The sequence below is a fragment of the Cupriavidus sp. 05N39 genome (assembly GCF_056397325.1).
Genome location: NZ_JBFTNE010000013.1, coordinates 56,109 through 113,433 on the forward strand (window position 1 = coordinate 56,109; position 57,325 = coordinate 113,433).

At 66.6% G+C, this 57,325-nt stretch carries 51 protein-coding genes (1 of these 51 running past the window's edge); 28 read left to right on the top strand and 23 right to left on the bottom strand.

The window, feature by feature from the left end; genetic code table 11:
* Positions 1-557: the 5' end (the start) of a GGDEF domain-containing protein gene (locus AC1DN0_RS08565; protein WP_441636696.1), read on the bottom strand. Its footprint begins 664 nt before the window's first position; only the first 557 of its 1,221 coding nucleotides appear in the window; it begins with the start codon at positions 555-557; the stop codon falls past the left edge of the window.
* 969 nt (positions 558-1,526) lie between these two features.
* On the opposite strand from AC1DN0_RS08565, the gene AC1DN0_RS08570 reads away from it, so the two are divergent.
* The 10 genes from AC1DN0_RS08570 (at position 1,527) to AC1DN0_RS08615 (ending at position 19,798) form a co-directional block, all read left to right on the top strand.
* Positions 1,527-4,391, top strand: coding sequence for a bifunctional glycoside hydrolase/polysaccharide deacetylase family protein (locus AC1DN0_RS08570; protein WP_477145652.1), 2,865 nt, complete (start codon positions 1,527-1,529; stop codon positions 4,389-4,391).
* A complete protein-coding gene (locus tag AC1DN0_RS08575) occupies positions 4,354-8,517 on the top strand; it encodes a tetratricopeptide repeat protein (protein WP_477103461.1) in 4,164 nt (1,387 codons plus the stop codon). Before AC1DN0_RS08570 ends, AC1DN0_RS08575 begins: the two co-directional genes overlap by 38 nt.
* Positions 8,518-8,574: 57 nt before the next feature.
* Positions 8,575-9,132 (top strand): penicillin-binding protein activator LpoB, encoded by a 558-nt coding sequence (locus tag AC1DN0_RS08580; protein ID WP_441635484.1) that lies wholly within the window; start codon positions 8,575-8,577, stop codon positions 9,130-9,132.
* 13 nt (positions 9,133-9,145) lie between these two features.
* Positions 9,146-10,591: a PelD GGDEF domain-containing protein gene (locus AC1DN0_RS08585; protein WP_441635486.1), complete on the top strand. Its 1,446-nt coding sequence runs from the start codon at positions 9,146-9,148 to the stop codon at positions 10,589-10,591.
* Complete coding sequence (locus tag AC1DN0_RS08590; RefSeq protein ID WP_441635488.1) at positions 10,584-11,570, top strand: tetratricopeptide repeat protein; 987 nt, start codon at positions 10,584-10,586, stop codon at positions 11,568-11,570. Before AC1DN0_RS08585 ends, AC1DN0_RS08590 begins: the two co-directional genes overlap by 8 nt.
* Entirely contained in the window at positions 11,567-13,168 is a 1,602-nt protein-coding gene (pelF, locus tag AC1DN0_RS08595) for a GT4 family glycosyltransferase PelF (protein WP_441635489.1), read from the top strand. The genes AC1DN0_RS08590 and pelF overlap by 4 nt, the downstream gene beginning before the upstream one ends.
* 1 nt (position 13,169) lies before the next feature.
* The gene (pelG, locus tag AC1DN0_RS08600; RefSeq protein ID WP_035870095.1) at positions 13,170-14,540 is read left to right on the top strand and encodes an exopolysaccharide Pel transporter PelG; all 1,371 of its coding nucleotides are present in this window, start codon (positions 13,170-13,172) and stop codon (positions 14,538-14,540) included.
* Positions 14,541-14,789: 249 nt separating this feature from the next.
* Positions 14,790-15,536: a response regulator transcription factor gene (locus tag AC1DN0_RS08605; protein ID WP_441635493.1), complete on the top strand. Its 747-nt coding sequence runs from the start codon at positions 14,790-14,792 to the stop codon at positions 15,534-15,536.
* An 85-nt stretch (positions 15,537-15,621) separates the two neighbouring features.
* Entirely contained in the window at positions 15,622-17,394 is a 1,773-nt protein-coding gene (locus AC1DN0_RS08610) for a FecR family protein (protein WP_441635495.1), read from the top strand.
* Positions 17,384-19,798, top strand: a complete 2,415-nt coding sequence (locus AC1DN0_RS08615) for a CHASE2 domain-containing protein (protein WP_477145653.1) — start codon at positions 17,384-17,386, stop codon at positions 19,796-19,798. Before AC1DN0_RS08610 ends, AC1DN0_RS08615 begins: the two co-directional genes overlap by 11 nt.
* 17 nt (positions 19,799-19,815) lie before the next feature.
* Here the strand turns inward: AC1DN0_RS08615 and AC1DN0_RS08620 are convergent, their stop codons facing one another.
* Positions 19,816-20,028, bottom strand: coding sequence for a hypothetical protein (locus AC1DN0_RS08620; RefSeq protein WP_441635499.1), 213 nt, complete (start codon positions 20,026-20,028; stop codon positions 19,816-19,818).
* 241 nt (positions 20,029-20,269) lie between these two features.
* On the opposite strand from AC1DN0_RS08620, the gene AC1DN0_RS08625 reads away from it, so the two are divergent.
* Positions 20,270-21,262, top strand: coding sequence for a helix-turn-helix domain-containing protein (locus AC1DN0_RS08625; protein WP_441635501.1), 993 nt, complete (start codon positions 20,270-20,272; stop codon positions 21,260-21,262).
* A gap of 267 nt (positions 21,263-21,529) precedes the next feature.
* On the opposite strand, the gene AC1DN0_RS08630 is transcribed toward AC1DN0_RS08625, so the two are convergent.
* The 7 genes from AC1DN0_RS08630 to AC1DN0_RS08660 all read right to left on the bottom strand — a co-directional run bounded on the left by AC1DN0_RS08630 (position 21,530) and on the right by AC1DN0_RS08660 (position 27,279).
* Complete coding sequence (locus AC1DN0_RS08630; protein ID WP_441635513.1) at positions 21,530-23,098, bottom strand: amidase; 1,569 nt, start codon at positions 23,096-23,098, stop codon at positions 21,530-21,532.
* A 213-nt stretch (positions 23,099-23,311) separates the two neighbouring features.
* Entirely contained in the window at positions 23,312-23,830 is a 519-nt protein-coding gene (locus tag AC1DN0_RS08635; protein WP_441635503.1) for a cytochrome C, read from the bottom strand.
* Position 23,831: 1 nt separating this feature from the next.
* Complete coding sequence (locus AC1DN0_RS08640) at positions 23,832-24,317, bottom strand: c-type cytochrome (RefSeq protein ID WP_477142955.1); 486 nt, start codon at positions 24,315-24,317, stop codon at positions 23,832-23,834.
* Entirely contained in the window at positions 24,314-24,835 is a 522-nt protein-coding gene (locus AC1DN0_RS08645; protein WP_441635507.1) for a methylamine dehydrogenase light chain, read from the bottom strand. The genes AC1DN0_RS08640 and AC1DN0_RS08645 overlap by 4 nt, the downstream gene beginning before the upstream one ends.
* A gap of 59 nt (positions 24,836-24,894) precedes the next feature.
* Positions 24,895-25,482: a methylamine dehydrogenase accessory protein MauD gene (mauD, locus tag AC1DN0_RS08650; RefSeq protein WP_035875734.1), complete on the bottom strand. Its 588-nt coding sequence runs from the start codon at positions 25,480-25,482 to the stop codon at positions 24,895-24,897.
* A gap of 7 nt (positions 25,483-25,489) precedes the next feature.
* Positions 25,490-26,092 (bottom strand): MauE/DoxX family redox-associated membrane protein, encoded by a 603-nt coding sequence (locus AC1DN0_RS08655; RefSeq protein WP_441635509.1) that lies wholly within the window; start codon positions 26,090-26,092, stop codon positions 25,490-25,492.
* Complete coding sequence (locus AC1DN0_RS08660; protein WP_441635511.1) at positions 26,089-27,279, bottom strand: amine dehydrogenase large subunit; 1,191 nt, start codon at positions 27,277-27,279, stop codon at positions 26,089-26,091. The genes AC1DN0_RS08655 and AC1DN0_RS08660 overlap by 4 nt, the downstream gene beginning before the upstream one ends.
* Before the next feature lie 420 nt (positions 27,280-27,699).
* On the opposite strand from AC1DN0_RS08660, the gene AC1DN0_RS08665 reads away from it, so the two are divergent.
* Positions 27,700-27,876 (top strand): hypothetical protein, encoded by a 177-nt coding sequence (locus AC1DN0_RS08665; protein ID WP_200876849.1) that lies wholly within the window; start codon positions 27,700-27,702, stop codon positions 27,874-27,876.
* A gap of 21 nt (positions 27,877-27,897) precedes the next feature.
* Here the strand turns inward: AC1DN0_RS08665 and AC1DN0_RS08670 are convergent, their stop codons facing one another.
* A complete protein-coding gene (locus AC1DN0_RS08670) occupies positions 27,898-28,260 on the bottom strand; it encodes a translation initiation factor Sui1 (protein WP_441625877.1) in 363 nt (120 codons plus the stop codon).
* Between the two features lie 77 nt (positions 28,261-28,337).
* Positions 28,338-29,342, bottom strand: coding sequence for a LysR family transcriptional regulator (locus AC1DN0_RS08675; RefSeq protein WP_441625879.1), 1,005 nt, complete (start codon positions 29,340-29,342; stop codon positions 28,338-28,340).
* Positions 29,343-29,590: 248 nt separating this feature from the next.
* On the opposite strand from AC1DN0_RS08675, the gene AC1DN0_RS08680 reads away from it, so the two are divergent.
* From AC1DN0_RS08680 to AC1DN0_RS08690, 3 genes are read left to right on the top strand one after another with little or no spacing between them, the layout of a single operon-like run.
* Entirely contained in the window at positions 29,591-30,565 is a 975-nt protein-coding gene (locus AC1DN0_RS08680) for a Bug family tripartite tricarboxylate transporter substrate binding protein (protein ID WP_441626072.1), read from the top strand.
* Positions 30,566-30,590: 25 nt separating this feature from the next.
* Positions 30,591-32,099, top strand: coding sequence for a M81 family metallopeptidase (locus tag AC1DN0_RS08685; protein ID WP_441626074.1), 1,509 nt, complete (start codon positions 30,591-30,593; stop codon positions 32,097-32,099).
* Positions 32,100-32,137: 38 nt separating this feature from the next.
* Positions 32,138-33,136: a tripartite tricarboxylate transporter substrate-binding protein gene (locus tag AC1DN0_RS08690; protein WP_441625881.1), complete on the top strand. Its 999-nt coding sequence runs from the start codon at positions 32,138-32,140 to the stop codon at positions 33,134-33,136.
* A gap of 43 nt (positions 33,137-33,179) precedes the next feature.
* Here AC1DN0_RS08690 and AC1DN0_RS08695 read toward each other — a convergent pair whose 3' ends face one another.
* The 3 genes from AC1DN0_RS08695 to AC1DN0_RS08705 all read right to left on the bottom strand — a co-directional run bounded on the left by AC1DN0_RS08695 (position 33,180) and on the right by AC1DN0_RS08705 (position 36,293).
* Positions 33,180-34,046 carry an isocitrate lyase/PEP mutase family protein gene (locus AC1DN0_RS08695; RefSeq protein ID WP_441625883.1) on the bottom strand — a complete coding sequence of 289 codons (867 nt, stop codon included), beginning with the start codon at positions 34,044-34,046 and terminating at the stop codon, positions 33,180-33,182.
* 78 nt (positions 34,047-34,124) lie between these two features.
* A complete protein-coding gene (locus tag AC1DN0_RS08700; RefSeq protein WP_441625885.1) occupies positions 34,125-35,078 on the bottom strand; it encodes a tripartite tricarboxylate transporter substrate binding protein in 954 nt (317 codons plus the stop codon).
* A 93-nt stretch (positions 35,079-35,171) separates the two neighbouring features.
* The gene (locus tag AC1DN0_RS08705; protein ID WP_477145654.1) at positions 35,172-36,293 is read right to left on the bottom strand and encodes a TauD/TfdA family dioxygenase; all 1,122 of its coding nucleotides are present in this window, start codon (positions 36,291-36,293) and stop codon (positions 35,172-35,174) included.
* Positions 36,294-36,437: 144 nt separating this feature from the next.
* On the opposite strand from AC1DN0_RS08705, the gene AC1DN0_RS08710 reads away from it, so the two are divergent.
* Entirely contained in the window at positions 36,438-37,328 is an 891-nt protein-coding gene (locus AC1DN0_RS08710; RefSeq protein WP_441625889.1) for a LysR family transcriptional regulator, read from the top strand.
* Positions 37,329-37,391: 63 nt separating this feature from the next.
* Here the strand turns inward: AC1DN0_RS08710 and AC1DN0_RS08715 are convergent, their stop codons facing one another.
* Positions 37,392-37,520 carry a hypothetical protein gene (locus AC1DN0_RS08715; RefSeq protein ID WP_255350714.1) on the bottom strand — a complete coding sequence of 43 codons (129 nt, stop codon included), beginning with the start codon at positions 37,518-37,520 and terminating at the stop codon, positions 37,392-37,394.
* A gap of 545 nt (positions 37,521-38,065) precedes the next feature.
* Between AC1DN0_RS08715 and AC1DN0_RS08720 the strand changes: the two genes are divergently transcribed.
* Positions 38,066-38,536: a hypothetical protein gene (locus AC1DN0_RS08720; protein WP_441625891.1), complete on the top strand. Its 471-nt coding sequence runs from the start codon at positions 38,066-38,068 to the stop codon at positions 38,534-38,536.
* A gap of 66 nt (positions 38,537-38,602) precedes the next feature.
* On the opposite strand, the gene AC1DN0_RS08725 is transcribed toward AC1DN0_RS08720, so the two are convergent.
* Complete coding sequence (locus tag AC1DN0_RS08725; RefSeq protein ID WP_441625893.1) at positions 38,603-39,322, bottom strand: YceH family protein; 720 nt, start codon at positions 39,320-39,322, stop codon at positions 38,603-38,605.
* A gap of 155 nt (positions 39,323-39,477) precedes the next feature.
* Complete coding sequence (locus AC1DN0_RS08730; RefSeq protein ID WP_441625895.1) at positions 39,478-39,978, bottom strand: LysR substrate-binding domain-containing protein; 501 nt, start codon at positions 39,976-39,978, stop codon at positions 39,478-39,480.
* Positions 39,979-40,027: 49 nt separating this feature from the next.
* Here AC1DN0_RS08730 and AC1DN0_RS08735 point away from each other — a divergent pair, with 49 nt between their 5' ends.
* Complete coding sequence (locus AC1DN0_RS08735; RefSeq protein ID WP_441625897.1) at positions 40,028-40,735, top strand: Bug family tripartite tricarboxylate transporter substrate binding protein; 708 nt, start codon at positions 40,028-40,030, stop codon at positions 40,733-40,735.
* Positions 40,736-40,742: 7 nt separating this feature from the next.
* Positions 40,743-41,855, top strand: coding sequence for a CoA transferase (locus AC1DN0_RS08740; RefSeq protein WP_441625899.1), 1,113 nt, complete (start codon positions 40,743-40,745; stop codon positions 41,853-41,855).
* A 132-nt stretch (positions 41,856-41,987) separates the two neighbouring features.
* Here the strand turns inward: AC1DN0_RS08740 and AC1DN0_RS08745 are convergent, their stop codons facing one another.
* Complete coding sequence (locus AC1DN0_RS08745; protein WP_441626076.1) at positions 41,988-43,313, bottom strand: MFS transporter; 1,326 nt, start codon at positions 43,311-43,313, stop codon at positions 41,988-41,990.
* A gap of 140 nt (positions 43,314-43,453) precedes the next feature.
* Here AC1DN0_RS08745 and cyoA point away from each other — a divergent pair, with 140 nt between their 5' ends.
* From cyoA to AC1DN0_RS08770, 5 genes are all read left to right on the top strand, one after another.
* Positions 43,454-44,527, top strand: a complete 1,074-nt coding sequence (gene cyoA, locus AC1DN0_RS08750; RefSeq protein WP_441625901.1) for a ubiquinol oxidase subunit II — start codon at positions 43,454-43,456, stop codon at positions 44,525-44,527.
* Positions 44,528-44,579: 52 nt separating this feature from the next.
* Positions 44,580-46,583, top strand: coding sequence for a cytochrome o ubiquinol oxidase subunit I (cyoB, locus tag AC1DN0_RS08755; protein ID WP_477111125.1), 2,004 nt, complete (start codon positions 44,580-44,582; stop codon positions 46,581-46,583).
* Positions 46,576-47,232: a cytochrome o ubiquinol oxidase subunit III gene (cyoC, locus tag AC1DN0_RS08760; RefSeq protein ID WP_441625905.1), complete on the top strand. Its 657-nt coding sequence runs from the start codon at positions 46,576-46,578 to the stop codon at positions 47,230-47,232. The genes cyoB and cyoC overlap by 8 nt, the downstream gene beginning before the upstream one ends.
* Entirely contained in the window at positions 47,229-47,615 is a 387-nt protein-coding gene (gene cyoD / locus AC1DN0_RS08765) for a cytochrome o ubiquinol oxidase subunit IV (RefSeq protein WP_441625907.1), read from the top strand. The genes cyoC and cyoD overlap by 4 nt, the downstream gene beginning before the upstream one ends.
* 65 nt (positions 47,616-47,680) lie before the next feature.
* Positions 47,681-48,400 carry an SURF1 family protein gene (locus tag AC1DN0_RS08770; protein ID WP_441625909.1) on the top strand — a complete coding sequence of 240 codons (720 nt, stop codon included), beginning with the start codon at positions 47,681-47,683 and terminating at the stop codon, positions 48,398-48,400.
* On the opposite strand, the gene AC1DN0_RS08775 is transcribed toward AC1DN0_RS08770, so the two are convergent.
* On the bottom strand, positions 48,397-49,875 hold the full coding sequence (locus AC1DN0_RS08775; protein ID WP_441625911.1) for a dipeptidase: 1,479 nt from the start codon (positions 49,873-49,875) through the stop codon (positions 48,397-48,399). The two genes, AC1DN0_RS08770 and AC1DN0_RS08775, sit on opposite strands and share 4 nt — an antisense overlap.
* A 188-nt stretch (positions 49,876-50,063) precedes the next feature.
* Between AC1DN0_RS08775 and AC1DN0_RS08780 the strand changes: the two genes are divergently transcribed.
* From AC1DN0_RS08780 to AC1DN0_RS08790, 3 genes are all read left to right on the top strand, one after another.
* Complete coding sequence (locus AC1DN0_RS08780; protein WP_441625913.1) at positions 50,064-50,273, top strand: DUF2188 domain-containing protein; 210 nt, start codon at positions 50,064-50,066, stop codon at positions 50,271-50,273.
* Between the two features lie 53 nt (positions 50,274-50,326).
* Complete coding sequence (locus AC1DN0_RS08785) at positions 50,327-51,400, top strand: zinc-binding metallopeptidase family protein (protein WP_477111126.1); 1,074 nt, start codon at positions 50,327-50,329, stop codon at positions 51,398-51,400.
* Positions 51,401-51,502: 102 nt separating this feature from the next.
* Entirely contained in the window at positions 51,503-52,804 is a 1,302-nt protein-coding gene (locus AC1DN0_RS08790) for a UDP-N-acetylglucosamine 1-carboxyvinyltransferase (protein ID WP_441625917.1), read from the top strand.
* A gap of 151 nt (positions 52,805-52,955) precedes the next feature.
* On the opposite strand, the gene AC1DN0_RS08795 is transcribed toward AC1DN0_RS08790, so the two are convergent.
* The 3 genes from AC1DN0_RS08795 to AC1DN0_RS08805 form a co-directional block, all read right to left on the bottom strand.
* Positions 52,956-53,675 carry a Crp/Fnr family transcriptional regulator gene (locus AC1DN0_RS08795; RefSeq protein WP_441625919.1) on the bottom strand — a complete coding sequence of 240 codons (720 nt, stop codon included), beginning with the start codon at positions 53,673-53,675 and terminating at the stop codon, positions 52,956-52,958.
* 278 nt (positions 53,676-53,953) lie between these two features.
* On the bottom strand, positions 53,954-54,268 hold the full coding sequence (locus AC1DN0_RS08800) for a hypothetical protein (RefSeq protein ID WP_477111127.1): 315 nt from the start codon (positions 54,266-54,268) through the stop codon (positions 53,954-53,956).
* A gap of 108 nt (positions 54,269-54,376) precedes the next feature.
* Positions 54,377-54,859 (bottom strand): Spy/CpxP family protein refolding chaperone, encoded by a 483-nt coding sequence (locus tag AC1DN0_RS08805; protein ID WP_477145655.1) that lies wholly within the window; start codon positions 54,857-54,859, stop codon positions 54,377-54,379.
* A gap of 301 nt (positions 54,860-55,160) precedes the next feature.
* Here AC1DN0_RS08805 and AC1DN0_RS08810 point away from each other — a divergent pair, with 301 nt between their 5' ends.
* A complete protein-coding gene (locus AC1DN0_RS08810; protein ID WP_441625925.1) occupies positions 55,161-55,337 on the top strand; it encodes a CsbD family protein in 177 nt (58 codons plus the stop codon).
* Positions 55,338-55,382: 45 nt separating this feature from the next.
* Here the strand turns inward: AC1DN0_RS08810 and AC1DN0_RS08815 are convergent, their stop codons facing one another.
* Positions 55,383-57,089 (bottom strand): ABC transporter ATP-binding protein/permease, encoded by a 1,707-nt coding sequence (locus AC1DN0_RS08815; protein WP_441625927.1) that lies wholly within the window; start codon positions 57,087-57,089, stop codon positions 55,383-55,385.
* Positions 57,090-57,325: the final 236 nt, after the last annotated feature.

The window sequence follows — 57,325 nt, forward strand, 5'->3', positions numbered from 1 at the left end:
AGGACCTCGGCATCCAGGCTGGACGCCGGGGCGCCCGCCTTGAGTACCGCATACAGGCCGCAGCACTGCGCCAGCCATTGCAGGCCGCACGCCGTCAGCACCAGCGGACGGCTGCGGCGGGTCAGTGCTTGCGGCCGTTGCAACAGGTAAGCGAGCGTGAAGCAGGCGGTGACGGCAGCCACCGCGTAGCCAGTGATTTCGGCCAGGCGGCTGCCGTTGCCCAGCGCGGCGGCAGCGAGCACGGCGACGATGGCGAGCGCACCGGCAGTGAGCGGGCGGGAGTCCGCCGATTGGCGGCCATCGGCCAGCAACACGCCGCGATGGATCAGCAGCTGGGCGGCCACGCCAAACAGCGGCGCCAGCAGCAGGAACCAGGCAGGCCCGCCGCGGGCATCGATGACCAGCAGGCCCGCGGCGCAGGCGAACACCTGTCCCGCACCCCAGGCGCGGCCGGCCGCGCTCTGGCGCAGGGCCATCATCAGGGCCGCGAGGATGCATTGCGTGGCGGTGAACAGGACAAGCAATGCCATCACGGCAGTGCCCTCATCTGACTGCATGAGAATCCCCATCGAGTTCGGCGCGCGGTCGATGCGCCGGAGTTTGCCTTCGAAGGTGGGTTCGCGCGTGTTGCGTGGAGCCCGTCTGTGCGCCCTGGCTGGGTTGCGACATTCCCGAATGCGGCGTGCCGCCGGCGCATGTCCGGTGTGGTCTTGCCGAGGTGAATATGTTCTTCTGTTTGAAAAAATTCTACACAGCGAAGCGCCGCAAATGCCTTGTTTTCACCGCGTGTGACAATTGTTAACATTGGCCCCGAGGCGCGTGATCTAAGATTCCCTTGGCGGTTGCGCCGGACGGGCGGTATGCGTTGTATTACGGCCCTGGCCATGGCGGCGCGACGCGTGGCTATTGGTCACCGCTGACTCGTCAGCGCCGAATTTCCGGCACGTACTGCGATATGTTTTCTTTGCAGAAAATGCCAAAAATGCCCTAAATATCCACTTTGTAATAATCTTCACCGGGCGCGGTGGGCACCCTGGCGCGGCGACTCCGCCTAAGCGTGCTGCCGTTGGCAACACCCAGGAGCGGCCAGGCTTGGCGGATTCCGTCAGTGCGCCAATCGAAGCGGTCGGAGCCAGGAATCCGGCACTATCAGGCAACTGTTGCACCTTCCCGCATTTGCCCGAGTGCTTCATCCCTAGTCCGAAATGCTTATAGGCAGGCTTACCCGCATGCCTCAGAATTCCCCCCCCGCCATAGTGCCTGATCAGGCACTTTGATAAATATCCCGCGGGGGACTGCCCGGTATTTCGGGCAGCGTGGGAAGCCGTAGATGGGAACAGCCATACCCGGAATGCATCGTCACGCGGCACCAGGCGCGAGAGCGCGTTGGCAGGCAAGCAAAGCGAGCTCTTCCGGAGCGGGACATAAAAATGAAGAAAACAGGGGGCCAACAAGTGAATTTGTTGCGAATGGACGGTGTCATGCGCCGCGTGGCTGGCTTGCGCCAAGCAAGCCGGGGTACGCCGATGACAAGAGCCTGGCTTGGCGCGCTGCTGGCCGTGATTGCTGCCTGGCTATGCCCGGCACAGGCGCAGGCGCAGACCGCGACACCCGCAGGTGTACGCGCCCCCAACATTGCCTTCCACTACGGCAGCAAGCCGCCGGTGGACTCCTTGCAAGCCTTCGATATCGCGGTGGTCGAACCCGACAGCGGCTTCGACCCGCGCACCGCCGCCACGCCCAATACGCAATGGTTCTCCTACGTCAGCATTGGCGAGGTCTATCCTTCGCGCCCCTACCTGAAGGACATCCCCAAGGCCTGGCTGACCGGCAATAACGACGCCTGGGGCGCCCGCGTGGTCGACCAGGCCGCCGAGGGCTGGCCTGCCTTCTATGTGGACAAGGTCATCACGCCGCTGTGGCAGCGCGGCTTTCGCGGCTTCTTCCTCGACACGCTTGATTCCTACCAGCTCGTTGCCAAGACCGATGCCGAACGTGCCCGCCAGGAAGCAGGCATGGTGGCGGTGATCCGCGCCATCAAGGCCCGCTATCCCGACGCCAGGCTGATCTTCAATCGCGGCTTCGAGATCCTGCCGCAAGTCAGCCAGCTGGCGTACGCGGTCGCGTTCGAGTCGCTCTACCGCGGCTGGGACCAGGCGGGCAAGCGCTACACCGAAGTCAGCGAGGCCGACCGCAACTGGCTGCTGGGCCAGGCCCGCACGATCCGGGAGCAGTACCGCTTGCCGGTGATCTCGATCGACTACTGCCCGCCCACCGACCGCAAGTGCGCGCGCGACACCGCCGCGCGGATCCGCGCGCTGGACATCATCCCCTACGTGGCCGACCCTGGCCTGCAGACGGTTGGCATCGGCAGCATCGAGGTGATGCCGCGCCGCGTGCTGGTGGTGCAGGACCGCGAGCCCGGCGTGTCGATCGACGACTCCGCCGGCGTGCGCTTCGTTTCCATGCCGCTGAACTACCTGGGCTATCGCGTCGACTTCGCCGAAGCCAGCCAACCGCTGCCCGAGATCGGCCCGGACCGCTACGCGGGCGTGGTGGTGTGGATGGCCGGCAATGTGCGCGATCAGCCCGGCCGCTTCTTCAGCTGGGTACAGCGCAATATCGACCAGGGCGTGCCGGTGGTGTTCCTGAATGACTTCGGCGCGCGCATGAACGGCTCGCTCGCCTCGAGCCTGCAGCTCAACCCGGTCAAGGGCAAGGTCGGCGTCAAGGCGGATGTGGTATCCAAGGACCCGATGATGGGCTTCGAGATGCCGGTGGCGCCGGACCGCACCCAGGCGGCGCTCGTGCAGGTCGGCGATGGCCCTGGCTATCGCTCCCTGCTGCGCCTGAATTCGGGCACGCTGACCTACGACGCCGCCGCGATTACTCCCTGGGGCGGCTATGTGCTGGGCCCCTATGCCGTGCGGCAAAGCGCCAACGACCAGGACCGCTGGGTCGTCCAGCCGCTCGCTTTCCTGCGCGAAGCGCTGCGTCTGCCCGACATGCCGGTACCGGATGTCACCACCGAGAACGGCCGGCGCCTGCTGACCATCCATGTGGACGGAGACGGTTTTGCCTCGCGCGCCGAGATCCCTGGCGGCGGCTTCTCCGGCGAAGTGCTGTTCCGCGAGATTTGGGACCGCTACCGCCTGCCGATGACGATGTCGATCATCCAGGGCGAAGTGGCCAGCGATGGCATGTATCCCAAGCTGACCGCGCAGCTGGAGCCGATCGCACGCAAGATCTTCGCGCAGCCCTATGTGGAGGTGGCCAGCCACACCTTCTCGCATCCCTTCGAGTGGGGCCGCACGGTGCCCGGTGGCGCGCATTCGGAGAACGCCACCGAAGGCGACGCAGATTTCCACCTGGCGATTCCGGGCTACACCATGGACCTCAAGCGCGAGGTCGGCGGCTCCATCGACTACATCAACCGTACGCTCGCGCCCGCCGGCAAGCCCGTCAGCATGCTGCTGTGGTCGGGCGACTGCCAGCCACCCGCCGAGGCGATCAGGCTGACCGACCAGGCCGGCGTGCTCAACATGAACGGCGGCGATACGCTGATCACGCGCAGCAACCCGACCTGGACCGCGATTTCCCCGCTTGGCATCAACAAGGCCGACGGCACCTTCCAGGTGTTCGCCCCGAACCAGAACGAGAACGTCTACACCAATCTCTGGCATGGCCCGTTCTACGGTTTCGAGCGCGTGATTGAAACCTACGAGCTGACCGACCATCCGTACCGCTTCAAGTCGGTCAACATCTACTATCACAATTACTCGGGCACCAAGGCAGCCTCGCTCAAGGCGCTGCGCAAGGTCTACGACTACGTGCAGAGCCAACCGCTGCTGCCGGTGCATGCCACCGACTACGTGCGCAAGGTGATCGACTGGCAAGGCATGGCGGTGGCGCGCGAAACCGGCGGCGACGGCAAGCAGCCCGGCGCGTGGATCGTGCGCGGCGACGGCAATCTGCGCAACGTGCGCTGGACCGGCGCGGGCGTGACCGACGTGGCGGCCTCGCAAGGCGTGACCGGCACTTCGCCGGCGCCCGGCGGCGGTGTCTACGTGCACCTGGCCGATGGCGCCTCGCGCATCGTGATGCGCGGGCCCGGCGCCGCCGCGCCCGCCGGCCCCGAGGTCGCCGAGGCCAGCGGCTTCGTGCGGAACTGGCAGCGCGCCGGCCAGGGCAGCGCACAGCAGATCCGTTTTGAGTTCAGCGGCTACACCAAGCCTTTCTTCCGTCTCGCAGGGGCGGACCGCTGCCGGGTTGCCATCGATGGCAAGCCGGTGCAGGGCGTGCGGGAGCGCGGCACGCTGCGCTTCGATACCACACCCGTTTCCCATCCCGACAATGCCAAGCAAAGCGTCGAAATCACCTGCRCCGCCTGAGCGCGAGCGGTTGTTGCAGCCAGCGTTCGTGCTGACCTTCACCGCCATGGTGGGGATCGGCCTGGCGCTGATGTTCCCGCGCGAAACCTTGCGCGAACGCCTGCTGGGTGAAGGCCGCGCGGTTGACGGCCTGAGCATGGCCTACCTGGAAGCCTGGTGGCGTGCCGCGCCGGAAGACAACGGTTTCATGGCGGTGCTGGCCGAGCAATATGCGCGTACCGGCCGCCTGGACGAGGCCGAAGCCATGCTGGCCCGGCTGGAAGCGCGCCATGCCGCCAGCCGGCAAGGGCCAGTGCGCGCGCGCGCCGCCGCCGACGCCGAACTACCCAACCAGATCCTGCGCACCCGTATCGAGATCACGCAGCAGCGCGCGTTTGCCGCGTTGCCGGACACGCCGGAGCGCAAGCAGTACATCGAACGGCTCGCCGGGTTGCTCGACCAGGCATTGCCGATGCAATGGGGGCGTACCGATCTGGAAGAGCTCGCGACCGCCGCGCGCTCGATCAACGCGCTCAAGCCGGCGCAGCATTTCTACCGCGCGCTGGCCAAGAGCGATCCCGCCCGCGCCGAGCTGTGGAGTGCGCAGGCGGCATCGGCGGCGCTGGCTGGCGGTGATTACCAGCAAGCGGCCGACGCGCTGTTCGCCGCGCAGGCACACGCCACCGATCCGACCGAGCAGCGCCGGCTGTTCCTGGCCGCGCTCAAGACGCTGCAGTCCGGCAACGAACTCGACAAGGCGCTGGCGCAGGCCGAGCAACACGGCGGCAAGCTGCTGGAAAATGCCGAGGTCCTGCGCTACCTGACCAAACTGGCGCTGGCCGCCAACCGGCCCGAGCAGGCGGCGCACTATGCGCAGCGGTTGCTGCGCCTGCCGCCGAGCATGCAGCCTGCCCCGCTGGGAGCATCGCTGCAACGCGCCGAAGTGCGCCGGGTTGCCGCCGCCCAGCCCTGGGCCGCGCAGGGCGTCATTTTCCTGGACGGTCCGCGCGGGCTGGCCCTGCGCCGCGCAATGGGCGACGCCGCGATGCCGCACCTGCGCCGAGTGGCGGATTCCGCCGGCGCGGGCAAGCCTGCCGCAGTGGCTGCGCCGGCCGCACCTGCGGTGGCGCACAGCGGCGCCCCGCCCGCGGCCGAGCGCGCGTTCAACGCCGATGACTACGAACTGGCCTTCCAGGTCTTCCTGGCCGCCGGCAAGCTCGACGACGCCCAGCGCGTCGCCGAGACCGCCGTGCGGCGCCAGCCCGGCGCGCAGCGCTGGCGCGAACGCCTGGCGCAGGTCGCGGAATGGAATCGCCAGCCCGCGGTAGCGCTCAGGAGCTGGCTCGAATATGCCCAGGCCACCAACGACGAGACCGCCTGGAAGGCGGTGCTGCGCCTGGCCCCGGGACTGAGCGACGATCGCGCCTACCTGGCCGCGCTGCGCCATCGCGCCGGCAGCGGCGACCTCGCCACCATCGACCAGGTGGTCGCCACCTACGAACGGCTGGGAGAGCCAGAGCAAGGGCTGGCTTTCCTGCAAAGCCTGAGCCACGGCCCCAACGCGCGCCAGATCATGGAGCGCCAGGCGGAACTGGCAGAGCGCGCCGGCAAGGATGCCCGCGCCTACGAGCTCTACACGGAGCTGCAGCAGCGCTTTGGCCCACGTCCCCAGTACGCGCTCAAGCAGGCCAACCTGCTTTACGTGCGCGGCAAGCTGGCCGAGGCGCTGCAGGCCATGGTGCCGTCCATGCGCACCGCGCGCTCCACCGATATCGAGTACTGGCGCACCCTGACCGAACTGGCACGCCTGAACCAGCGTGGCGACTTGCTCGAACAAGGCTACCGGCAACTGATGCTGGCCATGGCCGAGTCGCATGACGATCACTGCATGGCCATGCCGCCGGGCGCCGGCCGCAACGACTGCCTGGCCGAAGTGCGCGATATCGAGGAATCGGATTTCTCGAACCTGATGGATTTCTACGACAGTTCGCCCATTGATGCAGGGCGCATTGCCGAGGCCAGCTGGCGCAAGGGCGGCAAGCTCGTGTCGCTAGAACTCGCCATCAACTACTACACCCGCGCACGGGCCTACGGCCGCGTCGCCGCCTTGCTGCAGGGCATGACCCCCGGGCAGCTGAAGCAGGCCGAGCAATCCAGCCGTTTCCTGGCCATGCGCGCCGAGTACCAGCGCGCCCGCGGCGAGCGCGAGCTGGCCCTGGCCGACCTGCGCCGTGCCGCCAGCCTGCCCGATGCTGGCAGCGAGACGCTGGCCGCGCTGATGTGGGCGCTGGTCGATCTCGGCTCGGATACCGAAGTGCGCGCCATGATGCTGCGCCTGAAGAGCGAGGCCGAGGGCAACCCGGATCTGTGGGGCGCCTTTGCCGCTGGCAGCATGCGCTTCCAGGACGGCCGCACCGCGCTGCATTACCTGCGCAAGATGGCCGACGGCAAGAACGCCGATCCGCTCTGGCTCGGGCTTGCCGCGGATGCCTACGACGCCATCGGGCAGACCAGCACTGCCTGGCGCCTGCGCCGCCAGGCCTGGGTTGACCTGCATGGCGACCGTACCGCAAGCGGGCGCCGTGCCTCGGATCCCCGCAGCATGGATCCGGCAGCCGAGGAGGAAGATGCGCAAGGCGGCCCCGCGCCTGCCGAACTGCGCCGCCAGACAGTGGCGCTTGGCCAGATCTTTGCGTCGGGGGATGTCTCGCAGCGCCTGGTGATCGAGATGCTGCGCGGCGACCGCACCGTGATGGCGGGTGCCAACGCCGCCAACTGGACCGGGCCGGCCAATCCGGCTTCGCGCCTGGGTGAGATACCCGGCTTGCCGCCGCTGGACGCCAGTGTGCCGGCGGGCATGGCCCAGCGCGAAGCGCGCCAGCAGGCGGTGGTCTCGTCCGCCGCCAAGGAAGTGGCGCTGGCGTGGGCGCTGTCGAACGAATCCAATGAACTGGCGCGTGCCTGGCTGGCACGCCAGTATGCGCGCCAGTTGCTGCGCCCGGCCTATGCCGAGATCACGCTGGCGCTGGCGAACCAGGATCTGGCCGCGCTCGACCGCGTGCTGGAGCGCCAGGCCGGCCGCATTCCGGTGGACAACCAGATCGAAGCCAACGTGCAGCTCGACCGGCTCGGCGCCGCGCAGACGCTGGCCTACGAGACGCAGGAAACCACCCGTACCGACGACGCGCTGCAGGAGACCCTGCAGGACACGCTGCTGTTCAATGCGCAGGCCATCGAGCCGCGCATGACATACCAGCGCCAGAGCCCGCTGAGTTATTTCGACTACGGCCTGGCCGGCGGCGTGCGCCTGTGGGATGGCTATGACCTGAACCTGCGCGGTGCCTGGCGCACCCAGCACAGCGTGGACCAGACGCAGCTTACCGGCGTGCCTTCGTCCGACAAGCGTGGCGAGCTGTCGCTCGGCTACCGCGACCAGCACCTGCGCTGGCGCTTCGGCGTGGGACGGCGCGACGGCCTGGATAGCGTGACCACCGCGCGATTTACCGGCGAGTGGCGCGAGGGTACCCGGCTGAACCTCACCACGCTGGCCGGCCTCAACCAGCAAGCCGACGAGTCGGCGGCGCTGCGGGTCGGCGGCGTCAAGGACGTGCTCGGACTGGGCGCGACCTACAACTTCAGCCTGCGCGAATTCGCGGGCGCGCGTATCGAGTACGACCGTTTCCGTGGCCAGGACGGCTCACAACTGGGTCACGGCCTGGTGTACGACCTGGAGCTGGGTTATCGCATCCGTACCGCTTACCCGGACTACACCGTGCGCCTGGTCGGCACCCACGCTACCTACAGCACGCGCGGCGGCACGCTCAGCAGCAAGCTGGCGACGCTGGTACCCGCCGACGACGAAGCCACGCCCGGGTTCTACATGCCGCAGGGCTTCACGCAGGCGGGCGTGACTTTCGGTTTCGGTACCGAGCTGCTCGACGACTACACGCGCAAGTGGCGGCCTTTCGCCGAGATCGGCCTGTTGCACGACACCCGTGCCGGGCAGAACTTCCGGGCCCAGCTTGGCGTGGCCGGCAAGGTGTTCGGAAACGATCACCTGTCCATGTATGTGCAGCACGAAACCGCGGCACGCAATGGCGGCACGCCGCTGACCGAAGCGGGTGTTCGCTACAAATGGCTTTTTTAATCCGGGCGGGCACACCAGTGCCGGTTCACCGTACGCAATCGAGAAGGGGAGTGAGTCATGGAGAAAACTAGCACGAAGCAGAACCGCGCGGCACGACTGCTGGGCTGGTGCGGTGCGCTGGGCGCGGCCCTTTGGCTGGCCGGATGCGCGGTGACCGACGTGGGCCGCGCCCCCGCGCTGCCTGCCGGCGAATCGCTGGCGGTCTTGCCGATCGTCAACTACACCGAGACGCCGCAAGCGGGCCTGCGCGCCGAGGCGATTGCGGAGAGCTTGCTGAAGACCGGCGGCATTGCCAACGTCAAGCGCTATCCGGCCAGCCTGAACCCGGAAACGCTGTTCGAGCCGGCCGAGCGGGAATCGGTGGGCAAGGCGCTGGAATGGGCGCGTACCCAGAAGGTGCGCTATGCCCTCACCGGCGCGGTGCAGGAATGGCGCTACAAGGTCGGCGTGGATGGCGAGCCGGCGGTGGGCATTTCCCTGCAGCTGCTCGACGTGAGCACCGGCGAGGTGGTGTGGACCGCCACCGGCAGCGACAGTGGCTGGAGCCGCGAATCGCTGTCCGGTACCGCGCAGAAGCTGCTGCGCCGCCTGCTGGCGCCGCTGCGCCAGGGTTGAGTCGCGGGAGAGCGTGATCGTGGCCAATACAGCCGACAAGATACGGGAAGGACAAGGCATCGGCGCGGGCGGCCGCTATTTGCGGTTGCTCGCGCCCGCCACGAGCGGACCGGTCTCTGCGGTCGAGCTGGTGGTGACGATGGCCCTGGCGATGGCACTGGGATACGCGGTCCTGCCCGACAACCCCCTGCTGCTCGGGCTGGGTTTCCCCTGGGCATGGCTGCTGCCGATCATACTGGCGCTGCGCTATGGCACGCTGATTGGCGTGGGTAGCGTGCTGATGATGCTGGCTGGCTGGTTCTTTTTCCACCAGGTCGGAGCGCAGCCGGGGGCATTTCCGCGCCTGTTCTTCCTGGGAGGGCTGCTGACGGTGCTGGTGGCCGGGCAGTTCGGCGATGTGTGGGGCACGCGGCTGGCGCGCGCGCGCGCCGTCAATCGCTACCTGGAAGAGCGCCTTGCCGCGCTGACCAAGAACCACTACCTGCTGCGCGTATCCCACGCGCGGCTGGAGAACGACCTGCTGGCCAGGCCCACCACGCTGCGCGATACGCTGTCGCAAATGCGTGCCGTGACGCTGGAAGATAGCGCGTCCGGCAGTGCGCTGGTTGGCGCGCGCCCCATGCTGCAAGTGGTGGCGCAGGCCTGCCAGGTGGAAGGGGCAGCGCTGTACGCGGTCGTTGGCGACAAGGTGGCGGACGAGGCCTCGGCGCAAGTTGGCCCGGCATTCGAGTTCGACGCCAACGATGCGCTGGTGCGCCATTGCCTGGAGACGCGCCAGCTGGCGCACCTGCAGGCCGGCGGGCTGTCGCGCCAGTCGCCGGATCATCCGCAGACCCGCTATGTGGCGGTGGCACCGGTGCTGTCCGGGGCCGACAAGCTGGTTGGCCTGCTGGTGGTCGAGCGCATGCCGTTCCTGTCGCTCAGCTACGAGAACCTGCAACTTCTGATGGTGCTGATGGGCTACTACGCCGATGGCGTCGAGCATGCCGCGTCCACCCGAGCCATCGAGGCGGCCGTGCCAGGCTGCCCGTACGACTTCGCGCTGGACTACGCCCGCTTGTCCCGGCTGCGCCGCGATAGCGGCATCGAAAGCACGATCGTTGCGCTGGTGTTCGACCTGGACGAGTCCCGCGATGCGCTGTTCGAGCAGGTCATCCGCAGCCGCCGCGCGCTCGACGTGGCATGGCCGCTTACCAGTGTGCACCAGCGCGCGCTGCTGACCCTGATGCCGCTGTCCGACAACGAGGCGGCCTCGGCCTACCTGGTGCGGATCGAGGACATGTTGCGAGCCCAGTTCGGCACGGATTTCGAAGCCGCGCGCATCGGCGTGCATATGCTGGCCGTGCCAGCCAGCGCACCGGTGGAGCCGCTGATCCGGCTGCTGCACCGTTGTCATGTGGATGTACACCCGGCGCCGGTACCGGTGCCCGTGGCACTGGGCGAGGCTGCCCGTGGGTAAGCTCGGCGTCGGCGGCCTCACCGCACAAATCGCAGCCCTGGCGCTGCTGGCGCGCGCCGGTACCAGCACGCCGTTGCTGCTGGCTTTCCTGCTGTCGCAGGGGATTGCCGCCGCGATGATCGCGATAGTGCTGTGGCGCCTGCTGCCTCGGCGCTTCCGCGTGCCGTTCGCGTGGAGCTACGGCTATCTGTTCGCGTTCTGCTTCCTGGTGCCGATGGCGGGTGCCATCGTCTGCCTCGGCAGCTTGCTGATCGCGCGCCTGTTCCCGGGCCCGCGCCAGACGGCCGGCATTGGCCTGGTCGGACTGCCGGTGTTCGTCACTCACCTGATCTCGCGCGTGACCCATGGCGGAGGCGCCCGCTTGCGCGCGCAGCTTGGCAATACGCGCGCGCCGCTGCCCGAGCGCATGACCGCGCTGGTGGCCATGCAATCGATGCCGGCGCGCACATCCAGCCCGGTGTTGCGCGAACTGCTGGCCGATAGCGCCGACGACGTGCGCCTGCTGGCCTACGGCATGCTGGACGGCGCCGAGAAGCAACTGACCCAGCAGATCATGGCCGAGCTGCCGCGTCTTGAAGAGGCCCTCGACGCGAGCGAGCGCGGCGAGATCAACAAGCGCCTGGCCGACCTGCACTGGGAGCTGATCTACCAGAACCTGGTGCAAGGCGACGTCTACCGCTACACCGCGGACCAGGTCGAGCGCTACGCCCGCGCCGCGCTGGAGGTGGACCCTGAACAGGCCGGGCTGTGGTACATGCGTGGCCGCCTGGCCCTGAACCGCCACGAGCCCGCGCAAGCGCGCGAGTGGCTGGAGCGGGCCGAGGCGCTGGGTTTTGCGCGAGAGCGCACGCTGCCGCTGCTGGCCGAAGCCGCCTACCTGGAGCGCGACTACGCCGCCGTGCGCACCATCCTGCTGTTGTTCGACAGCCCATCGCCGTTGCCACTGGTACGGCCCCTGCTGCGTTACTGGCAATCATGAGCAATACCCCTTCGCCCCGCGCCGACTCGGCCGATGTGGCCCTGCTGCTTGAGGGCACCTTTCCGTATGTGAGCGGCGGGGTGTCGAGCTGGGTCAACCAGATGATCCGSGCKTTCCCGGAAATCCGCTTCGCCATCGTCTTTATCGGCAGCCGCCGCGAAGACTACGGCGATATGGTCTATGCGTTGCCGGACAATGTCGTGCACCTGGAGACCCATTTCCTCTACGACTTCGCGCCGCCGCCGCTGGTGCACGGCAGCGACGGCGATCCGGATACCTTCGCCGCCTCGGCGCAACTGCACGAGGTGCTGCGCCAGCCCGGTCGCGAGCAGGAGGCCGGCGAACTGATCCGCGAGCTGATGCCCGAGCTCAATGACGGCGGCAACCTGTCGGAAGATGCATTCCTGTACAGCCGCAATGCCTGGCGCACCATCACCGAGCAATATCGCCAGTACTGCACCGATCCGTCCTTCACCGATTACTTCTGGACCGTGCGCATCATGCACAAGCCCTTGTGGCAGCTGGCGCGCATTGCCGAGGGGCTGATCCCGGCCAGGGTCTACCACACGGTTTCCACCGGCTATGCCGGCTTCCTCGGCGCCATGCTGCACTACCGCACGGGCCGGCCCTTGCTGGTGTCCGAGCACGGCATCTACACCAAGGAACGCAAGATCGACCTGTTCCAGAGCCAGTGGATCCGCGACAACCGCAACGTGTTCGAGCGCGATATCTCGCAGATCAGCTATTTCCGCGAGCTGTGGGTGCGCTTCTTCGAAACGCTGGGCCGCGTGTGCTACGACGCCGGCGACACCATCGTCGCGCTCTACGAGGGCAACCGCCAGCGCCAGGTGACCGACGGCGCCAGGGCCGAGCGCACCCGCAATATTCCCAACGGCATCAACCTGCCGCGGCTGGCCGCGCTGCGCACCCGGCGCGCGTCCGGCGTGCCGCCCGTGCTGTGCCTGATCGGGCGGGTCGTGCCGATCAAGGACATCAAGACCTTTATCCGCGCCATGCTGACCGTGGTGCGGCAGTTCCCGGATGCCGAGGGCTGGATCGCGGGACCCGAGGACGAGGATCCCGAATACGCGCGGGAATGCCGCAGCCTGGCCGAGAGCCTGGGCCTCGCCGGGAAGGTCAAATTCCTGGGTTTCCAGCGCATCGACGACCTGCTGCCCAAGGTGGGCGTGCTGGTACTCAGCTCCATCAGCGAGGCCYTGCCGCTGGCGGTGCTGGAAGGCTTCGCCGCTGGCGTGCCGTGCGTGACCACCGACGTGGGCTCGTGCCGGCAACTGATCTTCGGCCTGCCCGGCGAGGATGCCGCACTGGGCGCCGCCGGCGACGTGGTGCGCATCGCCGACCCGGCCGCGCTGGCCGAGAAGGCGATCGGCCTGCTAGGTTCCCCGCGCGCCTGGCATGCCGCGCAGCAAGCCGGCATCCAGCGCGTGGAGCGGTACTACACGCAGGAGATGATGGTGGGCAGCTACCGCGAACTGTACACGCGCCTGATGGCGCAGCCACGGGTGGCGTCCTCTGCGGGCGCGTCGCCCGCCAGGGCGGCCCAGGCCGCGGGCTGCCCCATGAAGGGAGGGCGCTGAAATGGCGGGGATTGGTTTCGAACTACGCAAGATGCTGCGGCGGGACAGCCTGTCGGGCATGCTCGGCGCGTACGCCTATGCCGGCATCATCAGCTCCGGGCCGTGGGTCCTGTCGATTGTCGGCATCCTGCTGATCGGCCTGCTGAGCCTGCCCTTCGTGGTGCCGGGCAGCCTGGTGACACAGTTCCAGGTGTCGGTGACCTACCTGATCGCGGTCAGCCTGATCCTGACCGGGCCGATGCAGCTCTCGTTTACCCGCTTCACATCGGACCGGCTGTTCGAGAAGCGCGATGGCCTGGTGCTGTCGAACTACCACGCGGTGGCCCTGCTGGTCACGGTGCTGGCGGGCGCGGCCGGCATCGGCTGCGCGCTCTTCGCCTTCCAGGGCCAGTCGGTGCTCTACCGGCTGCTGATGACCGCGGGCTTCGTGGTCATGAGCAATATCTGGATCGCGGTGATCTTCCTGACGGGCATGAAGCAGTACAAGGCTATCGTCTGGACCTTCCTGCTTGGCTATACGCTGACGGTGGCGGCGGCGCTGGCATTGCGCGGCTATGGCCTTGAAGGCCTGCTCCTGGGTTTCGTGGCCGGGCAGTTGAGCTTGCTGACGGCGATGGTGGTGCTGATCTACCGCAACTACACCAGCCAGCGCTTCATGTCGTTCGAGGTGTTCCAGCGGCGCTATGCCTACCCGAGCCTGATGGCGATCGGGCTGCTGTACAACCTTGGCATCTGGCTCGACAAGTTCATGTTCTGGTATTCGCCGTCCACCGGACAGCAAGTGATCGGACCGTTGCACGCATCGATCATCTACGACATCCCGGTGTTCCTGGCCTACCTGGCGATCATCCCCGGCATGGCGGTGTTCCTGGTGCGCATCGAGACGGACTTCGTCGAGTACTACGACGCCTTCTACAACGCCGTGCGCGGCGGCAGCTCGCTTGAGCATATCGAGGATATGCGCAACACCATGGTGCAGACGATCCGCCTGGGGCTGTACGAGATCGTCAAGGTGCAGGCCATCGCGGCGCTGCTGCTGTTCGTGGTGGGCAGCTGGGTGCTGGGGGCGCTGGGCATCTCGGAGCTTTACCTGCCGCTGCTGTATGTGGACGTGATCGGCGCCAGCCTGCAGGTGGTGCTGCTCGGGGTGCTCAATATCTACTTCTACCTCGACCGCCGGCGCGAAGTGCTGCTGCTCACCGGGCTGTTTGTGATCCTCAACCTGGCGCTCACCGCGGTGACGCTGCAACTGGGCCCGGCCTGGTACGGCTACGGTTTCGCGATCTCGCTGCTGGTCGTGGTGGCGCTGGCTGTTTACATGCTCGACCGCAAGCTCGATCGCCTCGAGTACGAAACCTACATGCTGCAATAATGGTGCTACGCCCCGGGGGGCGGGGGCGATGCGGGTGCGCGGTACCCCCCCCACGCCAGTCTTGGCGTGGCGACGCCCGATTCTGTACCATTCCCCCCTACGCGCCTGGCCTGGCCTGCTCGCGCTCGCGCTTTCTCCCTGACGGAAAACGCGGGATGAACGCAGCAGTTGCGCAGGAGTTGCGCAGGAGTTGCGCAAGAAGTGCGCAGGAAGTGCGGGGCGGAACATGGCGGCAAGGAAGAGGTAAGTATGAGAATAGCTTCGGTGGAAGACGACAAGAGCCAGTCCGAGCTGATCCAGCAGATCCTGGTCTCGGCAGGCCATGAGTGCGAGTGCTTCGCCAATGGCAGCACGTTCCTGCGGGCGCTGCGCGAGCAGGCGTTCGACCTTCTTGTCGTGGACTGGCAATTGCCCGATACGAGCGGTCTCGAGGTGGTGACTTGGGTACGGCAGAACTCCGGTCCCAATCCGCCCATCCTGTTCCTGACCAGCCGCGCGATGGAGGAAGACATCGTCGCCGGGTTGGGCGCCGGCGCCGACGACTACATGATCAAGCCGATCCGGCGCGCCGAGCTGGTGGCGCGTGTTTCCGCCTTGCTTCGCCGCACCTATCCGCAGGCGCAGCAGGACAGCGCGGTGATCCGGGTGGGCAACTACCGTGTGGATCCGCAAGCGCGCACCGTGACCTGCGGCGAGAACAAGGCGGAGATCTCGCCGCGCGAGTTCGACCTGGCCCTGTTCCTGTTCCGCAACCTTGGCCGCCTGGTGTCGCGCGAGGTGATGGAACAAGCTGTCTGGGGCCGTGACATCGGGGCGGGCTCGCGCACGCTCGACACGCATATCTCGCGCTTGCGGATCAAATTGGCGCTGCGGCCCGAGAACGGCGTGCGCCTGACCTCCGTGTATTCGCACGGCTACCGTTTCGAAGCCGCGGGAGACGGTGACAAGCAGGAGCACCAGAATACCCCGGACGCTTTGGGCAAGCCGGACTTGTAGGGTTTGCAGGACTTGCACGACTTGCAGGGGTTGACGGATTTGTGGGATTCGCAGGGTTTGCAGGATAAGCAGGAAGACTGAGTTTATGAAGTGGTTCGAAATGGCGGCAGGCAGGAAGCGCGGCATCGCAGTGCGATCTGGCGAGGCGGGTGCGAAGGGCGCAATCGATGCAATCGGCGCAATCGGCGTGGCCGGATGGATTGGTGTGCTGGGGGCCGCGTGGCCGCTCGACGCCGCCGCGCAGGCAGCGGGCACAGAGGGCGCCAACTTTATCTATCTGGTTCGCCCGGGCGACACGCTCATCGGCGTGGCCGACCGTTTCATGGCGCAACCCGCCCGCTGGCGCGAGTTGCAGGCACTGAACAAGGTGGCGGACCCCTACCGCCTGCCGCCCGGCATGCGCCTGCGCATCCCGCTGGTCCACATTCCGGTCACCAACGGCACCGCCCGCGTGGTGTTTGTGACAGGGCCGGCCAGCGCGGATGGCCGCGAGCTGCAGGCTGGCATGGAACTCGCCGAAGGCGCCCGCATTGAAACCGGCGCAGGCGGCACCGTCACCATGGAACTGGGCGACGGCTCCCGCGTCACGCTGCCGCCCGCCTCCAGGATGGAAGTCAGCAGGCTGCGGGCCTTCGCCCGCTCGGGCCTGACCGACGCCGTGTTCGGCGTCGGTCAGGGCGAGGTGGAATCCCGCGTGGCGCCGCGCGGCACGGGCGTCGGGCGCTTCGAAATCCGTACCCCTTCGCTGGTGACTGGCGTGCGCGGCACGCGCTTTCGCGTTGGCACCGAGGCTGGCGCCAGCCAGAGCGCCGTGCTCGAAGGGCAAGTGCAGGCACGCTCGCGCCGTGGCCAGCAGGCGGTGGTGGGCGCCGGCTATGGCGTCAGCGTATCGCCAACGGGCGTGCTGGCGCGGCCGGCCGCGCTGTTGCCCGCGCCGGTGCTGGCGCCGCTGCCCCAGCCCCTGCTGGCCAGCCGCGCCACGGTGAGCTGGTCGCCGGTGGCGAAAGCCGCCGGCTACCGCGTGGTGGTCTCGCGCGATGCGGCCCAGACCGAGCTGCTGTCCTCCCAGACCGTCAGCGCCGAGCAAGCCGCGCTTGAGGACTTGCCCGAAGGCGAGCTCTACCTGGGCGTAAGCGCGCTGGATGCCACGCACCTCGGCGGCGCGGGCGTGGTGCTGCCGTTCGCGGTACGGCTCAACCCGCCCCCGCCTTTTACGCTGGAGCCCGAGCGCAACGGCACTGCGTACGGCGAGACGGTCACGTTCGGCTGGGCCGAGGTCGCCAGCGCGGCGCAATACGAATTCGAAGTGGCGGCCGACGCGGACTTCAGGCAGGGCGCCATGCAGGCGCGAAGCGCCGCGCCGTCGGCCAGCCAGGCGCTCGCGCCGGGCCGCTGGTGGTGGCGGGTACGCTCGCTTGACGCCGGTGGCCAGCCCGGTCCCTGGAGCGAGCCGGGGGCGTTCGCGCTGGAACCGTCGCCGCCGCAGCCGCGCCTGGAGGACGATGGCGGCGACACGCTGCGCATCGCCTGGCCGGCAGCCGGCGCCGCCGGCGCTGCGCAAGCCTACCGGCTGCAGATGGCGTCCGACGAAGCCTTTACGCAGATCGTGGCGGACGTGCGCACGGAAACGAACGAAGGCCGCTTGCCCCGTCCTGGCAGCGGCACGTATTTCGTGCGGGTGGGGCGTGAGGGCGCAGCGGCTGCCGCAACCAATGCCGCAACCAATGCCGCTACCGTTAGCCCGGCAGCGCGGCCGCACTTCTCCGCGCCCCAACGCATCGAGGTGAAGCAGTATGTGCGCGATGCGCAGGGCCAGCCCGTGAGCGCTGGCGGGCGTCTGCTCAATCGTGCCAACTAGCCTGGCCCGGCTGGCCGCGCGCGCCGGCTCGCGCGCGCACTCCGTGCGCCGTGTGTTGGCGCGCATCCTGGCTGGCTATCAGCGCCGCACGCTGATCGAGTGGGCCGTGCTGACGGCCGCGGTGCTGGCGCTGGTGGTGGCTTGCGCCGCATTCGGCTGGAGCGAGCGCGCCGACACGGCGGTCTACGACCTGTCTGTCGCGGCCCAGCATCACGCCCCCAGTGACGACATCGTGATCGTCACCATCGACGATCCCAGCATCTCCGCCATTGGCCGCTGGCCCTGGCGCCGCTGGGTGCTGGCCGACCTGATCGGGCGCATCGCGGCCGATGCCCCACGCGTGATCGGCGTCGACGTGATCCTCTCCGAGCCCGACCAGTTGCATCCCGAGGACGACCGCGCGCTGGCAGGCAGCATGGCGCGCGCGGGCAACGTGGTGTTGCCCGCGCTGGCCGAAGCGGGGCAGGATGGCCTGATGGTGCGCTATCCGCTGACCGGCCTGGGCGCCGGGGTGGGGCACATCAATATCGCGGTGGACCTCGACGGTATCGCCCGCCAGGTCTTCCTGCAGGAAGGGTTGCCGGGCCGGCAACTCAATCATTTCTCGGTCGCGATGGTCGGTTTCGGCGAGCCGCCGCGGCCGGTGTCCAGCTACCGGCACGACGACCAGGCAAATGACCTGGGCGCCGATGGCTGGATGCGCAACTACCGGTTGCGCATTCCATTTGCCGGGCCGCCCGGCACGTTCCGCCTGGTTTCGGTGCTCGATGTGCTGGGCGGCGCGCTGCCCGCGGATTTCTTCCGCGGCAAGTCAGTGCTGATCGGTGCGACCGCGAGCGGGCTGGGCGACGTGTTTCCCACGCCGGTATCCCGCAGCGGGCATGGCATGAGTGGCGTGGAAATCATCGCCAACGCCATGCAGACGCTGCAGAACGACAGCGCCATCGTCACCTTGCCCGCGCCGTGGTTCTGGCTATGCACCCTGCTGCCGGTACTGCTGGCGAGCCTCGCCTCGCTGGCGACGACGCCGCGCAACGCGCTGCTGGTCACTGCGGTGCTCCTGATTGGCTCGCTGGCCGCCAGCCTGCTGCTGGTGGTGCTCGGGCACCTCTGGTTCGCGCCGGCCAGCGCCCTGCTGGGTTGCAGCCTGTTCTACCCGCTGTGGAGCTGGCGGCGCCAGGAAGCGGCGCTGAAGTTCCTCACGGATGAGCTGGCGCAGCTGGAGCAGGAGCCGGGCCTGCTGGCCATGCCCGCCGGCGAGGGCGAATCCGGCCGCAATCTGGATACCCGCATGCGCGCGGTGTACCGCATGACCACCCGCTTGCGCGACCTGCGCCAGTTCCTGTCGGACGGGCTGGAAGGCCTGCCGGAAGCCACCGTGATCTGCGATCCGTCGGGGCGCGTGCTGCTGGCCAACCGGCGTGGCCTGCTGCTGGCGCCGCGCACGCTCGGGCCGCTGGCCGACATGAGCGCGCCGCGCCCCGGCATTCGCGAAATGATCGACGAAGTATTCGCCCAGCCCAAGGCAGGGCTGGACTATTGGGACCAGTTGCGCAGCGCTTTTGCCGACGGCGAGGCCGTCCACGCGGAGCCGGCGCAGGCCCCGCCCGGCGTGGAACTCGAAGCCCGCGGCGAACGTCCCATGCTGCTGCGCGGCGCACCGCTGCGCAGTGACACCGGCGGCGTGGCCGGCCTGATCGTCAGCGTCATCGATATCACCCAGGTGCGCGTGGCCGAGCGGCGGCGCGAGGAGTCCCTGCGCTTTATCTCGCATGACATGCGATCCCCGCAGTCCTCCATCCTCGCCCTGATCGACCTGCAGAACGAGCCCGGCCGGGCGCTGCCCGAGGCGACCCTGCTGGCCCGCATCGGCGAGCACGCCAGCCGCACGCTGGACCTGGCCGACGACTTTATCCGGCTGGCCCGCGCAGAGGCGCCGCACCTGAGCTTCGTCGAAGTCGACCTGGCCGGCGTGGTGCTGGACGCCACCGACGAACTATGGGCGCTGRCCAGCGCCGCGCGCATCGCGCTAAAGATCGAGTTGGAAGAGGAACAGACGCAGGTGGTGGCCGAGCCGGTGCTGCTGGTCCGGGCCATTGCCAACCTCGTCAGCAATGCGATCAAGTTCAGCCCGCCGCAGAGCACCGTGACGGTGCGCCTGTACCGCGTGCCCAAGGGGCTGGCGATCGATGTGGCGGACCAGGGCAGGGGCATTGCCGAGGAAGACCAGGGGCGACTGTTCCAGCCCTTCGCGCGTCTGCACGGCACCGGCCGCGACGCGCCCGCCGGCAGCGGGCTTGGCCTGGTGTTCGTCAAGACGGTGGTGGAGCGCCACGGCGGAGAGATCAGGCTGGTCAGCGCCACGGGCGCCGGCGCCACCTTTACCATCATCCTGCCCTGTTGAGCAGGGTGCGCCGGCGCTCAGCGCGGCGTGTTCGCGGCCGTATGCTGCCCAGCGTGGCTGGCGGCGGGCACGGTGGCGGTAGCGATGGCGCGGCTATCCATCTGCCGGACCTTGCGCGCAGCGCGCTGCTCGTTGTCGTCCTGCAGTGTGACGCACAGCACGGTGATCAGCGCGAACCCCACCATGCAAAGCGCGACGTAGCCCAGCAACTTGTTGCGATTGGATCCCATATCGATGCCCGCTTTGAATAGCGCCGCATTCTAGGCGGCCTTCGCCGCGGTTATTGTCAACAAATGCAAAGGTGGTTTCCGGGCAAACCCTGCCGTGGCGCCGGCTTGTTGCGCCGTGCATCGACGGCGGCCCGGGCCAGCTATACAATCGTTGCGCAGTCCCGCACCTGAAAGCCTTGGCGCGCGTGGCCATGCCAGGCCGGCGCCGATGGTGTTGATTGGCCCCCACAGGCTGCCGCCCATGCCCAGCAACACAGAGCCCCTCGACACAGGCGCCGGCGCGCGCCCGGTACGCCACCTGGTAGCCACCGAGGCAACCATGGCGGCAGGCGGTCTCGACGGCTGGCAGCAGCGCTACCAGCAACTCACGCCGGGGCGTTTCCTTGCCGAAGTGCAGCAGGCTACCTACGGCGACGTCCACGTATTCCGCGAACAGACCAACCAGGCCTTGCTGGAAGAGGGCGAGGCGCGGCGCGGCTATCTCTCCATTGCCCTGCCGCACCGCGAGTGCCAGGACGGCTGGTTCGCCGGCTACCGCATGAGCGGCGATACCGTGCTGCAGGCAGGCAATGGCAAGCCGCTGGCCATGCGCACGCCACCGGGGCTGGACCTGCTTGGCGTGACCTTGCCCTTGCCTGCGCTGGAGCGCGTGCTGGAACGCGAGGGGGAGGCCGGTCTGCTGATGCGCTTGCAGCCGGCTACCGAGGTGCGGCGTGCCGCTTCGGAAGAGTTCCGCGCGGCGATGCTGGCGGTGCTGGCCGCGGCAGCGGTGCAGAGCGACTTGTTCAATCAACGGTTTGTTGAAAGCGCGATGCGGGATGCTTTGCTGATGGCGGTGGTTTCCACCCTTGCGCATGACAGCGGTGATGCCTTGCTGCCTACGCCGCCGGCGCGGCGGCGGCTGGTTGCGCAGGCCTATGAGATGGTGCGGGCTGCGCCGGAGGCGCCCTGGAGCGTGCTGGCGCTGTGCGAGCGGCTCGGGGTTTCCCGGCGGACGTTGCAATACAGCTTTAACGAGGTTACCGGGCTGGCTCCGTTGGAGTTTGTGCGGGCGGTGAGGATGAATGGGGTGCGGCAGGCGTTGCGGGGGCGGCAGGCGGCGGAGTTGGAGGGGGTGGGGGCTGTGGCGGCGCGGTGGGGGTTTACGCATTTGCCGCGGTTTGCGGCGCAGTATCGGGCGTTTTTTGGGGAGTTGCCGTCGGTGACTGTTTCTAGGTCAACGTCAAAGGCTTAACTGCTTAACTGCTTAACTGCAAAGTCAAAGGCGGTTTCACCCCCCTGCGGGGGGCGACCTACTTTCTTGTCTTGCCAAGAAAGTAGGCAAAGAAGGCGCCCCATACGGCCTGGTACACCTTGACGGCTCGCTTCGCRTCGCGCTGGGGTGTGGACCGCCCTTGGGGGCGCTCCACACGGCTACACCGGGTCGTGATCTGGCGCCATCGCTCTTCTTTGCGCCGCCTGCGGGAGAGGACGGGCGCTGGCAGGAGTGTGATGTCTCGCTTTACCCCATCATCGCCGACGGCAGCCGCTTGCCCACCCAATCCCGCTCTTCTTCATAAGCCCGTGCCAGGCGCAACACCGACAGATCATCCCGCGGCCTTCCAATCAGCTGCATCCCCATCGGCAACCCCTGCGGCCCGAATCCCACCGGGACGCTGATCGCGGGGCATCCCGACAGCGTCCACGGGAACACCACTTCCATCCAGCGATGATAGGTATCCATCTCGCGGCCGGCGATCTGCTTCGGCCAGGGCTGGTTCACGTCGAAGGGAAACACCTGCGCGGTCGGTACGGCGATGTAGTCGAAATCCTTGAATACGCCGAGCAGTGCCTGATACCACGCGGTGCGTTCCATGCTGGCGGCGTAGATATCGCTGGCGCTGAGCTTGAGCATGCCTTCGATTTCCCAGATCGCGGCGTCCTTGAGCAGCGCGCGCTTGGCCGGGTCCTGGTAGAAGGCCAGCATGCCGTTACCGACCAGGAAATGACGGTGCACCAGCCACGTCTTCCAGAGCCGCTCGGGCGAGAACGGTGGCTTGATGGCTTCCACGCTGACGCCGAAGGCCGGRAAGGCCTTGAGCGCGTCTTCGCACAGCGGCAGGATGCCGGCTTCCATCGACAGGTAGCCATGCCAGTCACCCAGCCATGCCACGCGCTTGCCCTTGAGGTTGGTCTTCAGCGCGTCGGCTACGTTGGCGGGAGTGAGCGTGGCCAGCACGGGGTCTTGCGCCAGCGCTTGCGGTGTGCGCGGATCGGGCCCGGCTTGCGTGGCGAGCAGCAGGGCCACGTCGGCCACGGTGCGTGCCATCGGCCCTTCGTAGCCGAGTTGCTGGATAAAGACTTCGGCGGCCGGCCCGTAGGGCACGCGGCCGGCGGAGGGCCGCATGCCGTAGACGTTGCAGAAGCCGGCCGGGTTGCGCAGCGAGCCGCCGAAGTCGCTGCCGTCAGCTACCGGCAGCATGCGTAGCGATAGCGCCGCGGCCGCGCCGCCGCTGCTGCCGCCGGCGGTGCGGCCGGCGTCGAACGGGTTGCGGGTGGCGCCATAGACCGGGTTGAAGGTTTGCGAGCCCAGCCCGAATTCCGGCGTGTTGGTCTTGCCGATGAGCACCGCGCCGGCGGCGCGTGCGCGCTCTACGATGATGGCGTCCACGGTCGGTACGTTGTCGCGAAAGATCGGGGTGCCGAAGGTGGTGCGGATGCCGCGTGTGAGCGCCAGGTCCTTGGGCGCCTGCGGCATGCCGTGCATCCAGCCCGCAGGGCGTCCGGCGGCGAGCGCCTGGTCGCAGGCGGCGGCTTCCTGCAGCAGCACCTCGCGCTCGCGCAGCGCCACGATGGCATTGGCGCCGGGATTGACCCGCGCGATGTGGTCCAGATAGGCGGTCATCACCTCGCGGCTGGAAAGCTGGCGTGCATGGATGGCGCGCGAGAGCTGCCATGCCGGCATCATCACGATGGGGTTCGGGCCGCTTGCCGCCGGGCCGGGCGAGGACGCGCCGGATGCGTTCGATGCGCCGCCGCTGCCGGCGGGAGGCGCCGCGCTGGCCCCGCTTGCGGCTACGCCCGCTGCCATGCCGGCAAGCGTCGCGCCCGCGAGACGGCCTAGCAAGTCGCGCCGCGAGCGTTGTTCGGGACTGGCCGGCGCGGCGCCGGTGCCTGCGTCTTGTGGTTTGCCGCTATTGGTGGTGTTGCCAATGGGGTTCATCGTCTCATTCCTCGGTCTTTGTCCTTGTCCCGCGTCTCTGGCTTTTCCTGCCGCGATGATGCGCCTGGGTACGTGAGTCTGTCACATCGGCCGCGGGCTCGCGCGGGCGGTGGTGCCCGGCGTTGCCACAGGTGTTGCCGCAGGTGTTGCATCAGGCAGGGCAACGGCGCCGCCCAGGATGGCGGCGCGATGCGCGCTTACGTCGTCAAGCGGCTGGCGGCGGTAGCGTCCCACTTCCTCGGTGCTGAACGCGGCCACATCGCGGTGTCCGGTCAGCTCGGGCAGCAGCCAGTTCATCAGGCCGGCGATCTCGCTGTCGCTCAGCGCGGAGGCCGAGGTGCCGGGCACCTGGATCAGGAAGGCGCGGCCGGCCGGCGTGGCAAGCAGCAGCGGCGCGGTCTCGCGCATGTCGGGAATGCCGGCCCCGGGTTTGCCGCGGCCGTCGGGCTGGTGGCAGCCGGAGCAGTGCAGCAGATAGTTGTCGCGCGCGTGGCGCAGCTCGGCCTGCGCGCTCGCGGCGGCCGACAGCGTGGCCAGCGCCACGAATGCGAGGCCGCGCAGCGTGGCCGGACGCGAGGAGCGTGGTCGCGGCGATGCCATGTCATTGCCCCGCATCGCGCAGCTTGCGCACGGCGCCGGGGGTCTTGCGCTCGGCACGTGCGCGGGCCAGCGCATCGGGGCTCACCGCTTGCTCCGGTACGCCGTTGCTCGCGGCCAGCCAGGACAACACGGCGGCGAGCTCATCGTCGGGCAGGCTGGCGAAGCTGGGCATGATGCCGTTGAACGACTGGCCCTGCGACTGGATCGGGCCGGCGAGTCCATGGGTCAGTACATTGGCCAGATAGGTTTGCCCCGCCGGCGACGCCAGCCGCTCGCGCAGCGCGCCGGCCAGCGGGGGCGCCACGCCGGCAATGCCGGATCCGTCGGCATTGTGGCAAGCGGCGCAATGGGTGCCGAACAAGGCCTTGCCCTGATCGGCCAGCGAGTCGGCAAGGGCGGTGCCCGCGGGCGCTGCGCAAGCCATGCACACGGCCAGCAGGCGAGCGGGAACGGAGCGTGGCGGCAGCCACGGCAAGGACAGCTTCATTCCTGGACTCCGAGGATGATCGAGGTAGTGCAATGGAACATGGTGCTGTCGTTGCTCATGCACCAGTTGACATCGTTGTGCACGCCCAGCCGGTAGCCCGGCCGCTCGCGTTCGTTGGTATTGCATTCGCAGCGCCCGCAGGTGGTCTTGCCGCAGCAATCGTTGTAGCTGACCATGTAGTCCTTGCCGTCGGCCGGGTTGTGGCAGGTGCCTACCCACGAGACGCGGGAGGGCTCGGTGCCGGGCGGGCAGGTGGTGGAACTGCCGCCGCAGCACGAGCACAGGAAACCGTCCACGGCGCAGTATTTCCAGTAGTCGCAGGCGGTCTCGTCGTTTGCCTGCGGGCCGGCGGCCTTGCCGCCATGCGCGACCGCCGCATGCGCGCTGCGGTCGAAGGGCAGGACGGGCAATGCCATCGTGCCCACCATGACCTTGCCAAGCGTGGCCAGCATGCTGCGCCGGCCGGTGCGCTGCGCCGCGCGCCGCGTCTGGTGTTCGAAAAATCGGTCAAGCCACATTGCTTGTTTTCTCCTGCCTTCAGTCAGGTTCACTCGGGTTCAGTCAGGCTCAGCCGCATTCAGGCGCGCGTTTCCAGGAACTGCTGCACCGAGCCCACATTCAGGTCCATCGCGGTGAACAGGCTCTCCAGCTGCTCGCGCGAATTCACCAGGCCCTTGGCGCGCAGCGTGCCTTGCTCGTCCATCAGCACGCCATACGGCAGCTTGCCGATCTGCAGGTGCATGCCTAGCTCGGGCGACAGCACATAGGGGAAGGCTTCCAGCCCGGCCTGGCGCAGGAAGGCGAGGTGCTCCGGCTGCTCGCCGTCCGAGGCGAGCACCACGCGCAGCCAGCCGGCCTCGCTGGCCTGCATCGACTTCAGCACCGGCAGCAGCTTCTTGCACACCGGGCAGGTGGGCGAGAGAAAGAACAGCAGCGTGCTGCGCGGCTGCGCGCCGCCCACCGCAACCGGGCCGCCGCGCACGTCCCGCAGGGCAAAGGGCGGCAGCGCATCGCCCACGCGCGGGCCGGCGTCGATCACCAGCGCGCCCATCGGCGCGACCCGTTCGAACAGGATGCCGACCTGGCGGGCCAGCGCGTAGAAGCCGAACAGGAGCGCCAGCACGGCGATCCACAGCACGATATTGGCAATCACAAGGGCAGTCATGGCAGTCTCACGAGTAGGTTGAATGGGTGCGGCGAGAGGGCGCGGCGGCGCGATCGGCATTGACCAGCACTTGCGTGGCGCCGAGCCACAGCAACAGCAGCGCAAGCGCGCAGAAGCCGGCCGCCAGGTAGTCGAGCAAGGTGAACGCGCGCGGCGCCGCGTCCGCCGCCAGGCCGGCCGCCGTTGCCGCGGCCAGCCCCAGCACCGCGAGCAGTCCAAGGTTGCGCGCCAGCAGGCCCGGCGAAAGGCGCAAGCTGTCGGCGGCGCTGCCGCAGCCGCAGCGGATGTCGCGCCGGCCGCGCAGCAGGTTGATGCCCACCGCGCCGCTGGCGATCGCCACCACCAGGGCCGCCAGCAGCGCCGCGCCCGGCTGCAGCGGCGTGGCTACCAGCGCCGCCACGCTGGCCGCCTCGGCGCCGGCATAGGCCAGCGCCACCCAGCGCGACCATGCCTGCGGCATCAGCCGGTAAGCACTCACGGCGGCCTGGAAGCCGGTGAAGTCGCGCAGCTTGGGCCAGAGGGAATGCGCCAGCACCAGCGCGGCGGCGGCGGAGCAGGCCGCCACCATGACGGGATCGCGCAATACGTCGGAGATTTCGGCGGCGCTCATTGATGCAGCTCCAGTTGCACCGCGTTCTCCGCGACCTGGTCCAGGCGGGATATCGGCTTCAGTCCGCGGGCCGGGTCCAGTGACACCACGCCGGCCTTTGCCGCGTCCAGCACGTAGAGCGTTGGCTGGGAACCTTGCGTGATCGTGAGCGCCAGCGCGTTTTGCCCCGGCGCGCGGGCAACGCGCTTGCGCTGGGCCAGGTCGATGGTCCAGATCTCGGCGGCGGGCGACTTGTGCGATCCGTCCTTGGCGCGCGGATGCATGCCCAGGTACAGGCGGCCGGTGGCGGCGTGCAGCGCGAACAACTGGTAGCCGCCCGGCTTCCAGCCAGCCTTGCGGTCGGCGGCGTCGACCACGGGCCAGGGTTGCGCGAACGCTGGCGTCTCGTCCGAGAGGTCGGCGCTGTACACATTGCCGTTGAAGGACACGAAGGTCAGCGTGTTGCCGACGCGCTCGCTGTGCAGGAAGACCGGATCGGTATCGGGATCGAACATGCGCGCGCTGCGCTTTTGACCGCTGGGCTGGCCACTGGCGTCATGCGTCACCGTCAGCATGGTGCCGTCGCCGCACAGGGTGCGAAAGCGCAGGCTGGAAGCCTCCGTGGCAAACACGCCCCAGCATCCCGGGGTTTGCGCCTCCGCCACGAACTTGCCGGCCTGCAGGTCAACGATGCTGACCGTGGTGGCTGGCGTGGCGTTCTGCACGTAGAGGAAATGCCCGTCGGCGGACACGGTGGCGATGCCCCGGTAGTTCAGCGACTGCGCATGTTTGGGCGGGATCACGATCTCGCTGCGGTAGGCCAGCGTGGCGGTGTCATAGAGGCTGACCACGTCGGTGCGCTCGCTGCGCGCCAGCCGCGTGTAGAACGTGGAGATCACATACAGCGTGCGCCTGTCCGGCGACAGCACGCTTTGCCCGCCGAACGCGGTGGGTACCAGCCCGAGGTAGCGCATGCGCTTGCCGTCCACCACGTGCAGGCGCCCGTCCACCATGTGCTTGAACGCCACATCGGAGATATAGAGGCGGCTGTCGTCGGCGGGCGCCAGCGCCTGCACGGAAAGGGTTTCGGGCGGCAATTCGGCGGCGTTGGCGGCGGGCGCAGGCATGGCGAGCGCGCTCAATATCGCCGCTGCCGCCAGTCCCGTGCCCGGCCGTCGCGTGAAGGCCCTGGTGCTTACCTCGTTCACTTGCTGGCTCCTTGGTGCGCTTTGCAATGAGGCCAGTCTACGAACGCGCGTGGCAGGGGCGTTATCCGAAATCGGCAACCGCGGCACGGGGATATTCACCGATGCCGGCGGGCGATGGCTTGCCGCGGGACGCGCCTTCAGCGCCACAGCGGGTGCATGGCCGCCGGGCCGCCAACGTGGCTGCGCCCGCCGGCGGTGCCCGCCAGCCCGCCGCCGCGCGATCCTGCACCGCGGCTGTGCGCGGCCAGCCGCGCGGCGGGCTGGCGCACGGACGCAGGGCTATCCGTTTTCGGAAACGGAGCAGAATAGGCGGAGAGCGCGAAGGAGGCGAGGCAGAGACGCCGATGCGCAGGATGGCGCACCAGCCGGGGCCGCATTCGCCCGCCGTGCTACGATCCGCGCCTATTACGGAGAATGAAGATGTTTTTTACTTGCCAGAACCAGTCGTGCCAGACGCGTTGGGACCCCAAGGACGTGACGGTCAAGGACGAAGGCCAGGGCCCGCTGTTCCGCTGCCCAGTGTGCAATTCCCGCAACCCGGTCGTGCCCCAGCGCAAGGCCGACGGCAGCATCGTTTACAAGCAGCGCACCAGGTAAGCGGATCCCGCGGACTCTTGCTCAGCCACCGGCCCGCTTCACCGTCATGCCGCGCTGACGGAGTTTTTCCATCACCGTGTCGCAGTGGTCGCCCTGGATCTCGATCACGCCATCCTTGACGGTGCCGCCCGAGCCACAGGCGGCTTTCAGTTCCTTGCCCAGTTGCGCCAGCGCCAGCGCATCCAGCGCGATGCCGCGCACCAGCGTCACCCCTTTGCCCTTGCGGCCCTTGGTCTCCCGCGAAACCCGCACGATGCCGTCGCCCTGCGCGACCGGCCGGGCCTTGCCGCAGGTGCAGGCCGCCAGCGCATTGCCGCAGCCGGGGCACATACGGCCGTGTTCCGTGGAGTAGACCAGCGAGCTGGCGGGTTTTTGCTGTGACATGTCCGGGGTCCGGTTGGCGGGCTGGGCAGGCAGCGTACGGCAAGCGTGCGCGCGCTGCAAGAGGCGAGCGCCGCTTGTCACGAGCCGTTCGCCGGGTTCATCAATCCCGCATTGGCCAGCCACGCCGACGGATCCGCCGGCATCTCCGCCGCGTGCTGCAGGATGAAATCGCGAAAGGCGCGCGCCGGGGCGCGCGGCGCCAGCGCGCCATTCCACACCATGACCACCGGTTCCACCTGGCTTGCCAGCTTGAACGGCAGTACCGTGGCGAGATTCGCCGCCGCCAGTTGGGCGGCGATGCGCTCGGGGTACACGGCCAGGAAGTGCGCGGCCTGGAGCAGGTTGACCGTCATGGTCACGTCGCTGGTCCGGATGCCGCGCTCCGGCGGCGGCATGTCCAGCGCGCGGAATGCGGTGTGCAGGTGGTGCAGCATGCGCGCGCCATGCGCCGGAATGCACCACTGCTGGTCGGCCAGGTCCTGCGCGGTGATGCGCGCGCGCCCTAGCAGCGGATGCGTCGTGCTGGCGACGATGACCAGTTTCTGTCCGGGAATGATGGGCGCATGGCGCAAGTCCTTGCGCTCGAGGCGTGGGTCTTCGTAGGCAAACAACAGATCGAGCTCGCCTTCTTCGACCTGGCTGATCAGGTCCATGATGCCGCCATCGATCACGCTGATATCCACCCCTGGATTGCCCGCATGAAAGGCGCAGAGCAACTGCGCCAGTGCGGGCTGGACCGATGTGGTCCGGTAGGCCAGGCTCATCTGGCCTCGCGTGCCCGCGCGCACGGCTTGCAGGGACTCGGCCAGGCGGCTCAGTTGCGCCGTCACCAATGCCGCGCCGTCGATCATCTCCCGGCCGATGTCGGTGGCGCGCATGCCGCGGCGTCCACGTTCGAACAACGGCATGCCCACGATGGCCTCCACTTCGCCCAATGTCTTCGACACCGCCGCCGGGCTGATATGGAACCGTGCCGCGACTTCGGCCGCACTCTGCAGCTCGTCCAGCGCAAGGATGACGCGCAGGTGCCGGAACTTGAGTCGGGCGAGCAGGGCGTGAACGGGATGGACGGCGGGCGGCATGGGGGATTCCAAGGGAGATCTGCGGCGATAAAAAAGCAGGAAGACCTCGCCGCGGCATTAACCAGGTCATTAACCAAATGCTCAACAACTATCAATTTTAATTCGCTTTTGGTTGATTGTGGGCTCCTCTATAGTGAGCCATCGGAGTGCCGTCATGAGCACGCCTCTTCCCCGGCAGGCCTGCGTCGCGCCGCCGTTCCCGCGGCAACGGGAAGCACAAAGATCCAAGGTCAGGAGACAAGCAAGTGATCAAGTTCAGTGCAGCAGTCAAGGCGGCCATCGCCGGCGCCAGCCTTCTCTCCGCGAGTTTCGCGGCCCATGCAGCCTGGCCCGAGCGGCCGTTGCGGCTGGTCGTGCCGTTCCCCGCGGGCGGGTCCTACGACATCGTCGCGCGCACGCTGTCCCAGAAGCTGGGGAAGCGGCTCGGGCAACCCGTCATGGTCGAGAACATCGCGGGCGGCGCCACCGTGCCTGGCGTCATGTCGGCCCTGAAGGACAAGGCGGAGGGCTATACCCTGCTGCTCGCCAGCGATGGCTCGCTCAACATCAACCAGTACGTCATCAAGGGCCTGCGCTACAACCCGGACACCGACCTGACGCCGGTCACCATCCTGAACACGGTGCCGCACTGGATCGTCGCCCGCTCCGACCGCAAGGAGGGAAGCCTGACCGACCTGAAGGCGTATATCCGCAGCAACCCCGGCAAGGTCTCGATCAGCATCAACACGGTGGCCGGTGCGGCCCACCTGGGTCTGGCCAGCTGGAAGCAAAGCAACGGCCTGGACTTCACCATCGTTCCCTATCGCGGCTCGCCGCCGGCCATGGCCGATCTCATCGGCGGCCAGACCGACGCGCACGTCGACGTGATCGGTTCCTCGGCGGCCTATGTCACCGACGGCAAGGTCAAGCCCCTGGCCACGCTGCAGGGCCATGCCGTCACGCAGTTCCCCAGGGTGGAGACGCAAAAGGCCGATAGCCCCGATGCACTGCTGGTGCGCGCCAACCTGGCGCTGGTGGTGAGGACCGGCACGCCCCAGCCGATCATCGAGCGGTTGTACAGGGAGGTGAAGAGCAGCGTGGAAGAGCCTGACTTCATCGCACGCCTGCAGTCGCTGGCTTACGAACCCGTGCTGAGCCCGCCCGCGCAGGCCCGCAAATTCCTCCAGGCCGAGTCCGCCCGCTATGGCGCGATCGCGAAGGCAGTCAACCTCGATGCAAACTAAAGCCATGCAGCCCAAGGATAAGAAGATGCGCTTTGTCATTGCCCTGATGCGGCATGAAACCAATACTTTCTCCCCTATCGCGACGCCGCTCTCGTCGTTCTGCCGGGGCACGGGCGTGGATGGGCCGGTATCCGGCGAGGCTGCCATCCGCGCCTGCGAAGGCACCAACAATGCCGCCGCGGCCTTTATCGACATGGTGCGCAGCCAGGGCGACGAGTTCGTCATGCCGCTGCTGGCCAACGCGGTGCCGAGCGGCATCGTGACCGCCGAAGCGTTCGAATCGATGGCCGGGGCCATCGTGGCGGCGGTGCGCGAAGGCTGCGACGCCGTCATGCTCGACCTGCACGGCGCGATGGTGGCGCAGGGCTATCCCGATGCCGAGGGCGAACTGCTCAGGCGCATCCGTGCCGTGGCGCCTGGCGTGCCCATTGCGGTAGCGCTGGATTTCCACGCCAACTTCAGCGATACGCTGGTGGGCAATGCGACGGCCATCGCCGGCTACTGCACCTATCCCCACGTAGACGTGTACGAGACCGGCGCGCGGGCGGCGCGTACCTTGATGGCCGCGCTGCGCGGCGAGGCCACGCCGGTCATCCTGTCGCGCACTTTGCCGATGCTCACGCATATGCTGCGGCAGACCCCGCAGGACCAGCCCATGAAAGACATCATGGACCGCGCCATGGCGGCGGAGCGCGATGGCGAAGTGCTCAATGCCTCGGTGTTTGGCGGATTTCCGCTCGCCGATATCCCGCACGTTGGCCTGACCGTGGTGATCGTGGCCGATGCCGGGCGCGAACATGCCGCGCGCCAGTTGCTGGACGAACTGACGGCAATGGCCTGGGCACGCCGCGCCGACTTTGTTTTCCCGATCGAGCCGATGGCGGAGTCGGTGGCGCGTGCCAGGACGCTCGACGGCGGCCCCGTGGTGCTGGTGGACCATGGCGACAATTGCGGCGCCGGCGGCCCGACCGACCAGATGAGCGTGCTGGCCGAAGTGATGCGCCAGGGCCTCGACGATGTCGTGGCCGGCCCGTTCTGGGACCCGGCCGCCGTCGAACAGATGATCCGGGCGGGCATAGGCCAGCAGATCACGGTCGCGGTGGGCGGCAGGACCGACATGCCGGCGTTGCGCCTCAAAGGCCAGCCCCTGACGCTGACCGGGCGGGTGAAGTGCATTACCGATGGCAACTACCAGGTGACCGGGCCGATGTTTACCGGCGTACGGCTAAGCCTTGGCCGGGTCGCGGTGCTCGAGGCGGGCGGCGTCCTGGTGATGGTCTGCGAGAAGCCGCAGGAGCCGTTCGATACCGGCGTGTTCACGCATGCGGGCATCGACCTGGCGCGCAAGAAGTACATCCTGATCAAGTCGCGCCAGCACTTCCGCGCAGGGTTCGGCCCGATTGCCCGGCATATCGTGCTGGTGGCCGGACCGGGGGTTTGCAGCTCGGACTACAGCTTGTTTCCGTTCGAGAACCTCCGGCGGCCGATATATCCGCTGGAGCCGGACACGACGCTCGAGCCGGCCGCGGCATGACCCGGCACACCACACGGCACACCACACAGGAATCAGACATGCACAATCGCTTCTCTTGGCCTAAGCTGGCAACCGCGCTCGCGGCCGCCGTTGCCGTCGTCGCGGCAGGCGTGCCGGCTGCGGCCGGTGCCGCCAGCGCCGACACCCCCACACGCATCGTCATCGGCTTTGCACCGGGCGGAGCACTGGACGTGTTCGCGCGCACGGTCGCGGAAAAGCTGCGCGTCTCGCTCGGCGAAACCATTCTGGTCGAGAACCGGCCCGGCGCTTCAGCCCGGCTGGCGCTCGAATCCGTGAAGCGTGCCGCCCCGGATGGAAAAACCATCCTCATCTCGCCCGCGCCTCCGTTCACCATTTTTCCGCTGACCTACAAGCGGCTGCCCTACGATCCCGACAAGGATCTCGTGCCCGTCGCCTACCTGGCGGACGTGCCCCTGGTCGCCTCTGCCAGTGTCAGCCAGCCCTACAAGACGATGCCGGAGTACATCGCGTGGGTGAAACGCAATCCGGCATCCACCGGGTTTGGCCTGGTCACGCTGGGCGGCACCGTTCACTTCGGTGTACTCACGCTGCGCAAGGCCATCGATGTGCCGCTGACCCCGACGGCCTACCGTGGCGCGGCGATGATGTTGACGGATGAGATCGGGGGCACGCTGCCCATCGGCGTCGATGCGATAGGCGGCCAGATGGAACTGCACAGGGCGGGCAAGATCCGCTTTCTCGGCGTGACCGGCACGAAGCGCTCGGTATTGCTGCCCGATGTCCCGACGCTGCAGGAGGCCGGCGTACCGGGGTTCGACATGGCATCGGGCTGGTATTCCGCGTTTGTGCCCGCGGGCACGCCCGCGGCGACCGTGGCACGTCTGGAGAAGGCATTGCTGGACGCGGTGAAGGAGCCTGACGTGCGCGCCAGGATGGCGGCGCTCGGCATGGAGATGGCGGGACAGCCCGGCGCGCAAGCCCGCAAGACCATCCAGGCGCAGCGCGCGCAGTGGAAGCCCATCGTGGAGGCTTCCGGCTTTACGGCCGACGACTGATGCCAGGCGGAACCGGCCATCGCCCGGGAGATGGCCGCCGCCCTCACTCGCCGTAGCGCTGGCCCCGCGCGATCAGTTCCGGGGTGCCGATCACGGCATTCAGCCCGTCAAAGTCCAGCATGGCATCGCGCATCGGCGCGGTAGTGCCATGCTCAAGTAGCGTCGAGTAGTAATGCTTCATCTGCGCACCGAGGAAGCGCACGACGCCGCCAGGGAAGATCACGATCCGGAAGCCTTTGCTGCCGAGCGCGGCAGCACTCTGCACGGGTGTCTTGCCGCCTTCCACCATATTGGCAAGCAGCGGAATGCGTCCCGCGAAGCGCTCGCACACGAGGGCCATGTCTTCCTCGGTGCGCAGCGCCTCGATAAAGAGCGCATCGACACCGCACTCCACATAGGCCTCGGCGCGCTCGATCGCCGCATCGAGTCCTTCGATGGCAACCGCGTCGGTACGGGCAAGGATCAGGGTTTGCGGCGAGGTGCGCGAGTCCAGGGCGGCTTTCAGCTTGCCGCACATCTCGGCGGTGGAGACCACGCGCTTGTTGTCCAGGTGGCCGCACCGTTTGGGGAAGGTCTGGTCCTCGAACTGGATCATGGCGGCGCCGGCACGTTCTAGCGAACGCACGGTGCGGATGACGTTGAGCGCGTTGCCGTAGCCGGTATCGGCATCGACGATCAGGGGCACGTCGACGCGGTCGGTGATCCTGCCGACGATATCCGCCGTCTCCGTCGCGGTGGTCAGCCCCACGTCGGAGCGCCCAAGCTGGGTGTAGGCCACGGCGGCGCCGGACAGGTAGAGGGCTTCGAATCCCGCTTGCGCGGCCAGCAGCGCCGAGAACGCGTCATAGACGCCGGGCGCCAGCAGCACGCGCGGTTCGCGCAGGCGGTGTTCGAGCAACGGGGTGGTCATTGTATTTTCCAGGTGTGGCCGCGCATGGCGGCAGAGTCATCAGGCAACGTCATCAGGCTGCAGCTCCAGGCGACATTGTCAGGCAACCTTGGTATGGGTCACGGCGACTACCTTGGCCCAGCGGTCGATCTCCTTGCGCACGAACTGCGCGAAATCCTGCGCGCTGCTCCCCACCGGAACCAGTCCCTCCTTGAGCAAGCGCTGGCGCATGGCTGGCGACGCGACCGCCGCGCGCGCAGCCTTCTCGATTTGCCGGACCAGGTCGGGCGGCATATTGGCCGGGCCGAACAGGCCATACCATGAACTGTAATCGAAGCCGGGCACCACTTCGGCGATCGGCGCCACATCGGGGAACGCCTGCAGCCGTTGCGGCGTGCTGACGGCGATGGCCTTGAGCTTGCCCGCGCTCAGCAAGGGCTGAACGGTGGCGACATTGCCGAGCAGCAGGTCTGCCTGGCCGCCGACCACATCGGCCACGGCCGGCCCCGCGCCCTTGTACGGCACGCTGACGATATCGACTCCGGCTTCGGCTTTCAGCATCTCGCCCGCGAGATGGTTGGCGCTGCCCACGCCCGCCACCGCCAGGCTCAGGTGGCCGGGCTGCGCCTTGGCCAGTGCGATCACGTCGCGCAGGTTGCCGGCCTTGAGCGAGGGCCGGGCGACCAGGATCAGCGGAGAGCTGGCGATCAGGCTGATGGGCGTGAAATCCTTGAGCGTGTCGAACGGCAGCTTCTGGAACAGCGACGGGTTGATCGCATGGCTGGTATAGCTCAGCAACAGCGTACCGCCGTCGGGCTCGGCCTTGGCCACCGCACCCGCCGCGATATTGCCGGCGGCGCCCGGCTTGTTGTCGACGATGAAGGTGCGCCCCAGCCGGCTTTCCAGTTCCATCGCAAGCGAACGCGCCACGATGTCGGTGCCGCCGCCCGGCGTTGCGCCGACCAGCAGCTTGGTCACGGTGGTCGCCGCCCTCAGGTCGGGCGGGATCAGCAGGGCCGCGGACAGCAGCGCCAGGAAGTCGCGTCGTTGCATGTTGTCTCCATCTCTTGCTTGTCGTTATAGTGCGTCGGCGGGATCGAGCCCGCCGCGTGGGGCGTGTTTGCTACTTGCTACCTGGCGGCAGGATCAGTCCGCCATTGCCGATGCTGGCGCCGGCACGCCGGGCGTCCATGCCCGCAACGGCATGCCCATCGCCGCAGCCTGCCGCGCTTCGAACACGGCAAACGCTTCCGGCCGCGYGGCGCCGCGCAGGCCGCCCCTGACCGCGCCGGCACGCACGTCGTCAAAATACTCGGCCCAGTCATCGGGCAAGGCCTGCGCCGACGGCACGGCCAGCCACAGCCGCAACAGATGGCGCTTGCGGTCCATCTCCTCGTAGTCCTCGAAATGGGTCCGCGAGTGCACCGTCACGTAGTTGTTCAGCAATTGCATGTCGCCGGGTTCCAGTGACATCGAGAAGCAGAGTTGCGGGTCCGTCAGCAGTTCGTCGAGCAGGTCCAGCGCGTCTTGCTGCGGGCCGGTCAGGCGAGGCACGGTGTCGAAGTCCGCTTGCGCGGCGACGATATTCTTCCGGTTGGTGCGGAACGCAAAATGGTCCGGGTGGTTGCCCAGGATGGACAAGCCGTAATACGGCGGCTGGGCCGGATCCTGCGCGCCCTGATAGCTGAAGTAGAAGCGCTGGCGCAGCACCGGCTCCAGGTCCGGCCGCCTGCGCCGTACCTCGTCGCGCAATGCGATCGAGCTGACCACCTTGCTCTCCCCGCCGCTCCTGGCCGCCCGGCGGCACAGCAGGGCAACCACGTCGCTGGAGTCCGTGTGGAAGTCCAGCGCGGCATTGGTGTTGTAGCCGCGCCCGTTCCTGGTCTTGTAGGCCGCGCCGATATCGCGCACATCATTGAGGAATTCGCTGGCGCGGTTCTGCGTGCGCGCCACGCCCATGTGCAGGCCCATGCACCAGTAGGCCAGGCGCGTGTCGTCCTCGGTCCACTTGTCGACCGGAAAGCCCTTGAGCAGGCACATGCCCCACCGGCCTTGCGTGGCGGCGATGGCCCGGTCCAGCGCTGCCCGCGCCGCGGGGCTGAGTGGAAAGTCCTCCTGCGCCAGGTCGAGAAAGGCCTTGCCGGTGGCCTTGGCATGCGCCAGCGCGGTGTCGAAACTGGCCACCTCATCGGCCGACAGGCGTTGAATCCACGAGGTATCTTTTTGCGCATCCGGGGCATGCCAGGCGGCGGGGCTGAAGGCGGTCATGGCGGGTTTGGTCTCCGTTTGATGGGTATCGCTGGCGCAATCGCAGCGGTCTTGCCGATCTTGCGTTGTGCCCTGAGACCAGTCTAAGCTGCGCGAGAGCCAAGAAATAGTGATGAAAATTCGCGCCTTACATAAGGAATCTTGATGAAGCTCGAAGCGTTCTCCACCCTCCAGGCGGTGATCGAGGAGGGCTCGTTCGCCGCGGCCGCGGCGGTGATGCATCTCACCCCCAGCGCCGTGAGCATGCAGATGAAGCAGCTGGAGCAGTACGTGGGCCAGACGCTCTTCGACCGCTCCGGCCTGCAGGTGCGCCCGACCGCGGCGGCCGTTGAGGTGGTGGCAGCGATGCGCGACGGGCTGCACCATCTCAATGCCTTGCGGCGACGCACGTCGGTCGCCATCGAAGGCACCTTGCGCCTGGGGATGATCGAATCGATCCAGCCGGTGCTGTTGCCCGGCACCATGCGCTACTTGAGGGATCGTTACCCGCGCCTGGCGGTGCGGCCCATACGCGGGCGCAGCGCGGGATTGATGGATGCCGTCAAGGCTGGCCAACTCGATGCGGCGGTGGTGGCCCAGCCCGAGAAAGGCCGCCTGGCCAGCCTGCGCTGGCATCCGCTCACGCAACGGGAAATCGTGCTGGTGGCCCCACCGGGGGAGCGCCCGGATTCGGCGGAGGCGCTGCTGCGCAGGCATGACTGGATCCGCTACGACCGCGGCACGGCCACCGGCGCAATGGCTGCGCGCTATGTCCACGCCCGCATGCCCGATAAGCGCAGCACCCTGGAACTTGACACCGTGCCCGCCATCGTCGCCATGGTCAGCGCCGGGCTTGGCGTCTCGCTGGTGCAGTTGATGGATCCCGGTATCTGCCAGATCTATCCGGTGCGGATCGTGCGGCTGGGTGCCGACGCGCCTACGCTGCGGATCTCACTGGTCATCCGCAAGGCCGACCAAGACAGCCGCCTGCTGCTGGCGCTGCACGAGGCCATGACCGCAACGCTGGGCGGGCGTTCCGCCTATGCGGCAATGTAGATTGCGGGCAATGCGCCATGTCCATACATTATCGGCATGGCCGAGGCGCCGCGTGGCCCCGGACTAGCGGGCGGCGGGACTGCCGTAATACGCGCCGGTGCGGGGGTTGGATACGATATAGGTATTGCGCCTGGCCCAGGTCTGGGCAGCCATGAAGACTTCCGGTTCGCGCTGGCTCCAGTCACTCGTCATGAGTGGCGTGGCCTCCTGCTCCGTAGTCGCGTACACAACGGCCTGGTGAAGGGCGGCCCGGCCCTGGCTTCCCGGAATCGTAATCGTGCGAATCGTCACGCGCATCGTCAACGGCCTCAACGTGTTTGGACTGCAAATTATCGCTGCCTTCAAACGACACTATTGTGACAAGTAGTGTGCCCGGCTGCAGCGCCAATATGGTGCCTGCAATGAGGCGCCTGGCGAAGCCGCGGCAGTTCTGGTTTGCGGCGTCGCCGTTGATCTGGAGCGGCTATTCACGATCATACGCCGCAAGTCCTTGCCGAGCCAATGTCGACTGTTGTGGCGTTTATACAGGTCTGCGAGCGCTGCTTGCGTCACAAGCGTGTGATAGCCTCCCGCTGGTTTCCTCCACAAAGGCGGTTGCCAGGACGCCTGATCCCGTATTCCTTGCGGACCTGCTGCCAGGCTGCCATCGCTTGAATGCCGTAGTTCCACCTTGCCCAAAAAACATGATGCAACTTAGTCCGGTCCGCCAGGCTTCCGAGCCTGTCAGCAGGTTTCGCATGCGGTACGCGTTCTTCTGCCTGAAATGGGCCGTCGCCCTTGCGATTCCCCTGGGCCTGCTGCTTTCGCTGCGTCCGGGTATCGAGTCATCATGGACCGCCATTTTCCTGGTGGGCCTTTACATAGGCCTTCCGATCGGCTTTGGAATGGCGGTACTGGCGTGTATCGGCTTTACCATTGGTGGCGTATTTGCCGGGTGGCTGGAGAGCAGCGAAGATGCGCAGCGGCTTTGGCTTCGCGTCAAGTTCGTGTTGCTGACGCTGATCGCGCTGCCGGTCACGGCGTTTGCTATTTACTGCGTATGGCGCGGCTTCGCCGAGCACAGAATCCTGGCGCTGTCTCGTAGTGGCACGCTGATCTCTCCCGAGAGCCATCCGGTTTTCTTCTGGGTCAGTTTTTGCGGATGGGGGTGGCTGGCAGTCGGGATGCCTGTCCACGTCTATCGCCGGGCGAAAGCGGTCTTGGGCTAAGCCGGTCCGTCTCGGATTCGCGGGACGGAGCCCGGCATTCATGTCACGGACGCCGGGTCCCTTGGGCTATAGGCCGTTCTTGTCGAGCGATATCCCCAATTCGCCAGCCATGCGCTCAACCAGCGCCTGCAGCCGTGCCACCTTCTCGGCCAGCTCCTTCTGCTCGGCCTTCAGTGCCTCGAACTCCGAAGGCGGGACCGACTCGTCGGTGGCGCTGCGCTCTGGCATATCGTCGAGGCTGACTTCGCCGCAGAGCAGGTGCATCCAGCGATGCTCGCGCCCGCCGGGCGCGCGCGGCAGCTTCACCGCAAAGGGAGGCTCGGCGGAGGCGAGTTCTTCCAGGAATACTTCGACCGACGAGATATCGGCAAAAGCATGCAGGCGCGCGGAGTTCAGCCGCAGTTCAGCCGCCGTCTGCGGACCCCGCAGCAGCAGCGTGGTGAGCAGCGCGACCGACTGGCTTGGGATGCCCAGCACGCGCTTCATGTTTTGCTCGAAGCGCGGCACGCGGCTGCTGCTGCCTTCCATCGCCAGGCTCAGGCGTTTCAAGCCATCGATGGCGGTAAGGATCTCGGCCTCGCTGGCATTCATCACCGGGGAGCGCGCGGTTTTCTGGTTGCAGCCCGAGGCCAGTGCATTGAGCGACAGCGGGTAGGTGTCCGGCACCGTGTGCTGCTTCTCGACAAGTACGGCCAGCACGCGCCCTTCAAGCTGGGTCAGGGAACGGATGGCTGGGCGCGCGGGGGTGTCGGGAGTGTCGGGAGTGTCGGAATCGGAGGTGGTCATGGGTGGCATCGCAAGGTGAAGCTGCTTGCTCGAGCCCGATCGTGAGTCAGTCTGGAGCGCTTTGTCTGGTGGCCATATGATATCCGGTCGGAAGCCGGGTGCCGGGCGATCGGTGCGGTCAACGCTGCCTTGCCGTTTGACGCGGGATTCCTGCGCTATGGATTTCCCGCGTCCCGCAGGGCTGTGGCAATCAGCGTAACGGCTGGTGACGCCGTATCCCGCTGGGTGATGAACACCATCCGCCCGGAGGCGAAAGGCGTGCGCAGCCGTACCTTGCGCACCATCGACATCGCGCTGTAGTGCCGTACGGCGCTGTCCGGCGCAACGGCCAGGAAATCACTCGTGGCCACCATCGACAAGCTGCTGTGGAATGAGATCGATTCGATATGCGGCACGGGCGGCAGCTGGCCGTCGTCGAGAAACGGCTGCTCGAATATCTCCCGGGTGTGCGTGCCGCGCGGCGGCAGTATCCACGGGCTTTCGCGCAATGCCGACAGGCTTACCTCGCGGCGCCGGGACAGCGGATGGTCCGGGGCGCATGCGATTGCCAGGTGCTCGTCCCACAGCGGCGTGATGTCCAGGCGTTCCTGCCACTGCTCGGGATGACCGGTTTCAAGCCGCCCCACCACGCAGTCGAGGTCACCCCGGGAGAGCATGCCGAACAGTCCGCTAACGGTGTATTCCCGCACTTGCAGGCGCGGCAGGATGCTGCTGGGCGCCTCGACGCATGTCGCGCAAAAGCTGCTGCAGCCGGCAGTCAAGTTCGACCCTGCAACATTCACCCACGTGATCCGCATCGGCATCAGCCCGGCCGTGCTTGTCGTGGGCACGAATTCTCCGTACCGCACGGTGGCGGACCTGGTGGCCGCCGCGCGTCGCTCGCCCGGCTCGCTGAACTACGCATCGGGCGGCGTGGGCTCCGCCGCGCATATCTCCGGCGCGGCATTCGCGTCGGCGGCAGGCATCGACGTGGTCCATATTCCCTACAAGGGGTCGGTGGAGATCGTGCCCTCGCTGATCAAGGGCGATACGCAGTTCGGCTTCCCTGTGGCAGCCACCGCGGTGCCGCAGATCGCCAACGGCAAGGTGCGGGCGCTCGCGGTGACCTCGGCGCACCGGATTCCCACGCTGCCCCAGGTACCGACGCTGAATGAAGCGCTCGGCCGCACCAATCTGACGCTCGACGCCTGGAGCGGCATCTGGGCTCCCGCGAACCTGCCGAAGCCGCTGGTGGCGCGCCTGCACGGCGCCATGCTCAAGGCGCTGGCGGATCCGGAGTTGCGCCGCTTCTACGCCGAGACGGGCGCTCTGGTCGACCCGAGCCCGACGCCGGAAGCCTTCTCCCGCCTGATCGCCGAAGAAACCGCCAGGATGCGGCAGGTGATCGACAAGAACCACATCACCATTGAATGAGCTTGCCATGCCTAACACCGCTACCCATGCGTTCAGCCCGCTCGCCGGTATCCGCGTGCTCGATTTCTCGCACGTCATCGCCGGTCCTTTTGCCACCTTCCTGCTTGCCCAGCTGGGTGCCAATGTCACCAAGGTCGAAAACGCCAATGGCGGCGACGTCATGCGCCGCGCCGGCCGGGGCCGCGAGGGATTTGTCGCGCTCAACGCGGGAAAATCCACGCTTGCCATCGACCTGTCCGGCGAGGAAGGCCGGCAACAGGCGCTGAAGCTGGCAGCCTCCTGCCATGTCTTCGTCGACAACCTGCGGCCCGGCGTGCTCGAGCGCTTCGGCCTGGGCTTCGAGGCGGTGCGCGCACGCAACCCGCGCGTGGTCTACTGCAGCATCTCCGGCTTCGGGCGCGGCGCGCCGGACTGGAAGGACCGGCCCGCCTACGACCATGTGGTGCAGGCCGCTACCGGCATGGCGTTCATGGCCGGCAACGAAGGCGATCCGCCGATCAAGACCGGCTTCCCGGTGATCGATTCCGCCACGGGGTTGCTCGCCGCCTTTGCCATTCTCGCCGGCGTGCGCGAGAGCGAGCGCACCGGGCGCGGCATGCTGCTGGATATCTCCATGGCCAGCGCCGGCATGCAACTGATGTATCCCATGACCTGCGACGCGCTCACGCGCGGCGCCACGCCTGCCAGGCAGGGGAACCAGGGCTACTCGGGCAGCCCCTCGGCCGATTTCTTCCGCACGCGGGACGGTTGGCTGGCCATCGGCGCGAATACGCCAAGGCAACTGCTGGCATTGCTGGAGGCGCTCGGGCTTGGCTATCTCGCCAGAGACCCCGCCTTGTTCAACCCGCAGCTGGAGAGCAGCGATCTGCCTGCCTTTGTGCGATCGCTGGATCCAGCGGCGCTCAAGGATGCGCTGGCTGCCGTGCTGGCCGATGGCAATGCCGCGGAGCTTGAAGTGCGGCTCAACGCTTGCGGAATCCCGGCCGCGCGCTTGCGCAATATCGCCGAGTTCGCCGCCGAGTCCATGGCCAACGGCAGCCTGGAAGCCGTCGAACTGCGCGACGGCGAAGCTGCGGTGCTGTCACCGGGGCTAGGTTTCCGGGTGCGTTCCGGCGCCTGATCCATCTCGCCTTGCCGCGAGCGGAGCTGATGAGCGCGCAACCGGCGGGCGAGCATGGCGCGAGCCCGTTCCGCTACGACAACGGCAACTCCCAGGTGCTCGGGTGGGTCATGCAGCGCGCCATCGGCCGAGTCAGTCGCGCGCCTCCATCTTCCGGTTAAACCAGAGCGCCAGCAATGTACACACCGCTCCGGAAAGCAGATAGCCGCTGACAGCAACCAGCCCGAACTCCACCGACAACCCCAGCGCGACCAGCGGCGCAAATGCCGCCCCGAACAGCCACGCGAAATCGGAAGTCAGCGCCGCGCCGGTATAGCGGAACCTGGCGTCGAAGTTCGCCGTGACGGCGCCCGCGGCCTGCCCATAAGACAAGCCCAGCAAGCCGAAGCCGATCAGGATGAACATGTCTTGCCGGGCCGGGCCGCCGTCCATCAGGTAGGGCGCGAACAAGCTGAATATGGCGATCAGCACCGCCATCAGCGCCAGCGTCGTGCGTCTGCCGATGCGGTCCGCGATCAGTCCGGATGCGATGGTGGCCGCCATGGCGATCCCCGCGCCCGCGATCTGGACGATGAGCACGGAGCTGATGTCCTGCGTCTCGTGCAGCGCGACCCACGACAGCGGAAACACGGTGACCAGATGGAACAGCGCATAGCTCGCCAGCGCGGCGAACGCACCGATGAAGAGGTTGTAGCCCTGCGCGCGAAGCAATGCGACCGGGTTGATCGGCTCCAGTTCTCCCTCGTCCAGCAACTCGGTGTACTCACGGGTCACCACCAGCCTCAGGCGCGCGAACAGGGCAACCACGTTGATCGCGAACGCTACGTAGAACGGATAGCGCCAGCCCCAGTCCAGGAACTCATCGAACTCCAGGGTAACGCGCAGGAAGAGGAACAACGAACCGGCGATCAGGAAGCCGATTGGCGCGCCCAACTGTCCCAGCATCGAGTACCAGCCCCGGCGGTGTGGCGGGGCATTCAACGCCAGCAGCGAAGGCAACCCGTCCCACGAGCCGCCCAGTGCGATGCCCTGCAGGATGCGAAGGAGGGCCAGCAATACGATGGACGTACGCCCGAGCGTGTCGAAGCCAGGCAGGAACGCCATGCCCGCGGTAGCCGTGCCCAGTACGAACAGCGCCGCCGTCAGCTTGATGCTGCGCCCCCAGCGGTGCTGGATGGCCATGAACAGCGCCGTCCCGAAGGGCCGGGCGATGAACGCGAAAGAGAAGATGGTGAAGGAGAGCAGCAGTCCGTCCAGCTGTCTGACGAAGGGGAAGAAGACGGAGGGAAAGACCAGCACCGAGGCGATGCCGTACACGAAGAAGTCGAAATACTCGGAAGCGCGTCCGATGACGACGCCGGCGGCGATCTCTCCCGGAGCGACCTCCCGGTGCATGGCTTCGCGCTCTGTCAGGGCCGGGGATGGTGACGGGTCGTGCTGGTGCGTAACGCTTGACATCATCAGGCCCTCTCGTGGTTCGGGGTGGCGTTTTGTGTCACTCCTTTAAGAATGGCACTTCTTTGACTACAGTGCCATAGGAAATGTTGAGTTTCCGCGGCCAGACCATCGGCGTAGTTTCAACGATCACTTCCACGGCTATGCAATTTCGCATTCGGAGAGTGCCATCCCGCTACGCAAGGCGAGGGTGGCTGTTGCTTCCTGCCATCCTGCTGTTGGCGGGCTGCAACGCGGTATTGCTGGCCCCGGCCGGCGACCTTGCGGTCAGGCAGCGTGATCTAATCATCATTTCAACCGGCTTGATGCTGCTGATCATCCTGCCGGTGATCGCGCTGACGCTGCTGTTCGCGTGGCGCTACCGCGCCGCCAACCGGGAGGCGGTCTACGAGCCGGACTGGGACCATTCCACCTTGCTGGAACTGGTGATCTGGGCCGCGCCGCTGCTCATCATCATCGCCCTGGGCGCGCTGACCTGGGTCAGCACCCACAAGCTGGACCCCTACCAGCCGCTGAGCCGCATCGACGCACAGCGCGATGTGCCCATGGGTGTGGCGCCAATGACGGTCGAGGTGGTCGCGCTGGACTGGAAGTGGCTTTTCTTTTACCCCGAGCTGGGCATCGCCACGGTCAACGAACTGGCGGCGCCGGTGGACCAGCCGATCCGTTTCAAGATCACGGCCTCCACGGTGATGAATTCCTTCTTCATCCCCTCGCTGGCGGGACAGGTCTATGCCATGCCGGGCATGGAGACCCAGCTCCACGCCGTCATCAATCGGACCGGGGTCTACGAGGGCTTCTCCGCCAACTACAGCGGCGCGGGCTTCTCCGGCATGTACTTCAAGTTCCATGGCATGAGCACCGAGGAGTTCGAGCGCTGGGTCCGGCAGGCCAAGGCCGGAGGTGGCGTATTGACGCGCGACGCCTACCTGCAGCTGGAAAAGCCCAGCGAGCTGGAGCCGGTACGCCGATACGCCAGCGTGGCGCCAGGCTTGTACGATGCGATCCTGAACCGCTGCGTGGAAGCCAATCGCCCCTGCATCAAGGACATGATGGCCATGAGCGCGAGCCGCGGGCAGGGCAAGCCGCGGTCCTTCGATGTGGCCGCGCTCGAGGGCGGGGCCGGAACACGAACCGGCCCCATCTGCACCGCGGGCGACCCCGCCGGCATCGGCAATGGTCCCGCCGCAGCATCCGCGAGGGTGTCGCAGCGATGACCCGCCGCTCCCCGATTCCCGCAACAACGCCCCTGCGGCCCTGGTGACCACCATGCCCGAGCACCTTGACCTTGCGAAGCTGATATTTGGCCGCCTGACCTGGGAAGCGATTCCCTTCCACGAGCCCATCCTGCTGGTGACCTTCCTGGTGGTCGCGGCCGGCGGCCTGGCGCTGGTCGGCGCGCTGACGTACTTCCGGGTGTGGGGGTACCTGTGGCACGAGTGGTTCACCAGCATCGACCACAAGAAGATCGGCGTCATGTATGTCGTGCTTGGCATCGTCATGCTGCTGCGGGGCTTTGCCGACGCGATCATGATGCGCCTGCAGCAGTCGGTCTCCTTTGGCGATTCGCTGGGCTACCTGCCGCCGCACCACTATGACCAGATTTTCACCGCCCACGGCGTGATCATGATCTTCTTCGTGGCCATGCCGCTGGTCACCGGGCTTATGAACTTCGTGGTGCCGTTGCAGATCGGCGCGCGCGACGTGGCCTTCCCCTTCCTCAATAACTTCAGTTTCTGGATGACCGTCGGCGGTGCCGTGCTGGTGATGATGTCGCTGTTCGTGGGCGAGTTCGCGCGCACTGGCTGGCTGGCCTATCCGCCGCTGTCCGGCATCCTGCAGAGTCCGGATGTGGGCGTGGATTACTACATATGGGGCTTGCAGGTCGCGGGGCTGGGGACGCTGCTCTCGGGCATCAACCTGCTCGTGACCATCGTGAAGATGCGCGCGCCGGGCATGACCATGATGAAGATGCCGGTCTTTACGTGGACGGCGCTGTGTACCAACGTGCTGATCATCGCCGCCTTTCCGGTGCTGACCGCCGTGCTGGCCCTGCTGGCGCTGGACCGCTACGCGGGCTTCAATTTCTTCACCAACGATCTCGGCGGCAACGCCATGATGTACATCAACCTGATCTGGATCTGGGGCCACCCGGAGGTGTACATCCTGATCCTGCCCGCCTTCGGCATCTTCTCGGAAGTGGTGTCGACCTTCTGCGGCAAGCGCCTCTTCGGCTATGCGTCGATGGTGTACGCCACGGTGGTGATCACGGTGCTGTCCTATCTCGTCTGGCTGCATCACTTCTTCACCATGGGATCGGGCGCCAGCGTCAATTCCTTTTTCGGCATCACCACGATGATCATCTCGATCCCGACCGGGGCGAAGATGTTCAACTGGCTGTTCACCATGTACCACGGGCGCATCCGCTTCGAGGTGCCGATGCTCTGGACCATCGGCTTCATGGTGACCTTTGTCATAGGGGGCATGACCGGCGTGCTGCTGGCCGTGCCGCCCGCCGATTTCTCGCTGCACAACAGCCTCTTCCTGATCGCGCACTTCCATAACGTGATCATCGGCGGCGTGCTGTTCGGGATGATGGCCGGCATTACCTACTGGTTCCCCAAGGCCTTCGGCTACCGGCTCGATCCCTTCTGGGGCAAGTGCTCGTTCTGGTTCTGGCTGGTTGGCTTCTACGTTGCCTTCATGCCGCTCTATGTGCTCGGCCTGATGGGCATCACGCGCCGCATGAGCCATTTCGAGGATGCGTCCCTGCAGATCTGGTTCCAGCTCGCGGCCTTCGGCGCCCTGCTGATCGCGCTCGGCATCGGCAGCTTCCTGATCCAGCTGGTGGTCAGCTTCCGCCGGCGCGAGTCGCTGCGCGACACCACCGGAGACCCGTGGGACGGCCGCACGCTGGAGTGGTCCACCTCTTCGCCGCCGCCCGCCTATAACTTCGCCTTTACGCCGGTCATCCACGACAACGACGCATGGTGGCAGATGAAGTCCCTGCAATACCAGCGCCCGCAGCAGGGTTTCATACCGATCCACATGCCGAAGAACACCGCTGCCGGGATCATAATCGCGGGCCTCAGCACGTTGTTCGGCTTTGCCATGATCTGGCATATGTGGCTGATCGCCGTGGTCTTGTTCGTTGCCACCCTGGCAGTGGCAATCGGCCATACCTTCAACTACAAGCGCGACTACTACATCCCGGCCGACGTTGTCGTCCGCACCGAGGCAGAGCGCTCGCGCCTGCTTGCCAGCCATGGTTGAAACCTCTCTCCCCTACGGCAGCGGCGACACCAGCCTGCCTGAGCGGACGCGCGCGGAAGCGCTCCGTTTTCATGAACTGAGCGAGGTGCATCCGCAGAACGGCACGTTGCTCGGCTTCTGGCTGTACCTGATGAGCGACTGCCTCATCTTTGCCTGCCTGTTCGCCGTGTATGGCGTGCTGGGCCGCCGCTATGCCGGCGGTCCCACGGGCGCCGAGCTGTTCGAGCTGCCGCTGGTCGCCCTCAACACCACCATGCTGCTGCTGTCGTCGATCACCTACGGCTTCGCCGTGCTGGAGATGCAGAAGGACAAGGCGCGCACGACGCTGATCTGGCTCGGCATTACCGGCCTGCTGGGCGCCACCTTCATCGGCATCGAGCTCTACGAGTTCGCGCACCTGGTCCACGAGGGAGCGGGGCCGCAGCGCAGCGCTTTCCTGTCCTCGTTCTTCACGCTGGTGGGCACGCACGGCACGCACGTGACCGTGGGCATCGTCTGGCTGATCACGCTGATGGCGCAGGTCGGGCAGCATGGGCTGATTCCGGAAAACAAGCGCCGGCTGATGTGCCTGTCCATGTTCTGGCACTTCCTGGACGTGGTCTGGATCGGCGTATTCACCTTCGTCTACCTGATGGGAGTGCTGCCATGAGCGCGCATGACAATGCCCTCGATGCCCATGGACATGACCACCATGGCCACGACGACCACGCCCCCAGCACCTTCAGGGGCTACATGACGGGCTTCGTGCTCGCGGTGATCCTGACGGCCATCCCCTTCTGGCTGGTGATGGCAAAGGTGTTCGACAAGTCCAGCACCACGGCGCTGCTCGTGCTGGCCTGCGCCTCGGTGCAGATCGTCGTGCACATGATATATTTCCTGCATATGAATGCCAGGTCGGAAGGCGGTTGGACCATGCTGGCGCTGATTTTCACCATCGTGCTGGTGGTCATCGCGCTGACTGGCTCGCTATGGGTGATGTTCCACCTCGACCAGAACATGATGCCGATGCACGATATGAAGAACCTGCCTTGACTCTCCCGCAACAAGATTTAGCCCGCCCGACCCCAACTCGCAGACGAACCGCCGGTGCACTGATCGTGCTGGCCCTGATTGCCGCTATCGCGGTTGCCGGGCTGGCTGCGCTTGGCACCTGGCAAGTCCAGCGGCGCGCCTGGAAGCTCGACCTCATCGAACGCGTGAACCAGCGGGTGCATGCCCCCGCCACAGCGGCGCCGGGCCCCGGTCAGTGGCCGCGCCTGAACAAGACGGACGACGAATACCGGCGCGTGCAAGTGACCGGCACGTTCCTGCATGACCGCGAGACCCTGGTCCAGGCCGTGACGGAACTGGGTGGCGGCTTCTGGGTGCTGACGCCGCTGCGCGCGGCGGACGGCAGCGTGGTGCTGGTCAACCGGGGCTTTGTGCCGCCGGAGCAGCGCGATCGCGCCACACGCAGCGGGAGCGACCCGGCCGGAGAGACCACGGTGACCGGCCTGTTGCGCTTCAGCGAGCCCGGCAACGGATTCCTGCGCCACAACGACCCGGCGGCCGGCCTCTGGTACGGGCGCGATGTGCCCGCCATTGCCGCCGCCCGCGGGCTCTCGAATGTGGCGCCGTATTTCATCGACGCGGATGCGGCCGCGCCGGGCGGCGAAGGCAGCAAGCGCGTCTGGCCGGAAGGCGGCCTGACGGTGGTCACCTTCAACAACAACCATCTCGGCTATGCCATTACCTGGTACGTACTGGCGCTGATGGCGGCTGGCGCCGCGTGCTATGTTGGCCGCGAGGAATACCGGCGGCTGCGCGGCGGCGCCTAGCCGACCGAGGCTTCGAATACCCGCCGGTAGTTGCCGCCGAGAATCCCGTTCATTTCGTCTTGCGTGAAGCCCGCCGCCAGCAGCGCATCGGCCAGCGAAGGCAATTGCTCGTAACTCCTGAACACCGGTGGGGAAATAAAGCCGAGCATGTCCGTGCCCAGGCCGACATGTTCGACGCCAACCACGTCGGCCATCCGCTTGATGCCCTCGGCCATTGCGCGCAGGTCGCGGAAGGTGCCCGAACTGGGCCAGACGCCGATCACGCCGCCGGTGCCGGCGATCACGCGGGCGTGGTCGGGCGTGATCAGCCGGCTGCGCGTGCCCGGACGCGTCGCCAGCGCGGAGTGCGAGATCACCAGCGGCCTGGTGGACGTCGCCGCGGCGCGCTTCACCAGCGCATAGGTGCCGTGCGCGACGTCGACGACGATGCCCCGCGCATTGCAGCGCCGCACCACCTCCGCGCCAAAATCCGTCAGGCCGCCGTGCACCGGCGTCTCGGTCTGGATATCGCCGAGTTCGTTGACGCGGTAGTGCGTCAGCTGCAGGTGGCGCAACTGGTGCATCGCGTACGCTTCGTCGACGCGCTCCAGTCTGCCTTCAAGAAAATCGGCGCCTTCGGAAGCGATGATCGCGCACGGCCCGGCGCGGCCACGGGCGGCCAGGGACGCCGCGTCTATCACCACATGCATCTGCTCACGCTCGATCAGCCGGTGCGCGCGCGCGAATTCGGCCACGCCGAGCGCGTAAAGCTCGCCCTCCTCCGGCGCTCGCCACGCTTCGAAGCGCGAGCGGTCCGCGGACACGCGCGTGACGGTGGTGTCGGTCACGATCGCCAGGCAGATCACGTTCATGCCGCCGGCGCGCATCGGCGCGGCGAGAGGCTGGAAGGGACGGTCCGCGCCGATGGCGGGATCGCGCGAGACGGTCACGCGGCCGCCGTGGCTGTGCATGTCGATCGTCAGCGCGTTGGCGGGCGGYGCCCATCTGGCGGCAGCGTCAGCCGCTTGTGGGGCGGATGCCGCGGATGACTCGCGCGCTTCGGTGTAGCCGGCGAAGCGTCCCGGCGCGCAGGCGGCAAGCCCGAGCGCCGCGCCGGACGCCAGGAACACGCGCCGGCTGATCGGCGCCACCCCTGCTTGCGGCGCGGGCGCAAGCGCCGAGGCTTCCACCAACTGATAGCGCCAGCCCGCCGGATCGTCGCGCAGCCGCAGCAAACGCCCTCGCAGGCAAACAGCGCGCTCTTGCCGCGCGAGCGGCGCCGCGAGGTACACCTCGATGCAGGCCAGCGGATCGCGTGGCACGCACCCGCCGCAGCATGGCGCCTCGGCGGTGAGCAAGGCATAGTCGGCAGTCTTTTCCGCGGGATCCAGCGGCATCATCCAGCCTGTCACCTCGACCAGGGTGTCATGCAGCGCGTCGGCCGCGCCGGTACGGATTGTCGTCCAGTCAATCTGCGCAATCTGCTCGATCTGCATTGCCGCTCCACGCGTTGGGCATTCGGACCTGAGCGTTGGCCGGTCAGGCATGGCTTGCTTGCGATCCACATGATATCGCGGCGAAATGCGCGGGTGGCTCCCGGTACCGGGCTTGTAGGACGGCGCCCAATTGCCGGACGGGCGCGCACTGCCTACCCTTCCTGTAACGCACGCAGCCGGAGAAACAGATGTTTCGCGATTTCGTAGTATTCCCCGCAGGCGGGGGCTGGGCATTGAAGGTCGATGGCGCCGCCACGGCCATTCTTCAGTACGAAACACGCGAGGAGGCGGCGAGCATCGGCGCCGTGATGGCTGCCAGGCGAGGCGTATCGCTCGTGATCCGCGGGCACGAGGAAAACCCGCCTTGCGTGGCGGCGGCCGATCCCATCGCGTCGTGACCTGTTGCCCGGTTCTGCCTGGCTGCGCCGTGCCCTACTGAGTCAAACCGTTCATGAAGACTTATCACTGCGGCAATTGCTCCAACCATGTCTTCTTCGAGAATGTCATCTGTGAACGCTGCAATGCCCTCCTTGGCTACGTCTGCGAGGACGCGCAGATCAGGGCCTTCGAACCCGCCGAAGGCAACGTGTGGCGGAGCCTGCATGCCGGCGCGGACGACCGGCTCTACAAGCAGTGCGAAAACTATGCGGTGCACGGTGTGTGCAACTGGATGATCCCCGCTGGTTCGGAGGATGCGCTTTGCCAGGCCTGCAAGCTGACCCGCACCACGCCAAATCTCGCGATGCCAAACAACCGCCTGTACTGGGCGCGCCTGGAGACCGCGAAACGCCGCGTGCTCTATACCCTTGTGGCATTGGGATTGCCCGTCGTGTCCCGGGAGGAAGATCCCGAAAATGGCTTGCAGATCGATTTCCTCGAAGATGCCGGTGGCAAACGCGTGATGACGGGGCACGACAAGGGCATCATCACCATGAACATCGCGGAAGCCGACGATGCCCATCGTGAAATGACCCGCTCCCGGATGGGTGAGCCCTACCGTACCTTGCTCGGCCACTTCCGTCACGAGATTGGCCACTACTATTTCGACCGCCTGATTGCCGGCACGCGCTGGCTGGAAGCGTTCCGGGAGCGGTTCGGCGATGAGCGGGCCGACTATGGGGCGGCGCTGCAGGCGCATTACGGCCTGGGTGTCCTGCAAGGATGGGAGCAGACCTACGTCAGCGCCTACGCGGCCGTGCACCCGTGGGAGGACTGGGCCGAAACCTGGGCGCATTACCTGCACATTGTCGATACCGTGGACACCGCCGCGGCGTGCGGGCTTGCACTCAAGCCAAGCAGCGCCGGGGAGCCGACCCTGACGGACCAGACGCCGGTCGAGGATGCGAGCTTCGACAGCCTCATGAACCGGTGGTTTCCGCTCACCTATGTGCTCAACAGCCTGAACCGGAGCCTGGGGCTGCCGGATGGCTACCCGTTTGCGCTGTCGCCGCTTGTCGTGGACAAGCTTCGCTTCGTGCATGACGTGGTGTCGGCGGGGCCACAAGCGCCTTTGCCTGCACCGTAGACCCGTTTCCGCACCATTCCCGTCATTCCGGCATTCGCATAGCAAGTACAATGCTGGGCTTCGTCCCGGAATGTCCGGGTCCGCCCCGCTATACCTGATCCCATGTCCAATCTCATCGTGCACGGCGGCAAGCCGCTCCGCGGCCGTATTACTCCCTCGGCCAACAAGAATGCAGTGCTGCCCGTGCTCTGCGCCACGCTGCTCACCGATGAGCCTTTGCGCTTGCATGGCGTGCCCGATATCACCGACGTGCGCAAGATCCTCGATATCTTCCGCGCTTTGGGCAGCAAGGTGCATATGGACCACGCCACCGGCACGCTGGAACTGCACCATTGCGAAACCGTCTTCGATGCTGCCCGCCATCGGCTGCCCGAGGAAATGCGCTCTTCGATCATGCTGGTGCCCCCGTTGCTGGCGCGCTTCGGCGTTGCCCGGCTGGAGGACAACGTCAAGGGCTGTACGCTTGGCGTGCGCGAGATCGATCCGCACGTCGACGTCTTCCGCCGCTTCGGCGGCGAGGTGGAGCGTGTCGACGGCTCGCTGCTCGTGCGCAGTGCCGGCCTGCTGACACCCACCGACCACTGGCTGGATTACGCATCGGTCACCACGACGGAGAACTTCGTGCTGTGCGCCGCCGCCGCGGGCGGCACGTCCACGCTGACCAATGCGGCATCGGAGCCGCATGTGCAGGAGTTCTGCCGCTTCATGGCGATGATCGGCGCGCGCATCGAAGGCATTGGCACCTCGCGCCTGACGGTGCACGGCGGCAACGCCCTGCGTGGCGGGGAGTTCACCTTCGACGAGGATTTCCACGAGATCACGACCTTCCTGGCGCTGGGCGCCATCACCGGCGGCGATGTTGTCGTGCGCAACAGCGCGCCCGGCAATTTCCCGCTGATCGACCGGACCTTTGCCAAGTTCGGCGTGCAGATCACGCACGAGGACGGCTGGTCGCGCGCCACCTGCGCCGGCCCGCTGAAAGTGCAGACGCCCTTCACCAGCAACGTGCTCACCAAGGTCGAGGCCGCGCCCTGGCCGTATTTCCCGGTGGACCTGCTGCCGATCTTTATCGCGCTGGGCGTGCGCGCGCAGGGCAACGCCATGTTCTGGAACAAGGTGTACGACGGCGCGCTGGGCTGGACCGGCGAGCTGTCGAAGTTCGGCGCGCATGTGTTCTCGTCCGACCCGCACCGGCTCATCACCTTTGGCGGCAATCCGCTGACGCCGGCGGTGGTGGAAAGCCCGTACATCATCCGGGTGGCGATCGCGCTGTTCATGGTGGCCGCCAGCATCGACGGCCGGTCCGAGATCCGCAACGCGGCGCCGATCCGCCGGGCCCATCCCCGCTTTGTCGAGAACCTGCGCAGCCTGGGCGTGCAGGTGGAGTGGACGAGCGAAGATTGAGGGCAGGGCTGCGCGGGCCGGGCAACGCGGGTCTTGCGCAAGCGCGGCCCGCCACGTTCAGCGCGACGCCGCGGCGACTGCCCCGGCGATGTCCACCTCGCCGGGAAAGCTCGGCCTGGTCCGCTTCGCGACCGCCTTGCCGCCGGGATTCTCAGGTTGCAGGTTTACCGGGCAACAGGCGGTCGAACTCGCGCTTTACCACGGCATAGCACTCGCAGGCATGCTTTTCGAGCGCTGGCCGGTCGAGCACCGCAATATGGCCATGGCTGTATCGAATCAGGCCGGCGTTCTGCAGTTTCAAGGCCGCCTCGGTGACGCCCGAGCGCCGCACGCCCAGCATGTTCGAAATCAGTTCCTGCGTCATCGTCAGTTCGTTGGACGGCAGCCGGTCGATGCTTAGCAGCAGCCAGCGGCAGAGTTGCTGCTCGATGGAGTGATGGCGGTTGCAAACGGCGGTCTGGGCCATCTGGGTGATCAAGGCCTGGGTATATCGCAGCAGCAAATGCTGTATGGGACCGCCGCGGGTGAACTCCTGTTTCAGGATCTTTGCATTTAGCCGGTATCCGTGGCCGCCGCTTTGCACGATGGCCCGGCTCGGCGTCGTCTCGCCGCCCATGAACAGGGCAATGCCGACGATTCCCTCATTGCCGACGATGGCAATCTCGGCGGACGCGCCGTCCTCCATCACGTAGAGCAGCGAGACGATCGACGTGGTCGGGAAGTACACATTCGCCATCTGGTCGCCCGACTCGTACACGACATGGCCCAGCGGGAGATCGGTCAGAACCAGATGGGGCGCGAGGCGCAGCCACTCCGCTTCCGGCAGCACGGCCAGAAGGTGGTTGGCCTTGGGATCCTGGACGGAAGTCACGCTTCGCCTCCCAATACTGTTTGGGTTGACTGCCGGTCACATTGGCGTTGTCTGCCCGCGCGCGGAACTGCGGGGACGACAACAGACGGCCTCTATAAATATAGGGCAGCAATATCGGAAGCAGAAGGCGCTGCACGGCCAGGAGTGCGCGTGGAGCCGCGTGGAAACCTTGCCGGGGGACGGCAGGGGGGAGGGGGGGGATGACGCTGCCCGAGGCTTACCCTTGGCTTGCAGCCTGGCATGCGGGATACATGCCAGGCCGCCTGTGCATCAGCCGGTTAGCGGATCTGCAAAGGAAAGAACAGGCTGATGCCGGGTGCCGGCTGAGGTACATAAGCCACGGGTGGCGGCGCATAGACGTAGCCATAGCGCTGGTCGTCATAGTAGTTGCCGCGATAGTGATTGTGATCGTAGCGCTGGTTGCCATGCCACGCGCCGTTATGTCCCTGATGGGCTGAAGGATGCGGGTTGCCATGGTTCTGCTGGCTGGGATGGTGGTCGCGGTCTTCGCCGAAGGCCGGTGCCGTCGACACGGCGCCGATGGCCATTGCCAGGCCGAATGCCGCGACGGTCCGCGCGCTCGCAGAGCGCATCCACCTTGACCGCGCTGTTGAGGTGTTCATCATGATCTCCTGTGTTCGGGTGGAAGCCCGGACCGCACCGCGTTGCTTGCGCCCGCGGCTGCCATCCGGTTCCGGGATTCAGTTCCTCCTCGAAGCATGTTGCTCCCTGGTCCGGAAGATCAGGTCGGCATTCTTCTTCTGTACGTCCGACATGCTGTCGTACAGGTCCCGGAACACGGGCSTGAGCTTCCTGATGCCATCGGCATGGGCGTCGGCAATCTCGCCATAAGACTTGAGGTCGCCAAGGGCGGTCATGCCTTTGACGTCGTCAGCCCGCTCCTGACGCAGCGAATCCATCCTGCTCGCGTTGTCGCGCATGACCTGCGCGACCTTCAGCCAGAGCTGTTCCTGGGAGCGGGTGATCTGGAGCTTCGCATGCAGGTCGCTGATGTGCATATCGATGCGCTCTTGCTTCGCAATCTTTAAAACGTGCGAGGTACCCTGGGCATCCGTGGCCGTGATGGCGCCGGCGGGACCGGCCAGCGCCAGCGCCGAAAGAAACGCGATGGACGGCAGGACGAACGCCGTCCCTGGCTGGAAATAGCGGGCGGTGAGTTTCATGATCGGTCTCCTTGGACATTCCATGATCCCGCCGGCGGCTCGCCAGTGCTGGCGGCGCGATCGCATGCCTACTTGTGCGCCAGTTCCTGGTGCGCGTCTGTCCGGCACCGGACAAGGATGAGGGGGGAGCCCTGCGCCGGTACGGGGCAGGCGACGGCGTTCGCCAACTGTCCGGCATCGTACCGACACTGCCGCAAATTGGTGTCAGCCTGACTGTCCTGGAAAGATGTCTCGTCGTTCGCGCGATGACGCGCCAGGCGTAGCGCTGGCCGGCCATTCGCCGTCTTCAAGGAGCAAGATCATGAACTCAGATCAAGTGAAGGGTCGCATCGAACAGGCAAAGGGGAAGATGAAGGCAATATTTGGCAAAGGAACGGGTAACAAGAAGACCGAGCTGGCCGGCAAGATAGAACAGATAGTCGGCTCCACGCAGGCTTTGTATGGTGACGCGAAGGAGGAATCCAGGAAGCAGCCGTAGGCGCCCCGTCCTGGCAGAGGAGAGCTGCCGGACCGCCCCCCGGAGTTACCAGCTGAAGCGGTAGCTCCGGGAGCGGTGGAGTTCCCAATCGCCGTTTCCCTTCAGCTCCAGCACCTGTTGGTGGTACTTGAGGAGCGTGGGCCGGTGGCTGACGCTGACCAGTGTCGTCGGGGCGGTGGATAACTGGAAATAAAGACGTTCTTCATTGCCAATGTCCAGGGCGCTGGTGGCCTCATCCAGCATCGCATAGCGTGGTTTCGCAAGCAGCACGCGGGCAAAGGTAAGACGCTGTTGTTCCCCCACGGAGAGAACCTTCCCCCAGTCCAGAACCGCATCCAGCCCGCCAAATCGTTCCACGAAGTCCGGCAGGTTTACCGCGTCAAGCAGTTGCAGGAGTTCCTCGTCGGATATCTTCCGGTCATCGAGATTGGGGTACAGCAGTTGGCTGCGCAGGCTTCCCAGCACCATGTAGGGATGCTGCGGCAGGAACAGCATCTGCTCAAGTTCCGGCCTTGCGATGCGTCCGGTGCCGCAGTTCCACAGCCCCGCTATCGCACGCATCAGCGAACTCTTGCCGCCTCCGCTCGCACCCACGATCAGCAATCCCTGTCCGGGGTTGATCGATACGGTGAGATCCCTGACGAGGGTCCGCTCGTAATTTGGCGTTTGCAAGGTGACATGCTCGAGCGCCAGGCGCGAGTCGCGCGTGGCTTCGATCCGGTCCCCGGCTTGCCTGGGCGTCGCCGGTGCTTCCTTCAGCGAACCTGAGAAAGTGCTCAGCCGGTCGAGTCCGGCGGCAAATCGGCTCAGGCTTTCAAAGTTATCGACGATGACGGTGAGCGCGGCCAGTATCGCGGCAAAGGCGCCGGCTGCCTGGATGGCCCGGCCGACTTCGAGCTCGCCCGAGAGCACGCGCGAAGCCACGATGGCACTCGGCAGCATGATGGTCAGGAATGCATAGGCATACTGAAACAGATTGAGGTTCAGTTGCCATCGGATGAGCTTGCTGAAATTCGCGAAGACGTGATCGAAACGGTCCCGCACGTGAAGGGACTCAAGTGCCTCGCCGCGATGAAAGGTAATCGATTCGGCGTTCTCGCGTACCCGGATCAGGCTGAAGCGGAAATCCGCTTCCCGTTTCAACTGGTAGAAGTTCAACCCGATCAGGATTCTCCCGAACAGGAAGATGGAGACCAGCGTGCCCGCGATTGCATAGAGGACAAGAAACAGGACCAGTTCCTTGGAAATCGACCAGAGCACGCCGCTAAACGCAAAAAGCTGTAACAGTGCCCCCAGTCCAAGCAATAGAAAATACAGGGATTGGTTTGTGAACGTGTTGATATCTTCCGAGATTCTCTGGTCGGGGTTGTCTATCTCGGTATTGGCGTTCAGTTTGTAGAAAGCGTGATTCCTGAAATATTTATCCAGGTAGTGGCTGGTCAGCCAGCGCCGCCAGTGGATGCCAAGTGTATTTCTGACGTAGTAGTAGAGAGCGTAGACCGGCACGGCTGCGATCATGACATAGACGCACAAGAGGATGGAGTGCCAGAATCTGCCGGCATCCTTCGCCGCCAGCGCCGACGTGAACTCGCCGGATTGCTCGTTGAACAGCACATTGACGCCGGTCTGGCCAAGAAGCAGCAGGACCAACAGGAAAAGGAACAGCCTGGCCTTCCATCTTTCCCGCGAGAACCAGTAAGGTTTCGCGATTTCCCAGAATCGCGTCCACAAGTTACCGCCAGCGTTTCCCATGATCCTTCTCTTGCCCGAACCGGAGCCATGATTGCGTCGCCAGCCCGGCCAGAGTGCTTCTCTTGGCAGCGCCGGAACGCGTCACGCCCTTCGAATGCCTGCCTCACGCCCCCCTGAGCCTTCCGGGGTCGTTGATCCGTCACATGTGGTCTTTGCCGGCGAGATGCATGCAATGGGTTGGAAGGCCGTGTATTGAAATATAGGTGAGCCAACCGGCGATGGCGGATTTTTGGCAG

Coding starts and splice junctions, on each gene's coding strand:
- AC1DN0_RS08580 (WP_441635484.1), top strand. CDS start 8,575: ATGGAGAAAACTAGCACGAAGCAGAACCGCGCGGCACGACTGCTGGGC.
- pelG (WP_035870095.1), top strand. CDS start 13,170: ATGGCGGGGATTGGTTTCGAACTACGCAAGATGCTGCGGCGGGACAGC.
- AC1DN0_RS08605 (WP_441635493.1), top strand. CDS start 14,790: ATGAGAATAGCTTCGGTGGAAGACGACAAGAGCCAGTCCGAGCTGATC.
- AC1DN0_RS08610 (WP_441635495.1), top strand. CDS start 15,622: ATGAAGTGGTTCGAAATGGCGGCAGGCAGGAAGCGCGGCATCGCAGTG.
- AC1DN0_RS08620 (WP_441635499.1), bottom strand. CDS start 20,028: ATGGGATCCAATCGCAACAAGTTGCTGGGCTACGTCGCGCTTTGCATG.
- AC1DN0_RS08625 (WP_441635501.1), top strand. CDS start 20,270: ATGCCCAGCAACACAGAGCCCCTCGACACAGGCGCCGGCGCGCGCCCG.
- AC1DN0_RS08635 (WP_441635503.1), bottom strand. CDS start 23,830: ATGGCATCGCCGCGACCACGCTCCTCGCGTCCGGCCACGCTGCGCGGC.
- AC1DN0_RS08640 (WP_477142955.1), bottom strand. CDS start 24,317: ATGAAGCTGTCCTTGCCGTGGCTGCCGCCACGCTCCGTTCCCGCTCGC.
- AC1DN0_RS08645 (WP_441635507.1), bottom strand. CDS start 24,835: ATGTGGCTTGACCGATTTTTCGAACACCAGACGCGGCGCGCGGCGCAG.
- mauD (WP_035875734.1), bottom strand. CDS start 25,482: ATGACTGCCCTTGTGATTGCCAATATCGTGCTGTGGATCGCCGTGCTG.
- AC1DN0_RS08655 (WP_441635509.1), bottom strand. CDS start 26,092: ATGAGCGCCGCCGAAATCTCCGACGTATTGCGCGATCCCGTCATGGTG.
- AC1DN0_RS08665 (WP_200876849.1), top strand. CDS start 27,700: ATGTTTTTTACTTGCCAGAACCAGTCGTGCCAGACGCGTTGGGACCCC.
- AC1DN0_RS08670 (WP_441625877.1), bottom strand. CDS start 28,260: ATGTCACAGCAAAAACCCGCCAGCTCGCTGGTCTACTCCACGGAACAC.
- AC1DN0_RS08675 (WP_441625879.1), bottom strand. CDS start 29,342: ATGCCGCCCGCCGTCCATCCCGTTCACGCCCTGCTCGCCCGACTCAAG.
- AC1DN0_RS08685 (WP_441626074.1), top strand. CDS start 30,591: ATGCGCTTTGTCATTGCCCTGATGCGGCATGAAACCAATACTTTCTCC.
- AC1DN0_RS08690 (WP_441625881.1), top strand. CDS start 32,138: ATGCACAATCGCTTCTCTTGGCCTAAGCTGGCAACCGCGCTCGCGGCC.
- AC1DN0_RS08695 (WP_441625883.1), bottom strand. CDS start 34,046: ATGACCACCCCGTTGCTCGAACACCGCCTGCGCGAACCGCGCGTGCTG.
- AC1DN0_RS08700 (WP_441625885.1), bottom strand. CDS start 35,078: ATGCAACGACGCGACTTCCTGGCGCTGCTGTCCGCGGCCCTGCTGATC.
- AC1DN0_RS08710 (WP_441625889.1), top strand. CDS start 36,438: ATGAAGCTCGAAGCGTTCTCCACCCTCCAGGCGGTGATCGAGGAGGGC.
- AC1DN0_RS08715 (WP_255350714.1), bottom strand. CDS start 37,520: ATGACGAGTGACTGGAGCCAGCGCGAACCGGAAGTCTTCATGGCTGCC.
- AC1DN0_RS08720 (WP_441625891.1), top strand. CDS start 38,066: ATGCGGTACGCGTTCTTCTGCCTGAAATGGGCCGTCGCCCTTGCGATT.
- AC1DN0_RS08725 (WP_441625893.1), bottom strand. CDS start 39,322: ATGACCACCTCCGATTCCGACACTCCCGACACTCCCGACACCCCCGCG.
- AC1DN0_RS08730 (WP_441625895.1), bottom strand. CDS start 39,978: ATGCTCTCCCGGGGTGACCTCGACTGCGTGGTGGGGCGGCTTGAAACC.
- AC1DN0_RS08735 (WP_441625897.1), top strand. CDS start 40,028: ATGCTGCTGGGCGCCTCGACGCATGTCGCGCAAAAGCTGCTGCAGCCG.
- AC1DN0_RS08740 (WP_441625899.1), top strand. CDS start 40,743: ATGCCTAACACCGCTACCCATGCGTTCAGCCCGCTCGCCGGTATCCGC.
- AC1DN0_RS08745 (WP_441626076.1), bottom strand. CDS start 43,313: ATGTCAAGCGTTACGCACCAGCACGACCCGTCACCATCCCCGGCCCTG.
- cyoA (WP_441625901.1), top strand. CDS start 43,454: ATGCAATTTCGCATTCGGAGAGTGCCATCCCGCTACGCAAGGCGAGGG.
- cyoB (WP_477111125.1), top strand. CDS start 44,580: ATGCCCGAGCACCTTGACCTTGCGAAGCTGATATTTGGCCGCCTGACC.
- cyoC (WP_441625905.1), top strand. CDS start 46,576: ATGGTTGAAACCTCTCTCCCCTACGGCAGCGGCGACACCAGCCTGCCT.
- cyoD (WP_441625907.1), top strand. CDS start 47,229: ATGAGCGCGCATGACAATGCCCTCGATGCCCATGGACATGACCACCAT.
- AC1DN0_RS08780 (WP_441625913.1), top strand. CDS start 50,064: ATGTTTCGCGATTTCGTAGTATTCCCCGCAGGCGGGGGCTGGGCATTG.
- AC1DN0_RS08785 (WP_477111126.1), top strand. CDS start 50,327: ATGAAGACTTATCACTGCGGCAATTGCTCCAACCATGTCTTCTTCGAG.
- AC1DN0_RS08790 (WP_441625917.1), top strand. CDS start 51,503: ATGTCCAATCTCATCGTGCACGGCGGCAAGCCGCTCCGCGGCCGTATT.
- AC1DN0_RS08800 (WP_477111127.1), bottom strand. CDS start 54,268: ATGCGCTCTGCGAGCGCGCGGACCGTCGCGGCATTCGGCCTGGCAATG.
- AC1DN0_RS08810 (WP_441625925.1), top strand. CDS start 55,161: ATGAACTCAGATCAAGTGAAGGGTCGCATCGAACAGGCAAAGGGGAAG.
- AC1DN0_RS08815 (WP_441625927.1), bottom strand. CDS start 57,089: ATGGGAAACGCTGGCGGTAACTTGTGGACGCGATTCTGGGAAATCGCG.